Genomic DNA, 56,755 nt, shown 5'->3' with positions numbered 1-56,755 from the left:
CGAACTGCGCCCCGCCCGCCCCTACCTGGTGGTCGACATCGGCGGCGGGTCCACCGAGTTCGTGCTCGGCAGCTCGGCGGTGCAGGCGGCCCGGTCGGTCGACATCGGCTGCGTCCGGATGACCGAGCGGCACCTGCGCGACGGCGACCCGCCGTCGCCCGAGCAGATCTCCAACGCGGTCGCCGACATCGACGCCGCGCTGGCCGAGGTGCGCCGCACGGTGCCGGTGGACGAGGCGCGCACGCTGGTCGGCCTCGCCGGGTCGGTCACGACGGTCTCCGGGATCGCGCTGGACCTGCCGGAGTACGACTCGGACCGCATCCACCTGTCCCGGGTCACCGCCGCGCAGGTGCACGAGGTGACGCGGCGGCTGCTGCACGCCACGCGGGCCGAGCGGGCGGAGATCGGCGTCATGCACCCGGGCCGGGTCGACGTGATCGGCGCGGGCGCGCTGATCCTCGACCGGATCATGCGGGAGTACGGCTTCGGCGCGGTCGTCGTCAGCGAGCGCGACATCCTCGACGGGATCGCCTGGTCGCTGGTCTAGCTCCGGGCCGTCCGGCACCCGGTGCCGCGCGGCGGTCAGCTCTTGAGGTCGGACAGCAGCGCGGGGATCAGCACCGCGTTCGGGTTCTGCTGCGGGACGTACAGGACGGGCGTGGGGCCGCCGGCCTGCCGGATCCAGACCCGCCCGCCGTCCACGATCGCGCCGGAGATCGACGCCCAGCTCAGCGACACCCGGTTGCCCCGCACGCCGCCGGGGTGCACGGTGAGGCCCTGCGCGACGTCGACCGACTCGCCCGCCCGGACGTGCGCGGCCAGCTCGCCGACCAGCCGCGGCTCCGCGCACGCCTGGCAGAGCCGGATCAGCCGCCCCCAGACCGTCTCCGGCTCGGCCACCCCGTCCGCCTCGATGACGACCTCGACCCGCGGCCCGCCGTGGAACGGGTACCGGCCGGCCTGGAAGATCCACCGGGTGCCGGGGGCCTGGCCGGATCCGGCCGGGAGCTGCGCGGCCCAGTAGGCGACCCATTCGACGTGCGGCCACGCCAGCCCCGCCTCTCCGTACGCGACGCCCTGCTCGTTGGCCTGCAGGCGCACCCCGTGCACGGTGGCGTCCACGGACGGGACGGCGAGCGGCCCGACCCACGAGGGCTGCCACCCGGGACCGGCGCCCTGCCCGGGCCCCTGCGCGTACGCCGGCCCGTGCGCCGGCCCGTACGCCTGCTCCGACGTGCGCGGACGCGGCGGGCGGTCGGGTTCGGGGTTCAGGCGGTCGGTCCAGGCCCGGCCGTCCCACCAGCGCAGGCTGCCGGTTCCGTACGGGTCGGGATACCAGCCCGGTTGCGACAAGGCATGCCTCCGCTCGGCATTGGCGCACGCCGGACGCCCCGCGCCCCCGACCGGCGGAACGCATCGTACCGAGGGCGCCCACGGGGCGTGCGAGGATCGAGTGCATGACGGATGCTCCAGAGGCCGCCGCCGGGGGGCCCGGGGGGTCGTCCCCCGGAACTCACCCGCCTTATGTGCGACCTGGGACGGGATGGCCCGAGGACCCCGCCGCGCGGGACACGCCCGTCGCGCACGGCGCCGGCGAGGTGATCGAGCTGGCCGCCGGGGCGCCGGACCTGGACGGGCTGTGCGCGCGGCAGTCGGTGTGCCGGGCGTGCGACCGGCTGGTGGAGTGGCGGGAGAAGGTCGCGGTGCAGCGGCGCCGCGCGTTCGCCGCCGAGGAGTACTGGGGGCGCCCGGTCCCCGGATGGGGCGACCCGGAGCCGCGCATCCTGATCGTCGGGCTGGCGCCCGCGGCGCACGGCGGCAACCGCACCGGCCGGATCTTCACCGGCGACCGGTCGGGCGACTGGCTGTTCGCCTCGCTGCACCGGGTCGGGCTGGCGTCGCAGGCGACGAGCGTCCGCGCGGGCGACGGGCAGCGGCTGATCGGGGCGCGGATGGCCGCGACGGTGCGGTGCGCGCCGCCCGACAACAAGCCGACGCCGCTGGAGCGCACGACGTGCCTGCCGTGGCTCGCGCGCGAGGTCGAGGACGTCGCGGCGAGCGTCCGCTGCATCGTGTGCCTGGGCGGTTTCGCCTGGCAGGGCGTGTGGCCGGCGCTGAAGCAGGCCGGGTACGACGTGCCGCGGCCGCGCCCGAAGTTCGGGCACGGCGCGGAGGTCGAGCTGGCGCCGCCGCCCTCGGCGGACGGCCGCGGTCCGGTGCTGCTCCTCGGGTGCTACCACCCCAGCCAGCAGAACACCTTCACCGGCCGGGTCACCGAGGACATGCTGGACGCGGTGTTCGTCCGCGCTCGCGACCACGCCTAGCGCGCCGCGCGGCGGGCCGGGTCAGAGCTTGCCCAGCTCGATCGGCGAAAGCCGGATCTGGCCGTGCTGGCAGGCGGGGCCGCCGACCCAGTCCACGGTGATGTGCGTGGTCTGGTTCGGCGGGATGACGTGCAGCGCCTTGGCGGTGGGCTGGCACTGCGCGCCGCCCTCGCCGTCGCCCGGGACGACGCCCCAGTGCAGCTGCTCGTAGGCGGAGGCGCCGGCCGGGATCGTGATCGTGCGGGCGGTGCCCTCGCGGACGACGTTCGTCGGGAGCGCGCCGTTGGCGTTGACGAGGCCGAGCCCGGACCAGCCGCCGGTCACGCAGGACGACCCGGACTTGTTCTCCAGCTGGAGCGTGGCGTACCGCTGGCCGGCCCCCGGGTTCCCGTTGGAGTACACCGACGCGTTGAAGTCGGAGGTCGTGCAGTGCCGCGTCCCGGCGGCGCCGTTGGGGCGGGAGCCGTTGCCGGTTCCGGTCGTGGTACCGCCGCCCCCGCCGGTTGCGCTACCCTTGGGGGACCCGCCGTCCTGCGTGGACGAACTGGGGGCCGTGCTGCCGTTCGAGGAGCTGGGGCTGGCGCTGAAGCTGGCGTCGCATCCGGTCAGAGCGGCGGCCAGTGCTGTAGCGGCCACGGTTCCCCAGATGATTCGTTTCATGTTCGCGCGTTCCCCTTCGTGGTGGGAGTCGTCGACGGTGGGCCAGGGCCCTGGCCAAGCGGTCCCGTCCGGTCGTGACCGGCCCTCTCCGGTCACCGTCCGCGGTCGCTGGGCGCCCCCGTGCGGCCCTGTCCCGGTCCGTCGTCTTCCTGCTCGGTACGTACGGTGAGATGCCGGGGCCTCCGGGGAAGTTCGCGCCTTCGGATGATCTTTCCGATGTGACGAGGGCGGCGGTGATCCGACCGCGTATGCGGGTATCGCTCCCGTTATGCCTTCCGAGCGCAAGCACATCGTGATCGTCGGCGGCGGCTACGTCGGCATGTACACGGCCCTGCGGCTGCAGAAGCGGCTGCGCGGCGAGCTGCGGCGCGGCGAGATCGCCGTCACCGTCATCGACCCCCAGTCCTACATGACCTACCAGCCGTTCCTGCCGGAGGCGGCGGCCGGGAACCTGGAGCCGCGGCACGTCGTGGCCCCGCTGCGCCGCGTCCTGCCGCGCTGCCGGATCGTCAACGGGTACGTCACGAGGATCGACCACGCCTCGCGCAGCGTGACCGTGCGCCCGGCCGGCGCGCAGACCGCCGGGGTGCCGGAGCGGACGATCGGCTACGACCGGCTGGTGGTGGCCCTCGGCTCCATCTCCCGCACGCTGCCGATCCCGGGCCTCGCCGAGTGCGGGATCGGGTTCAAGACCGTGGAGGAGGCCATCTTCCTGCGCAACCACGTGCTGCACCAGCTCGACATCGCCGCCTCCAACCCGGGCGACGAGGACGTCCGCAGGCGGGCGCTGACGTTCGTGTTCGTCGGCGCCGGGTTCGCGGGCATCGAGGCGCTCGCCGAGCTGGAGGACATGGCCCGCGACGCCTGCCGGTTCTACCCGGACATCGAGCCGTCCGACATGCGGTGGATGATGGTCGAGGCGACCGACCGGATCCTGCCGGAGGTCGGCCCCGAGATGGGCCGGTGGACGACCGAGGCGCTGCGCGGTCGCGGCATCGAGGTGAAGCTCGAGACGCTGCTGAAGTCCGCGGAGAAGCGGCACATCGTGCTGAGCGACGGCGAGGAGTTCGACGCGGGCACCCTGGTGTGGACGGCCGGGGTGAAGCCGCACCCCGTCGTCAAGGACAGCGACCTGCCGCTGGACGGCAAGAGCCGGATCAGGACGACCGACGAGCTGACCGTCGAGGGCCTCGACGGCGTCTACGCGGCCGGCGACAACGCGGCCGTCCCGGACCGGTCCGGCTTCGCCGAGTTCACCGCGCCGAACGCCCAGCACGCGGTGCGGCAGGCCAAGCGGCTGGCCGACAACATCGCGGCGGACGTGCACGGCCGGCCCCGCAAGCGGTACGAGCACAAGTACGTGGGGTCCGTCGCCAGCCTGGGCCTGCACAAGGGCGTGGCGAACGTCTACGGGCTGAAGCTGCGCGGGCTGCCCGCCTGGGTCATGCACCGCACGTACCACCTGTCGCGGATGCCGACCGTCAACCGGAAGTTCCGCATCACCGCGGACTGGACGCTCGCGCTGTTCTTCCGGCGCGAGATCGTCTCGCTCGGCGAGCTGGAGTGGCCGCGCCAGGAGTTCGAGCTCGCGGCGGGCCGGCGGACGGAGTCCGACTGAAGACGGAGTCGGACCAGAGGCCCGGTGCCCGAGGTCACCGTCCCGGTATGATGACGCCGCCCCTGTAGCCCAATGGCAGAGGCGGGCTCCCTAAAAGAGCCATTGTGTCGGTTCGAGTCCGACCAGGGGCACCCGCGCGCACCGATCAGCCCCCCGCCGCGGCCGGCGGGGGGCTGATCGCGTGTGGGATCTCGGCGCCGGGGTCGTGGCGGCTGCTCGGGCGCAGCGGCACGACGGCGGGGGCATCCGTTGGCGGGATCCCACCTGGTCCGTGCGCGAATCACATCCGTGCGGAGAGCACGTCAGTGGGACGTTCGTCCGTATGCGGTTGTCGGCGGCGCGCCGAGCGCCCTCAGTAGTGGCGCTCGCGGCGCGCCCGCTCGTGCTCTCGGACGAGAGCGGCGGCGTAGCCGTGGGAGAGGTTGTGCTCCTCGGCCAGCCAGCTGCTCCGTTCGTCGCAGCGGGTGAACGAGGGACCGTTCTCGATCGTGGAGAACCACTCGGGGAGGTCACGTCCTGTGACCAACGGGATGCGGGCGATCAGCTTGCTGTGCGTCTCCGGCGAGTGGTTCAGTGACAATTGGCACCTCCAGGTCGCGGGGCTCTTGCTGGCACTCTGCAACACCGGCCCGTATGTGACAACCCCCTAACGGGGACCTATCTATCACGTTACGTAGATCATTCGTAACGGGGAGGCCCCCCGGAAAAGCGCAGGTGGCCCGTACCGGCCGCGGGAACCGCGCCGGTACGGGCCACCTCGGCCCTGCGCTCAGGAGAGCCGCTCGAGCACCATCGCCATGCCCTGGCCGCCGCCGACGCACATGGTCTCCAGCCCGAACTGCTTGTCGTGGAACTTCAGGCCGTTCAGCAGCGTGGAGGTGATCCGGGCGCCGGTCATGCCGAACGGGTGGCCGACCGCGATCGCGCCGCCGTTGACGTTCAGCTTGTCCAGGTCGATGCCGAGGTCCTCGGCGGACGGCAGCACCTGCGCGGCGAACGCCTCGTTGATCTCGACGAGGTCGATGTCGTCGATGGTCATGCCGGCGCGGGCCAGCGCCTTGCGGGACGCCTCCACCGGGCCGAGGCCCATGATCTCGGGGGACAGGCCGGTGACGCCGGTCGACACGATCCGGGCCAGCGGCGTGAGGCCGAGCTCGGCGGCCTTGGTGTCGCTCATGATGACGACCGCGGCGGCGCCGTCGTTCAGCGGGCAGCAGTTGCCCGCCGTGACCGTCCCGTCCGGGCGGAACACCGGCTGCAGCTGCGACACCTTCTCGTAGCTGGTGCCGGGGCGCGGGCCGTCGTCCTTGGACACCACGGTGCCGTCGGGCAGGGTGACCGGGGTGATGTCCTGCTCCCAGAACCCGTTGGAGAGGGCCTTCTCGGCCAGGTTCTGCGAGCGGACGCCGAACTCGTCCTGCGCCTGCCGGCTCACGCCGCGGATCTGCGCGACGTTCTCGGCGGTCTGCCCCATCGCGATGTAGATGTCGGGGACCTGGCCGTCCTGGCGCGGGTCGTGCCACACCGGCGCGCCGCCCTCGGCCGCCTTGGCGGTGCGGGCCTGCGCGTCGCCGAACACCGGGTTCTGGGTGTCGGGCAGCCCGTCGCTGCTGCCCTTGGCGAACCGGCTGACGGTCTCCACGCCGGCCGAGACGATCACGTCGGCCTCGCCCGCCTTGATCGCGTGCAGCGCCATCCGGGTGGTCTGCAGCGAGGACGAGCAGTACCGGGTGACGGTCGCGCCGGGCACGTTGTCCCAGCCGAGCAGCACCGACACCACGCGGGCCATGTTGTAGCCCTGCTCGCCGCCGGGCAGCCCGCAGCCGAGCAGCAGGTCGTCGATCTGCGCGGGGTCCAGCTGGGGGACCTTCGCCATCGCGGCGGTGATCATCTGGGCGGTGAGGTCGTCGGGCCGGATGTCCTTCAGCGACCCCTTGAAGGCGCGTCCGATCGGCGAGCGCGCGGTGGCGACGATGACTGCCTCGGGCATGTGCGGGTCTCCTGTCTCAGCGGCCGTCTCCGGTCCCCGGCGCGCCGCCGCGGGCGGACGGTGTTACTCGCCGGTCACGAGCAATCTAGCTCCCGCCTCGCGCCCGCGTACAACCCGGCCCCCCGGCTGTGTTGACGGTGAGTCCAATAAGTGCGTGCTTACGCACCTGGGCGAAGGCTCCCGGCCGGTCCCGGCGCGTCAGGCGACGTCCGGAGCCACCGCCGTGGACGGCGGCGGGGTGTCGGCGGCCGGCGCGGAGCGGCGGCGCAGCAGCGTCGCCCACCGGCCCCGCGGACCCCGGTCGCGGCCCGCGACGGACGCGCCCGACACCTCGGTGCCGGAGATCTCCGCCGCCTCGGCCGCCGCCAGGTAGACCGGCAGGACCCCCTCGCCGAGCCGCACCTCCGGCAGCGCGTCCAGGCCGGGCTGCAGGCCGAGCGCGTGCGCCATCGACGGCAGCACGGCCGCCGCCGCGGCCGCGTACCCCCGCGCGGACGGGTGGTAGCGGTCCTCGCTGAACATCGAGATCGGGTCGGCGGCGAACTCGCGGCCGAGCAGGTCGCCGAGCGACACCGACCGGGCGCCCTGCTCGACCACCGCGATCGTCTGCGCGGCGGCCAGCTGCCGGCTCGCGCGCCGCGCGATCCACCGCAGCGGCTGCATCAGCGGCTTGATCGTGCCGAGGTCGGGGCAGGTGCCGACGACCACCTGGCAGCCCGCCGCGCGCAGCCGCGCCACGGCGTCCGACAGGTACCGGACCGACGTCCCGGGCGGCACCCGGCCGGTCACGTCGTTCGCGCCGATCATCACGACGGCGAGGTCCGGGCGGACCTGCAGGGCCTGGCCGGTCTGGCCGTCCAGCGCGGCCGACTGCGCGCCCGAGCGGGCCACGTTCGTCATCCGCACCGGCCGCCCGGCGATCGCCGCCACCCCCGCGGCCAGCAGCGCCGCCGGCGTCTCCGCCGCGGTGTGCACGCCGAGCCCGGCCGCCGTCGAGTCGCCCAGCATCACCAGGGACAGCGGGGGGCCGGGGAGCGTCCCGCCGTAGAGGCCGTCCGCCACCGGCGGATCCCCGTTCGGCGTCGCCTGGATGATCCTGCGGGCGAGCTTGGCCTCCGCCACCACCAGCCCGAACGTGATCCCGCCGAGGGCGGTGATGCCACCGCCTCCATAGGCCGCGGCCGCCGCGATCCGGCGCGCCGTGAACGCTCTCAGCATCCTGTTGACCCTCCGTGATTGGGTTGTACCCGCGGGGGCGGCGGTTGATGCCCGGGACCGCCGATCTCGGCTACCGTCGGAGCCGGGGCATCCCTCCCGGTGACGCGTCCGTTCCCCCGCGGTACCCGCTGGTGGAACCGGGGCGCGACCCGTTCGATTCCGAAGACTGAACGACAAGGACGTCGCGGTGCACGTACACGACTCGCTCGTCGAGCTGATGGGCAACACCCCTCTCGTTCGGCTGCGCAAGGTGACCGGCGGCTCGCCGGCGGACCGCGGCCCGCAGGTGCTGGCCAAGGTGGAGTACTTCAACCCCGGCGGCTCGGTGAAGGACCGCATCGCGGTCCGGATGATCGACGCCGCGGAGGAGTCCGGTGCGCTGAAGCCGGGCGGGACGATCGTCGAGCCGACGTCCGGCAACACCGGCGTCGGGCTGGCCATCGTCGCCCAGGAGCGCGGCTACAAGTGCGTCTTCGTCTGCCCGGACAAGGTCGCCAAGGACAAGGTGGACGTGCTGCGCGCGTACGGCGCGGAGGTCGTCGTGTGCCCGACGGCCGTCTCGCCGGAGCACCCGGACTCCTACTACTCGGTCTCCGACCGGCTCGCCGCCGAGCTTCCCGGCGCGTGGAAGCCGAACCAGTACACCAACCAGCAGAACCCGCGGTCGCACTACGAGACGACCGGCCCGGAGCTGTGGGAGCAGACCGAGGGGCGCATCACCCACTTCGTCGCGGGCATCGGCACCGGCGGCACCATCAGCGGCACCGGCCGGTACCTCAAGGAGGTGTCCGGCGGCCGCGTCCAGATCATCGGCGCCGACCCGGAGGGCTCGGTCTACTCCGGCGGCTCGGGCCGCCCCTACCTGACCGAGGGCGTCGGCGAGGACATCTGGCCGGAGACCTACGACCGCGACATCTGCGACGACGTCATCGCGGTGTCCGACAAGGACTCCTTCCTGATGACCCGCCGCCTCGCCCGCGAGGAGGCCCTCCTCGTCGGCGGCTCCTGCGGCATGGCCGTCGTCGCCGCCCTCCGCGTCGCCGCGAAGGCCGGCCCCGACGCCGTCATCGTGGTCCTGCTGCCCGACGGCGGCCGCGGATACCTCAGCAAGATCTTCAACGACAGCTGGATGGAGGACTACGGGTTCCTGCCGTCCTCCACCGAAGAGGCCCGCGTGAACGAGGTGCTGACCCGCAAGGGCGGGGCGCTGCCGGAGTTCGTGCACGTCCACCCGCACGAGAGCGTGCAGACCGCCATCTCGATCATGCGCGAGTACGAGGTGTCGCAGCTGCCGGTGATGAAGGAGGAGCCGCCGGTGATGGCGGCCGAGGTGATCGGCTCGGTCGTCGAGAGCGAGCTGCTCGACGTCCTGGTCAAGGAGCGCACCGGCCTGATGGACCCGGTGGAGGCGCACATGTCGGCGCCGCTGCCGACGATCGGGTCCGGCGAGCCGGTGAGCAAGGCCGTCGGCGTCCTGGAGAAGTCGGGCGCCGCCGTCGTCCTCGTCGACGGCAAGCCGAAGGGCCTCATCACCCGCCAGGACCTCCTCGCCTACCTCGCCGACGCGCACAACTGACCGACCTGAAACGGCGAAGCGCCGGGGACCGTCGAGGTCTCCGGCGCTTCGCTTTCTCGCAAGTCGGGTCGCGGGGTCCGGTCCGTGGGCGGCATTTCTGACCGGGCTCCGCGACCCGACGTTCTCGGGGGCGTGCCGTCCTAGGACGGGTAGCCCGAGCGGGCGTACTGGTCGTCCTGCATGGGGTCGGGGCGTCCGAGCTTCTTCTTGTCGGGCTCGTCACCGTGGCCCGGCCACCAGGCGCGGTGGCCCAGCATCGCGGTGATGCCCGGCACCAGGAAGGTCGACATCACGAAGGCCGACAGCGCGATGCCGATCGCGACGGAGAAGCCCATCTGCTTCAGCATCGACACCGGCGCCAGCAGCATCACCGAGAAGGTGCCGGCCAGGATGAGGCCCGCCGCGGCGACCGTCGGGCCGCCGTGCCGGACGGCGCGCGACGCCGCCTCCCGCGGGCTGTGGCCCTCCTTGGCCTCCTCGCGCAGCCGCGCGGTCATCAGGATGTTGTAGTCGGTCCCGATGGCCAGCACGAACAGGTAGAGGATGATCGGCAGCTGGAAGATCACGCCCTCCTCGCCCTGCCCGTACTGGAAGACGTACACCGCGGAACCGAGCGTGGAGGCGAAGCCGAGCAGCACCGACACGACCAGGTAGATCGGGGCGACCACCGACCGCAGCAGCAGCGCCAGGATCAGCGCGATCAGCACCGCCGCCACCGGCAGGATCACCGACAGGTCGCGGTTGTTGACGGCGTTGATATCGGCGTAGGTCGCGGTCGCGCCGCCGACGTAGGCGCGCGTCCCGGGCGGTTCGATCTTGTGCACCGCCGGTGCCAGGTCGTTCTTGACCAGGCTGATCGCGTCGTTGGAGGCCGGGTTCTTCTTCAGCACCAGGTCGACGCGGACGACGCCGTTCTTGCCGGGCAGGGCCTCGTTGACGCGTCCGACGCCGGGCGCGGTCGCGGCCTTCTTGGCGAATTCGGCGATCTGCTGCTTGCCGACCGGCTGCCCGTTCTGGCTCTTGATGAACACCTGGACGGGCTGGGTCAGGCCGGGCGGGAAGCCCCGCTCCATGTCCTTGGTGGCCTGCGCGGACTCGGTGTCCTGCGGGAACCCGGCGGCGAAGTCGTAGTCGGACTTGAAGCCGAGCGCGCCGATCGCGAGCACGACCATCACGCCGCCGGCGGCGACCGCGGCCACCACGGGGCGGCGGCCGACGCCGCGGCCGATCGCGCCGGAGATCCGCTCCTTCGGCTGCTTCTTCCAGGCCTTGGACGGCCAGAACACCGCGGTGCCGAGCAGCGACACGATCGCCGGGAACAGGGTCAGCGAGGTGATGCCCATGGTGACGACGGAGATCGCCAGGGCCGGGCCCCAGGCGCTGAACACGCCGAACGTGGCCAGCAGCAGCACGAGGAAGGTGACGGCGATGGCGGCGGCGGCCGAGGAGATGACCTCGCCGACGCGCTCCACCGCGTGGATCATCGCGGTCTTCTTGTCCTCGCCGGCCCGCAGCCGTTCGCGGAACCGGAACATCACGAACAGGTAGTAGTCCGCGCCGATGCCGAACAGGACGATCAGGATGATGGTGCTGAGGCTGTCGTCGCCGGAGAAGCCGAAGATCTTCGAGGCGGTGCCGATCAGGCCGAGCGCGACCTGCATGGTCAGCATGATCACGACGATCGGCAGCACCGCGGCGATCGGGGCCCGGAAGATCAGCAGGATCAGTCCGATGATCAGCACGAAGGTGGCGATGCCGACGATCTCGAAGGACTGGTTGAAGGAGTCCTCGTTGTCGACGAAGCCGGCGACGTCACCGCCGACCTTGGCCTCCAGGCCGCCGCTCTTCAGCAGCGCCGGCAGATCCTTGCGGATCTGCTTGACCGCGTCGCCCTGCTTCTCGCTGGCCGCCTGGTCGGTCCCCTTCATCGGGACCATGATCACCTGGACGGCCTTGTTGGGCGCGATCGACTGCGCGCCGGTCTGGAAGTTCTGCACGGTGGCCGGCTTGTGCGCGTTCAGCGACGCGGCGGCCTTGTCGATCACCCGGGTGTCGGCCGGCGTGATCTTCCCTCCGTCCGAGCGCTTGACGACGATGATCGACGAGGTGTCCTCCTGCTGGGGGAACGCCTGCTGGGCGATCTTGGCCGCCTGGACCGACTCGTACTTGGAGGGCAGGAAGTCGCCCTGGTCGGACTCGGTGGTGAGCTTGGGGGACAGCGTGATGATGAGACCGGCGGCCACCAACCAGGCGACGATGGTCCACCATGGGTGTCTCACGACGAAGCGCGCGAGCCCAGCGAACATGGGGGGCTTCCTTAGATCAAGGGTCAACTCGGGGTACCTCTAAAACGGTAGAGATCGCCCGCCCCGTTGGGGTCAACCCGCGTGCTGAATTAGCGGCTGATACCTGCGGGGGAGTGCCTCCTCCCAGAGGAGGGGCGGCGGGTGGATAGCCTCGTACCCATGGACAACGAGGTTCACCGGGGGTTCGAGACCCTGGCCATCCACGCGGGGCAGGAGCCCGACCCCGCCACGGGGGCGGTCGTCCCGCCGATCTACCAGGTCTCCACGTACAAGCAGGACGGTATCGGGGGGCTGCGCGGGGGCTACGAGTACTCCCGATCGGCCAATCCGACGCGTACCGCGCTGGAGGTATGCCTCGCCGAGATCGAGGCGGGGGCGCGCGGGCTGGCGTTCGCGTCCGGGCTCGCCGCGGAGGACGCGCTCATCCGCACCGTCTGCAAGCCGGGCGATCATGTGATCATCCCGAACGACGCCTACGGCGGCACCTACCGGCTGTTCGCGAAGGTCGCCGAGCCGTGGGGCGTGACGTTCGACCCGGTGCCGCTCGGGGACGTGTCGGCCGTGCGCGCGGCGGTGCGCCCGGACACGCGGCTCATCTGGGTGGAGACGCCGACGAACCCGCTGCTCGCCATCGCCGACATCGCGGCGCTGGCGGGCGTCGCGCACGACACGGGCGCGCTGCTGGCCGTCGACAACACGTTCGCGTCCCCGTACCTCCAGCGGCCGCTGGACCTCGGCGCGGACGTCGTGGTGCACTCCACCACCAAGTACATGGGCGGGCACTCCGACGTCATCGGCGGCGCGCTGGTGGCCGCGGACGCCGAACTGGGCGAGCGGCTGGCGTTCCACCAGAACGCGATGGGCGCCGTCGCGGGCCCGTTCGACGCCTGGCTGACGCTGCGCGGCATCAAGACGCTGGGCGTGCGGATGGACCGGCACTGCGCCAACGCCGAGAAGGTCGCCGCCATGCTCGCCCGGCACGGCGCCGTCCGGCAGGTGCTGTATCCGGGGCTGCCCGACCATCCCGGCCACGAGATCGCCGCCAAGCAGATGCGCGGGTTCGGCGGCATGGTGTCGTTCCGGATGGAGTCGGAGGAGGCCGCCGTCCGGGCGTGCGAGCGGACGAAGCTGTTCACGCTCGGCGAGTCGCTCGGCGGCGTCGAGTCGCTGATCGAGCACCCGGGCCGGATGACGCACGCCTCGGCCGCCGGGTCGCCGCTGGAGGTCCCGTCCGACCTGGTCCGGCTGTCGGTCGGCATCGAGGACGCCGACGATCTGCTGCGTGACCTGGAGCTCGCCCTCGGATAGCCCGCGGCCTGCGGAAACGCTGCCACCCGCGCGGGCGGACGATGTCCGCGCGGGCGGCGAAAAGGGGGAAACGTCGTGGCGTTCCCGCAGTGCGGTTGATCAAACATCTATACTCGGCCCGCCAGGTTCGTTCACGAAAGGGCCCGGGGTGCGCAAAGTACTGGTCAGTGGGGCGGCGTTCGCCGCGACGTGTGTCTCCGCCGTAGCCGTGCCGATGGCCGCCCAGGCCACCACTCCCGGCCCGACCCCGACGCCCTCGGTGTCGGCTCCGACGGGCGTCCCGGGGACGGACGGGCCGACGGGCACGCCCGGGTCCGGCACCCCCGGGTCCGAGACGCCCGGCACGGGCACGCCGTCGGGCCCGCCCTCCACGGGCGCCCCGGACGGGGAGCCGCCGGCCGGCGGGACGAACACCGACGGCGTCGTCCGCGCGAAGGCCGTCATGGTCACCCCGAAGCTGCCCCGGTTCGCGACGTACTCCTACGGGAAGTCCGCGAGCCAGCGCGTCGACGCCTACTGGCGGCCGTCCGCGGCCGGGAGCGCCGGTGCGGGCAGGCAGGCGCGTGCCGCGGGCGCGGCGCGGCCGGGCGTGCTGATCGTCCACGGCGGCTACTGGCAGAGCGGTGGCAGGGACAGCTGGAAGTACTTCGCGCGGAAGCTGAGCGACGCCGGCTACGTGGTGCTGGCGGCGGACTACCGGCTCGCGCCCAAGGCGCAGTGGCCTGCGCAGCGCGACGACGCGCTCGGCGCGCTCGCGTTCATGAAGAAGCACGCCGCGACGTGGAACCTCGACCCGGACCGCATCGTGGTGCTCGGCTCGTCGTCCGGCGGGCAGCTCGCCACGCAGATCGGCACCCACGGGACCGGCACCGACCTGGTGCGCGGCGTGGTGGCGCTGTCGCCGCCGAACAACCCGTTCCTGGCCTACAAGGACGGCGCGGACCCCACCGCGTCGGCCAGGCAGCGCAAGCTGCGCCGCGCCGTCGTCGGCCTGGTGCACTGCGCGCCCGGCTCGGCGGAGGCGACCCCGGCGGCCGCCGGCTGCTGGAAGCGCATCGAGGACGCCGACAGCACGACGCACGCCTCCGCCGGCGACGCGCCGATGCTGCTGCTGCACGCCACCGGCGACTTCGTGCCGGTGACGCAGAGCCAGGGCCTCGCGAGCGCGCTGCGGGCCGCGGGGGTGCAGGTGAAGGTGCAGACGGTCAAGGGCGACCTGCACGCCTCGGACATGCTGAACGTGCCCGGCATCACCCCGGAGATCCTCAAGTGGATCAAGGCCCGCACGAAGGCGCGCGGCTGACCGGCGGGCGGCGCGGCGGCGCCCCCGGGCGGCCTCAGCCGTTCCACACCATCAGGACGAGGATCACCAGCCAGATCAGCGCGACGACGCCGGAGAGGGCGGCGATCCGTCCCCGCTCGACCTGCGCGACCTCGGGGGCCGCCGCGGCGGCCTTCCCCGCCACCGGCGTCTCCGCGGCGGCCGGGCCGCCGGTCTCGCCGGCCTCCGTGGGCGCGGCGGGCGCTGGGGCGGGGGCCGGGCCCGCCTCGTCCAGCAGCTTGACGGCCTTCCGCTGGTCCCGCTCCACGATCAGCAGCAGCACCAGCGCGACGATGAACAGCGTCATCGACGCCGACAGCCACACCTGCGCGAGGCGGCCCTCGGCCAGCCACAGCCCGAACAGGAAGATCAGCAGCGCGCCGGCGCCGTAGATCTGGGTGGTGCGGTTGAGGTACCGCACCACCGTCGCGTTCCGGTTGCGGATGTAGCGCGGCGTGGACATCGTCGCGGCCGTCAGCGGGCCCAGCGTGAAGATCGCGAAGCCGATGTGCAGGATGAGCAGGATGCGGTCGGAGGTCGACATGGTGCCGACCCTATTCCCGGGCGTCCCGTTCCCGGGCGGCGGCTAGCGGCGGCCCCGGCGGACCCTCAGGTAGTCGCTCACGACGTACTCGCCGAGCCGGTCGGCGGCGGGCGCGAACACCCGGCCGCCGTTGCGGCGCGCGACCTCCTCCACGAACGACACCAGCCGCCGGTCGTCGGCCAGCATGAAGAAGTTCATGGTGGCGCCGCGCCGGGTCATCTTGTCGACCTCGGCGAGGGTGAGCACCAGCGTGTCGGTGGACGGCGGGTAGTCGAACAGCGAGCGGCCGTCGGGGCGCAGGTGCGCGGTCGGCTCGCCGTCGGTGACGACGAGGACGATCGGCTCGAAGTCGGGGTGCCGGTCCAGATGCCGCCCGGCGATCATCAGCGCGTGGTGCAGGTTGGTGCCCTGCACCATGTCCCAGTCGAGCCCGGCCATCTCCTCGGGGTGCAGCGTGCGCGCGTAGTTGGAGAACCCGATGATCTGGATGGCGTCCTGCGGGAACTTGCTGGTGACGAGGGTGTGCAGCGCGAGCGTGGTCTGCTTGGCGGCGGCCCACGTCCCGCGCAGCACCATCGAGTAGGACAGGTCGACCAGCAGGCACACGGCCGCGCCGGTGCGCCGCTCGGTCTCGTGCACCTCGAAGTCGTCGACGCCGAGCCGCACCTTCGCCGGCCGCGCCGGGCGCCGCAGCTCCACCACGTTCGCGCCGACCGGCTCCAGCACCTCGGCCGCCGCCAGGCCCTCGGGCGAGGGCGCGGGAGCCGCGACCAGCCCGGCCGCGTCTTCCAGCACGGGGCCCTCCATCGCGCTGCGGCGGATCGCGTTGCTCACCGTCCGGACGACGTCGAGGGGCTGCTCGTCGCCGAACCGCCACTCCCGGCTGGACCCGGTCAGCTCGCCCGCCTGGCCGGCGTCGCGCTGGTCGTGGTCGCCCTGCCGGCCGGACGTCAGCTGCGAGAACACCCGGCGCAGCGCCGTCTCGCCGAGCCGCCGCACCGCCTTCGGCGTCAGCTCCAGCTTCCCGCGGTTGCGCCGCAGGTAGCCCTGCTTCTCCAGCTCCTTCTCGATGCGGCGCAGCGCGTCGAGGTCGTCGACGCCCTGCCGGCCGAGCGCCCGCCGGACGGCCTCCTCGTCGACGTCGTCGAGCCGCGCGCCCGGATAGTCCTGGCCGAGCGCCGCCTCCAGCTCCGACAGGTCCGCGAGCTCCGCCAGCGCGGTCGTCGCGTCGCCCATCCCGAGCGGGTTGTCGCCGTCCATCTGCTCGGGCCGGCCCCAGCCGAGGTCGGGACGGCGCGCGCGCAGCGCGTCGCCGAGCCGCGTCATCTCCATCGCCAGGCCCGCGTCCTGCATGGCCTGCTCCATCAGCCCCGCCAGCTCGGCGCGCTGCTCCGGGCTGAGCGAGGCGAGCAGCCGGTCCATGGCGGCGGCGCGGCGGGCGAGCTGGTCGACCAGCTCCTCCAGGTTCTCCGGACGCTCGGGGAACATGTCCCCGTACTCGTCCATGAACCGGTCGAAGTCGTCCGGCGTGTGCTCGCCGCGTGCGTCCTTCTCCAGCATCTCGTTCAGCGACGCCATCATGTCCTTGACGCGCTGCATCGCCGCCGGGTCCTGGTTCTGCAGGGCCTGCTTCATGCCCTGGAACTGCGAATCCAGCACCTCCCGCCGCAGCAGGTCCTTCAGCTGCTCGAACGTCCGCCGCGCCGCGTCGGACCGCCACTGGTAGTCCGACAGCCGCCGGATCGCCTGCGCGGTGTCGGACGGCAGCGCGTCCAGCTCCGCCTCGCGGAGCCGCGCGTCGTCGGACGGGTCCGGGAACAGCTCCGCCCGCTCCTGCCCGATCGCGGTGTCGAGCAGCGCCCGCGCCTCCTCCAGCGTGCCGTCGAGACGGCCGCGCTCGCGCAGCGCCCGCCGCCGCTCCCGCACCTCCCGCAGCAGGTCGTCGAGTCCGCGGCGGCCCTGCGCGTTCGGCAGCCCGCGGCGCAGCAGCTCGCGCAGCGCGTCGTCGGGACGGGTGCCGTCCAGCACCGAGTCGCCCATCGCGTCGAGCGCGTCGCGGACGTCGTAGGGCGGGGCGAGCGGGTCGGGCCCGTCCTCGTACGCGCCGTACCTGTACCGGTTCATCGAGCCTCCTCGGACATGGCGCCTCCAGGACCCGCGCTCAGGTCCGGTACGTCGCCGTCCCGTCGGACCGGCCGCCCTGCACGTCCTTCGACAGCCGCCGGGTCAGGAACAGCCCCTCCAGGGCGAACTCCAGCGCGGCCGCGGCCTGCTCGGGGGACTCCCCGGACATGCCGAGCCGCTCCATGATCTTGGCGAGCCCGGGCACCTGCCCGATCCGCCGCAGCAGCTCGGTGGAGGGGATCAGCTCGCCCGACTCGACGGTGTCGCCGGAGTCGAACTTGTCCAGCAGCCCGGTCAGGTCGGCGGGGCCGAGCGTGCGCCGGTAGGTCTCGGCGACCGCGCGGCGCAGCAGGTGCTCCAGCACCTCCTGCTCGCGGCCCTCCTCGCTGACCTCGAACTCCACCTTGCCCATCAGCGACGGCACCACCGCCGGCAGGTCGCAGACGCGCGCGACGGCGCGCTCCTCGCCGGTCAGCGCCGCGCGCCGCACCGCGCCCGCCGCGACGGTCTCCGCGCCCGCCAGCGCGAACCGCGCCGACACGCCCGACCGCGCGTCCACCGCCGTGGACTCCCGGACGAGCCGGGTGAACCGGGCGATGATCTCGATCAGGTGGTCGGGCACCTCGGCCGGCAGCCCCGCCAGGTCCGCGAAGTCGGACTCCTGCCGGATCAGCGCCAGCTCGGCGTCCAGTTCGAGGGGGTAGTGGGTGCGGATCTCCGCGCCGAAGCGGTCCTTCAGCGGGGTGATGATCCGGCCGCGGTTGGTGTAGTCCTCCGGGTTGGCGGACGCGACGAGCAGCACGTCCAGCGGCAGCCGCAGCGCGTAGCCGCGGATCTGCACGTCCCGCTCCTCCAGCACGTTCAGCAGCGCCACCTGGATCCGCTCGGCCAGGTCGGGCAGCTCGTTGATGGAGAAGATCCCGCGGTTGGTGCGCGGGACGAGGCCGAAGTGCACGGTCTCCGGGTCGCCGAGGGTGCGGCCCTCGGCCACCTTGATGGGGTCGACGTCGCCGATGAGGTCGCCGACGCTCGTGTCGGGGGTGGCGAGCTTCTCGCCGTAGCGGTCGTCGCGGTGCCGCCACTCGACCGGCAGCTCGTCGCCCTTCGCGGCGGCGAGCCGGCGGCAGCGCACGCACACCGGGTCGTAGGGATGGTCGTTGATCTCGCAGCCGGCCACCACCGGGGTCCACTCGTCCAGCAGCCCGACCAGGGTGCGGATCAGCCGCGTCTTGCCCTGCCCGCGCTCGCCCAGCAGGACGAGGTCGTGCCCGGCGAGCAGGGCGCGCTCGAGATGGGGGAGAACGGTGTCGTCGAAGCCGAGGATGCCGGGGAAGCGCGGCTCGCCGGATCTCAGCCGGGCGAGCAGGTTGTGACGGATCTCGGCCTTCACCGATCGCTGGACGTGGCCGCTGGTGCGCAGCTCGCCCAGTGTGGTCTCGCGTGGTGTGGATGAACGCACGCGATCGACACTACGTCGCCGACGCGCGCGATCGCACCCGTCCGCCGCGGATTCCTTCGCCCCCCGCGACCGGGCGCGCCGGGACCCGGGCGAGACCCGGGCGGGACCCGGGTGTTGGGGCAAGATTGCCTCTGGGGGCGAACCCCCAGACCCCCAGGGCTTCGCCCGAAGGGCGGGTCAGATGCGTCCGGCGGGGGAGACTGGGAGATGTGATGCGACCCGGTGAACGGAGTGAGGGAGGCGGCGCCGATGGCGCGATTCGGTGACGGCCTGGCCCTCGGCCCCGATCTGTCCAGTGCCGCCGTGTCCGCGGTCGAGCAGGCGCTCGCGCCGCTGTCCGCGCCGCCCGACCTGGTCTGCGTCTTCATCTCCGGGGACGACCCGGAGGAGATCGCGGCGGCGGCCCGGCGCGCGGCACTGTCCGCGGCGCCCGCGCTGATGATCGGCTGCAGCGCGTCCGGGGTGATCGGCGGGGGCCGGGGCGTGGAGGACGCGGGCGCGGTCAGCGCGTGGGCGGCGGTGCTGCCCGGCGCGCGGCTGGAGGCGTTCCGGCTGGAGACCCTGAAGGCCGAGGACAAGCTGATCGTGGTCGGTATGCCGGAGGGGCAGGACGACGACGTGGTCGGGCTGCTGCTGGCCGACCCCTACAGCTTCCCGGTGGACGCGTTCGTCGAGCGCTCCGACGACGCGCTGCCCGGGCTCGCGCTGGTCGGCGGGCTCGCCGAGGCGGGCGAGCACGGCGACGCGCGGCTGTTCGTGGACGGCGACGTGCACGAGGACGGCGCGGTCGGCGTGGTGATCGGCGGCGCCGTCAGCGCGGCGACCGTCGTCAGCCAGGGCGCCCGCCCGATCGGCCCGGACATGGTGGTCACGAAGGCCGACGAGAACGTGCTGTACGAGCTGGCGGGCGTCCCGGCGCTGGAGAAGCTGGAGCAGATCGTCCTGGACCTGCCGGAGGAGGAGCAGGAGCTGGCCGGCAGCGGCCTGCTGATCGGCGTGGCGATGGACGAGTACGCCGACGAGCACGAGCGCGGCGACTTCCTCGTCCGCGGCGTGGTCGGCGCCGACACCGACAGCGGCGCCATCGCCATCGGCGACGTGGTGGACGTCGGGCGGACCGTCCGGTTCCAGGTCCGCGACGCGGGCGCCGCCGAGGAGGAGCTGAGCGCGCTGCTCGACCGGTTCGACCTCGCGCCCGTCGAGGGCGCGCTGCTGATCTCCTGCAACGGCCGGGGGCAGGCGATGTTCCCCGACTCCGACCACGACGCCAAGGTGCTCGACCGGGCGTTCGGGCCGGCCGGCGTCGGCGGGTTCTTCGCCGCGGGCGAGATCGGCCCGGTCGCCGGGCGCAACCACGTGCACGGGTTCACCGCGTCCATCCTGGCCTTCGGCCGCGCCGAGGACCGCGAGGGCGCGGGGCACCCGGAATGAGCCGCGTGCTGGCGGTGGACATCGGCGGGACGAAGCTGGCCGCGGCGGTCGTCGAGCCCGGCGGGCGGGTCGCCGCCTACGACCGGGTCGCGACCCCGAAGGGGGAGGGCCTGGACGCCGAGGGCCTGTGGCGGACGCTGACCGGGCTGCTCGACAAGGTGCACGCCGACGCCGGGTCGCCGCCGCTCGCCGGGGTCGGCGTCGGTTGCGGCGGCCCGATGACCTGGCCCGCCGCCGAGGTGTCGCCGCTCAACATCCCGGCGTGGCGGGGGTTCCCGCTGCGCGAGCGGCTGCGCGCCCGCCATCCGGGGCTGCCCGTCCGCGTCCACAACGACGCCATCTGCGTCGCGGTCGGCGAGCACTGGCGCGGCGCCGGGCGCGGGCGCGGCAACCTGCTGGGGATGGTGGTGTCCACCGGCGTCGGCGGCGGGCTGATCCTCGGCGGCCGGCTCGTGGACGGCGCGAGCGGCAACGCCGGGCACATCGGCCATGTGGTCGTCGAGCCGGACGGGCCGCCGTGCGAGTGCGGCGGGCGCGGCTGCCTGGAGGCGATCGCCCGCGGTCCCGGCCTGGTCGCGTGGGCGCGCGGGGAGGGCTGGCGGCCGGGCGGCCACGACGTCACCGGCGTCGAGCTGGCCTCCGACGCGCGCCGCGGCCACCCGGTCGCGGTCGCCGCGATGCGCCGCGCGGGCCACGCGATCGGCGTCGCGGTCGCGTCGGCGACCCACCTGTGCGACCTGGAGGTCGTCGCGATCGGCGGCGGGGTGTCGCAGGCGGGCGCGCTGCTGTTCGACCCGCTGGACAAGGCGTTCCGGGCGCACGCCCGGATGGCGTTCGCGCGCAAGACGCAGATCGTCCCCGCCGCGCTCGGGCAGACCGCCGGGCTGATCGGCGCCGCCGCGCTGGTCTTCGCTCAAGATCGTTACTGGAGCGCCGGCTGAGCCCCGCGCCGTGCGAAGATCGTGGCATGAGCACCGTCTCCGTCGACGACGTCCGCGCCGCGCGCGACCTGCTCCGCGGGGTGGCGGTGCCCACCCCGCTGATCCCGTCCCGGGTGCTGTCGGAGCTGCTCGGCGGGCCGGTGCTGCTCAAGTGCGAGAACCTGCAGCGCACCGGCTCGTTCAAGATCCGCGGCGCATACGTGCGGATCGCCCGGCTGAGCGACGCCGAGCGCGCCCGCGGGGTGGTCGCGGCCAGCGCCGGCAACCACGCGCAGGGCGTCGCGCTCGCCGCGTCCATGCTCGGCTGCGCGTCGACGGTGTTCATGCCGGTCGGCGCGCCGCTGCCGAAGATCGCGGCGACCAAGGGGTACGGCGCGCGGGTGCTGTTCCCCGGCCCGACCGTCGACGACTGCCTCGTCGCCGCGCGGAGGCACGCCGACGAGACCGGCGCGGTCTTCATCCACCCGTTCGACCACCCGGACGTGGTGGCCGGGCAGGCCACGATCGGGCTGGAGATCCTGGAGCAGTGCCCGGACGTCGCGACCGTCGTCGGCGCGGTGGGCGGCGGCGGGCTGATGTCCGGCGTCGCCGCGGCGCTGAAGGGCGCGGCGAAGGACCTCGGCCGCGACGCCGGCATCAAGGTGATCGGCGCGCAGGCCAAGCGGGCGGCGGCGTTCCCGCCCTCGCTCGCGGCGGGCCGGCCCACCCGCGTCGAGGTGCAGCCGACCATGGCGGACGGCATCGCGGTCGGCCGCCCCGGCGACCTCACCTACGCCCTGGTCACCGACCTCGTCGACGCCGTCGTCACGGTCACCGAGGAGTCGATCTCGCAGGCGCTGCTGCTGTGCCTGGAGCGCGCCAAGCAGGTCGTCGAGCCGGCCGGCGCGGCCGGGGTCGCGGCGCTGCTGGAGCACTCCTACGCGGTGAAGCCGCCGGCCGTGGTGCTGCTGTCGGGCGGCAACATCGATCCGCTGCTGCTGTCGAAGGTGCTGCGGCACGGCCTGGCGGGCGCCGGCCGCTACCTGGTCGTCCGGTGCCGCCTCAAGGACCGTCCCGGCGCGCTCGTCACGCTGCTGGGCGAGCTCGCCGAGCTGGGCGTCAACGTGCTGGACGTGATGCACGAGCGGGTCGCCGCGCGCCTGCACGTCGAGGAGGCGGAGGTGCTGATGCACCTGGAGACCCGCGGCGCCGACCACTCCGAGGACGTCATCGGCCGCCTCCGCGAAAAGGGCTACACGCTGACGCTGAGCTGATCGCACCGCCCTCGGCGTCAGGCGCTGGAGCGCCTTCCTTCAACGGGCGGTGCGGCGATCGCTGCATCGCTCCGACTCGCCTGGGGGCTCGCTGCGCGATCGGATTCTCGCAAGCTCGAATCCGGCTTCGCTCGCGATCGCAACGCGGAGGTCGGCGGTGGCGCTCCTTGCGGCGAGGGAGGGGGGCTCCCTCGCCGCGGCACTCGTCAGAGGGAGGGCTTGCCCTCGGAGTAGAGCCACTTCGTGGCCCAGTCGTCCAGGTTCTTGTGCGAGATCTTCTCGGCGAACGCGACGAACTCCTTGGTCGAGGCGTTGCCGTAGCGGTGGCTCGTGGGCCATCCCTTCAGCAGCTTGTAGAACGGCTTGTCGCCGATCTTCGTGCGCAGGACGTGGATGGCCATCGCGCCGCGGTCGTAGACCAGGCCGTCGAAGATGTGGTCGCGGCCCGGGTCGGCGACCTTGCCCTTCCACAGGTCGTCGCTCGCGGGCGTGGCGTAGTCGGCGTTGAAGCTGTCCTGGACGGGCTTGCCGGTGAACTTCTCGTAGTACAGCCACTCCGAGTAGGTCGCGAAGCCCTCGTTGAGCCAGATGTCGGCCCACCGCTGCGGCGACACCGCGTCGCCGAACCACTGGTGGCCGAGTTCGTGCGCGAGCAGGTCGCCGCTCGGGATCGCGCCCGGGTGGCGGCCGAGGTCGTACACCGGGCGGCCCTGGGTCTCCAGCGCGTACCCGACGCCCGCCTTCACCGTGACGCCGCCGGTGGAGGTGAACGGGTAGCCGCCGTAGATCCCGGACTCGAAGTCCACGACCTGCGCGGTCTGCTCGTTGAACTTCTTGGCGTCCGCGGCGGAGATGCCCATCGCGCGGTCGGTCGCGGTCAGGTTCGGGACGCCGCCCTTGGTGCGCCCGTTGACCACGTCGTACCTGCCGAACGCGACCATGGCCAGCTCGCTGGCCATCGGGTTGCGCGCCTCCCAGCGCGTGGTGGTCAGCCCGCCGCTGGTCCGCTTGCCGGTCAGGTCCCCGTTGGCGAGCGTGGTGAGGTCCTTCGGCGCGGTGAGCGTGAAGGAGTACGTCGCCTTGTCGGTCGGGTGGTCGTTCACCGGGTAGACGGTGGCGGCGCCGATCGGCTGGTTCAGCATGATCCCGCCGTCGGCCGTCGGGATCCACCCGGAGACGCCCAGCGCCGGGTCGTTGATCGTCTGCGGGACGCCGGAGTAGACGGCCCGGACCTGGAAGCGGCGGTGCTCGCGCAGCCCCTTCCGCGGCGTGATCACCAGCTCCTGCGCTCCGGTCCGCTGGTAGGACGCGGGGCGCCCGTCCACGGTCAGCGACGAGATCTTCAGCGGGCCCTGGAAGTCCAGGTCGAACCGCGACAGGTCCTGGGTGGCCCGCGCGGTGACCGTCGTGACGGCCTGGATCGCCTTCGTCTTCGGGTCGTAGCGCAGCGCGATGTCGTAGTGGGCGACGTCGTAGCCGCCGTTGCCCATGTCCGGGAAATAGGGGTCGCCCGCGCCGGGCGCCCCCGGGGTGAACCGTACGGCGTCCGCGCCGGCGGGGGCCGCCGCCGACACCAGGAGGCCCGCCGCGGCGCCGAGCGCCAGGACGGCCAGGGCTCTGGGGGATCTGCTCATCGACCTCGTCCTCGAGTGAGACGACACAAGTGGATCAAGACTTTCCCGTGCCGGGGCGGTGTTCAAGCGCGTTTCCATCTCGAATTCGTCGCCGTGGGACGGATTTCGCGGCGGAACCGGGTCCTTCGGGGCTCTTACCGTTCCTTCACCGCGCCGGGCGGCCCTTCTTGTACAGCCAGGCGTCGAAGAAGGCGTCCAGGCTCTTGCCGGAGACCTTGTTCGCCATCGCGACGAACTGCTTCGTCGTGCCGGTCGAGTACTTGCGGTCCTTGGTCCAGGCCTGGAGCAGCCGGTAGAAGGCGTCCTCGCCGATCCGGTCGCGCAGCGCGACCAGCGTCATGCCGCCCCGGTCGTACACCGAGCGGCCGAACATCTGGCGTCGCCCCGGGTTGCCCGGCGGGACGTTCCACAGCTCGCCGGCCGACGCGTTGCGGTACCGCTCGTCGAACTGCTCCTTGACGCTCGGCCCGCCGGACTTCTCGCCCCACAGCCACTCCGCGTACGTCGCGAAGCCCTCGTTCAGCCAGATGTCCTGCCAGCGGCCGACGCTCACGCTGTCGCCGAACCACTGGTGCGACAGCTCGTGCGCGACGACGGTCGGCTGGAGCCCGAACGCCCCGTACACCGGCCGGGTCTGGGTCTCCAGCGCGAAGTCGACCTGCGCGTTGTCGATCAGCCCGCCGGCCGAGTCGAACGGGTACGGGCCGAACAGCTTGGACCACTGGTCGATGACGTCGGCGTTGAGCTTGGCGAACGCGTCCACGTTCACGCCCGGCACGCTCGGGTCGACCGCGGTGATGACCGGGATGCCGCTCGCGGTCTTGCCCGTCCGGACCGCGAACCGGCCGACGTCGACCGTCGCGAGGTAGGTCGCCATCGGCTGCTTGACGTGCCAGGTCGTGGTGGTCGTGGCGCGGTGGTCGGCGGCCGGGACGACCGACGGGCCGCCGATCGGCGTTGCGCCGCCGGGCGACTCGCCACCGCCTCCGCCGCCGGGGCCGCCGGGCAGGGTGGGGGCGCCGCCGCCTCCCGATCCCGTCACGGGCGTCGTCGGCTCGCCGTTGGCGATCGCCGTCAGCCCCTGCGGCACCGTGACCTCGAAGTCGAAGGTGGCCTTGTCGCTCGGATGGTCGTTGGCCGGGAACCAGGTGTGCGCGCCGCTCGGCTCGCAGGCGACGAAGACCCCGTCGGACGTGCGGACCCACCCGTAGGTGCCGAGGATCGGGTCGGAGATGGTGCGCGGCGTCCCCGAGTACTTGACCACCGTGGTGAACTTCGCGCCCTTCGGCAGCTCCGTGGCCGGGGCGACCTCCAGCTCGCTGCCCGCCCGCTGCTGCCGCGCGGGCTTCCCGTTCACGGTGATGGACGAGACGGTCAGGCCGGTCATGTCGAGGTTGAAGCGGCCCAGCTGCTCCTTGGCCGTCGCGGTGATCGTCGCCGTCGCGTCCAGCTGGGTGGACGCGTCCGGCGTGATGTTCAGCTTCAGGCTGTAGTTCTGCACGTCGTAGCCGCCGTTCCCGTCGCCGGGGACGTACGGGTCGCCGGCGGTCGTCGGGCCCGCGGGACCCGCGGCGGCGGACGAGGCCGGCCCGGACCCCGAGTCGCCGTCGCCGATCGTCACGTGGCAGGCGGTCAGCGAGCCCGCGACGGCGAGCGCCGCCAGCCCGGCGGCGCCGCGGAGCGCGGTGCCCCGGCCGCGGCGGGGACTGGGGGAGTATCCGGCCATATGCACGCCGCCCAGCCTGCCCGTGCCGGGCCGTGCCGGGCAACTCCGGGGCAACTCAGGGGCGCCTCCGGGGCGCCTCAGGGGCGCACGTACGGGTTGGGCAGATGCGACCCGGCGTTGACGACCACCGTGCTCGCGACCTTGTCGTGCAGGGCCTGCTTGCGCGGGTCCCACAGGATCCACAGCACGTCGATGAGCCAGATCAGGCAGCAGATCTCGCCGAGGATGTTGTAGAAGGCCGCGCGGGCCGCCGCCTGCCCGGTGGAGACCGCCATGCCGTCGTTCTGCCGGACGACCCGGATCTTCAGCAGCATCTTGCCGAGCGTCTGCCCCCACCTGGCGGTCATCAGCCAGAAGTACAGGAAGCTCAGCACGATGCTGACGGCGTTCGTGACGACGCGGGCGCCGTTGTACATGGAGCCGCCGCCGTTGACCACGTTGTCCCAGTTGACGAACGGCAGCGAGATCAGGCCGCTGATGACGCCGATGATGATGGCGTCGATGACGGCCGCGCCGAGGCGCGCCCATCGGCTCGCCAGCCCGCCGGACGGGTCGGCGTACTCGCCGGGTCCGCCGCCCTGGTACCTGGGCAGTCCTCCATAGGGGTCGCCGTAGCCCGGCTGCTGCTGCCCGTAGCCCGGTTGGCCGCCGTAGGGCTGCTGTCCGTACTGCTGCTGCTCGCCGTAGCCCGGTTGGCCGTAGCCGGGTTGGCCGTAGCCGGGCTGGCCCTCCTGGCCGGGCTGGCCGTAGCCCGGCTGTTCGCCGTACGGCTGCTGCCCGCCGTACGGCGGACCGCCATACGGTCCGGGCTGCTGCCCGTGCGGGCGGTCTTCCGGCTGGTCCCCGGACGAAGGGTCATTGGGCGGTTGCGTCATGCCTGAGAGGTTCGCCGCGCCGCGCCCGTCCAAACCTCGCCGCCGCTCCGGGCACCGCAATGTTCGCCGCGCGGATGATCGAGGGTTGCCCCGTGCGCGGGAATCAGGTACGGGCGTACGGATCGGGCGCCCATGCCGGCGCACGCACCACGACCGTCCCGGCCACCATGTCGTGCACGGCCTGCCGGTCGCCGTCCCACAGGATCCACGCGTCGTCGAGCATCGCGATGAGCCCGAACAGGCCGCCGAACGGCAGCAGGATGTTCAGCACCGTCGTGAGGATCGCGCCCAGGTAGATGAACCCCTGCCGGACGACGATCTGGCCCCAGCCGGCGGCCGTGTGGTCGCCGGCCCGCACCACCCGGATCCCGACCGCGCGCTTGCCGAGCGTCTGCCCCCACCTGGCGTGCTGGACCGTGTAGTAGGCGAAGCCGAGCAGGATCACGACGACGTACCCGGCGAACAGGCGCGGGAGGTTGTACATGTCCAGCGGGTCGTCCAGGGTCCGCCCGCCCTCGGTGACCTCCCGCATCCGGTCCCAGCGGATGGACAGCAGCAGGACCGGCAGCCCGAAGATCCCGACGATGAGGTTGTCGAGGAGTCCGGCCACAAACCGCAGCCCGCGCCCGGCCAGGACGTCGGCCTGTCCGGGGGCGAACGGCGGCTGCCCGTAGCCGCCCTGTCCGTAGCCGCCCCCGTAGGGCCCGTAGCCGGGCGGAGCCTGCCCGTACGGCGCCTGCGGACCGTAGGGAGCCTGGCCATATCCGGCCTGGCCGGTTCCGGGCGGCGGGCCGTAGCCGGGCCCGGGAGCGCCGCCGGGCGGCTGCCCGTAGCCGGGGCCGGGAGCGCCGGGCGGGGGCGCGAACCCGGGCCGCGGGGCTCCGGGAGGCGCGCCGTACGCCCCCTGGTACGGCGGAGGACGGTCGTCGACCGGTTCCGCCGGAGCGGGGACGTCGGGCCGGGCGGGCTCGGCGCCCCCCGCGGGCGGCGCGACCGCGGCGTCAGGGGAGGCCCAGCCCTGGTCGGACGGCTCCTGGCCCTGCGGCGCCCCGGAATCCTTGGGCGGCTCGGCGTTCTGCGGCGGTTCGGTCATGAGCCCACAGTGTGCCCGTCCCGGCCGCCGCCCGCCCACCGGCGCCCTGACCGGCCCTGGACACCGCCGTCCCCGGACCGGTCAAGCCGCGCGCCGGCGGAGCGTCACAGGTTGCCGCGGCGCTCCTGCTCCCGCTCGATCGCCTCGAACAGCGCCTTGAAGTTGCCCTTGCCGAAGCCGAGCGACCCGTGCCGCTCGATCAGCTCGAAGAACACCGTCGGACGGTCCTGGACGGGCTTGGTGAAGATCTGCAGCAGGTAGCCGTCCTCGTCCCGGTCGACCAGGATGCGGCGCTTCTGCAGCTCCTCGATCGGTACCCGGACCTGGCCGATGCGCTCGCGCAGCTCCCCGTCCTCGTAGTAGGAGTCGGGGCTGTCGAGGAACTCCACGCCGGCCGCGCGCATCCGGTCCACCGACGCCAGGATGTCGTTGGTGGCGAGCGCGATGTGCTGCACGCCGGGCCCGCCGTAGAACTCCAGGTACTCGTCGATCTGCGACTTGCGCCTGCTCTCCGCCGGCTCGTTCAGCGGGAACTTCACCTTCCGGGTGCCGTCCGCGACGACCTTCGACATCAGCGCCGAGTACTCGGTCGCGATGTCGTCGCCCACGAACTCGGCCATGTCGGTGAAGCCCATGACGCGGTGGTAGAACTCGGCCCACTCGTCCATGCGCTCGACGTTGCCGACGCAGTGGTCGATCGCCTGGAAGAACCGCTTGTCCGGCGGCTCGACGATCGGGCCGGCGGCCTCGAAGCCCGGCAGGTACGGGCCGGTGTAGTTGGAGCGGTCGACCAGCGAGTGCCGCGTCTCGCCGTAGGTGGCGATCGCCGCGATCGTCACCTTGCCGTACTCGTCCTCCAGGACGTGCGGCTCCTCGACGCCCGTCGCGCCCTTGGCGAGCGCGTGCCGGTACGCGTGCTCGACGTCCGGCACCTCGATCGCCAGGTCCACGATCCCGTCGCCGTGCTCGGCGATGTGCCGGCCGATCGCGGTGCCCGCCTTCACCGGGCCGCGGAACACGAACCGGGCGCCGCCCGACTCCAGCACGTGCACCGCCTCGTCCGGGCTGCCGTTCTCCGGGCCGCGGTAGGCGACCCGGCGCATCCCGAAGGCGGTCGAGTAGTAGTGCGCCGCCTGCTTGGCGTTGCCGACGGCGAACACGACGGCGTCCATGCCCTTGACCGGAAACTCATCCATGCCCACCAATCTGGGCATACGCCTACAAGGTGCGCAACAGTCGCCGAAATCACTGAGCAATCTGTACAGTAATCGAGGGAAGACGCCGGTCGCTCTGTACAGCGTGACCAGGACCACACGACGCCGGGAGGACACCGTGCCCATCGACGAGCTGGACGGCCGGCTGATCGAGATGTTCGCCGCCGAGCCCCGCGTCGGGGTGCTGGAGGCGTCCCGCCGCCTCGGCGTCGCGCGCGGCACCGTCCAGGCCCGCCTGGACCGGCTGTCGCGCGACGGCGTCATCGCCGGCTTCGGCCCCGAGATCGACCCGGCCGCGCTCGGCTACGGTGTCACCGCGTTCGTCACCCTGCAGCTGCGGCAGGCCGGCGGGCACGACCCCGTCGCGCGCCGCCTCGCCCAGGTGCCCGAGGTGATCGAGGCGCACACCATCACCGGCCCCGGCGACATGCTCTGCCGCATCGTCGCGCGCAGCAACGCCGACCTGCAGCGCGTCATCGACGTGGTCGTGGACGTGGCGGGCGTCGAGCGCGCCTCCTCGGTGATCTCCCTGGCCACCCAGATCCCCTACCGCACCCTCCCCCTCGTGCGTGCGGAGGCGGGCCGCCGCGCACCGGGCCGCAACGGCGACGGTCCGCCGTCCCGGTGAGGGGACGGCGGACCGTGCGGTGCTCTCCCGGCCGGTGACGGCCGCTCCGGAGGGCGGCGGCCGCTGCGGCGTGGCGCGCGCGGCTCAGCCGCCGTAGGGGGTCGCGTCGAGGATCTCGACGGTCATGCTGCGCCCGTTCGGCAGCGTGTAGGTGGCCTTGTCGCCGACCTTCTTGCCGTTGATCGCGGCGCCGAGCGGCGACTTCGGCGAGTACACGTCGATGGGGGCGCCGACCTCCTCGCGGGAGGCGAGCAGGAACGTGACCTCCTCGTCGTCGCCCTCGAAGGTGACCGTGACGGTCATGCCGGGGCCGACCACGCCCTCGGTGCGCGGCGCCTCGCCCACCCGGGCGTTCTCCAGGATGCCCTGGAGCTGGAGGATGCGGCCCTCGATCTTGCCCTGCTCCTCCTTGGCCGCGTGGTAGCCGCCGTTCTCGCGCAGGTCGCCTTCCTCCCGCGCCGCCTCGATCTTCTGAGCGATCTCGATGCGGCCCGGGCCGGACAGGTGGTCCAGCTCGGACTTGAGCCGGTCGTACGCCTCCTGGGTCAGCCAGGTGACGTTGTCAGCGCGGGTCTCGGTCACGGGTACTCCTCATCCACATGTTGCGATCCTCGCCGGCCCTCCCGGGCGGGCGCCACATCGACATGAAGTGCGGCCGGGTGAAACCTCAAGCCTATCCGGTGTGTGCGGGTAAAGGTTCCCTGAACTCGGCGTGCGCAACCGGCCAATCGGGTTTCGCCGCCCGATGGGGCGAACCGGGCGTCCGGCGCCCGGCCGGCCTCACGCCTTGCGGCAGTCCTGCAGTTGGGCGCTGGTCGCCCGGCCCGGCGTCGGCAGCGTCTCCGACAGGCCCGCCTTCGACGTCCCGGCCGGCGCCGTCACGTCCTTCTTCGCGATCGTCGTCATGTTCTCGTCGAAGGCCGCCAGCGTGCAGCGCACCACGTCCCCCTTCGGCTTGGCGATCGAGAAGTTCACCTCGATGGAGCCGGGGCGCGCGTCATAGGTGATCAGCTGCGCGTCGATGCCGGGGGTCTGCCCCACATGCGCGGCGATGAAGCCGAAGCCGCCCGCGGCGACCGCGCACACGATCCCGATGATCACCAGGCCGAGCCGGCCCCGCTTCGGCTCGGCGGGCGCCGCCGGCTCCGACACGCTCGTTGTCATGGCGGGAATCTCCGTGCGAGGTGCGGACGTTGTCAGGGACAATTCTCGTCCATGCGATCGCGTGCCCCGCACCGGGGTGCGCCTGCGCTGGAATTTTCGCTGAGAGGGAGATCCCCAGGTGTCCGAGGTCATCGACGGTACGACATGCGCCGGGCCCGACGGGGGCGCGCAGCCGCTGCGCCTGATGGCGGTGCACGCGCACCCCGACGACGAGTCCAGCAAGGGCGCGGCCACGATGGCCCGTTACGTCGCCGACGGCGTGGAGGTGCTGGTCGTCACCTGCACCGGCGGCGAGCGCGGCGACATCCTGAACCCCGCGATGGACCGGCCGGAGATCAAGGCCGACATCGGCAAGGTGCGCGAGGCCGAGATGGCCCGGGCCCGCGAGATCCTCGGCGTCCGCCAGCGCTGGCTCGGCTTCGTCGACTCCGGCTTCCCCGAGGGCGACCCGCTGCCGCCGCTGCCCGCGGGCTGCTTCGCGCTGGAGCCGCTGGAGACCGCGAGCGAGCCGCTGGTGCGCGCCGTCCGCGAGTTCCGCCCGCACGTGATGCTGACCTACGACGAGAAGGGCGGCTACCCCCACCCCGACCACGTGAAGTGCCACGAGGTGTCGGTGGAGGCGTTCGAGGCCGCCGGCGACCCCGAGCGCTACCCGGACGCGGGCGAGCCGTGGCAGCCGCTCAAGCTCTACTACCACATGACCTTCAGCAAGGACCGCATCCTCGCGCTGCACACCGCGATGGAGAAGGCGGGCCTCGAGTCGCCGTACCACGACTGGATCGCCGGCTTCGAGGACGAGAAGGAGAAGCGCGCGAAGTGGGAGGTCACCACCCGGGTCCCGTGCGCGGACTTCTTCGAGACCCGTGACCGCGCGCTGCTGGCCCACGCGACCCAGATCGACCCGAACGGGTTCTGGTTCCGCGTCCCGCTGGACGTCCAGCGCGAGGCATGGCCGACCGAGGACTACCATTTGGCCAGGTCCCTGGTCGACACCGAGGTGCCGGAGGGCGACCTGTTCGCCGGCATCCGGGAGAAGGTGTGTCTCTAGTGCTTCCGCTCGCTCACGCCATTCCGCTCAACAACGACACGGTCAGCCCCGGCCTGCTCGGCTTCGGGGTCTTCATGGCGCTGCTGGTCGCGCTGGTGTTCCTCGTCCGCTCGATGAACAAGCAGATGAAGAAGATCCAGGCGCCCCGGGAGGCCGACCTCAAGCAGCAGGAGTGGGAGCGGGCCCAGGCCGCGCGGGCCGCCGCGGCCGCCGACAAGGCGGGCGACGAGCCCGCCGGCTCCGCGTAGCCCCGGCCGGCCACGGCCCATGAGCGACGCGCACCCCGAGCACGCCGCGCGCGGAGCCGTACCCGCCGCGCGGCCGTCCAGGGCCGACGCCCTGCTGCGGCCGCGGGCCGGGACGGCGCGCGTCACCTTCTTCGAGCTCTTCTTCGACCTGGTCTTCGTCTTCGCGGTGACCCAGCTGTCGCACCGGCTGCTGGAGCACCTGACCGCCCGCGGCGCCGCCGAGACGCTGCTGCTCCTGCTGGCGGTCTGGTGGGCGTGGATGTACACCTGCTGGACCACCAACTGGTTCGACCCCGACCATCCGGCGATCCGGCTGATGCTGGCCGGCGTGATGATCGCCGGCCTGTTCATGGCGGCGATGCTGCCCGGCGCGTTCGGGCACAACGGGATGTGGTTCGCCGCCGCCTACGTGATCATCCAGGTGGGGCGGACCCTGTTCGTCGTCGCCGCCACCTGGAACCACGAGCTCGGCCGCAACTTCCAGCGGGTCCTGTTCTGGCTGGTGGTGGCCGCCGCCCTGTGGATCGGCGGCGCCCTCGTCCACGACCCGGGCGCCCGCGCCGGGCTGTGGGTGCTGGCCGTCGCCCTGGAGTACCTCGCCCCGTGGCACGGGTACGCGACGCCGCTGCTCGGCCGGTCCAGCACCGCCGAATGGACGATCGACGGCGGCCACATGGCCGAGCGCTGCCAGCTGTTCATCATCATCGCGCTGGGCGAGTCGGTGCTGGTCACCGGCGCGACGCTGGGCGGGCACACGCCGACGGCCGGGGTCGCGGCCGGGTTCGTGTCGGCGTTCGCCGGCGCCGTCGCACTCTGGTGGATCTACTTCGACCACACCGCCGAGAAGGCCGCCGAGCGGATCGCCTCGTCCGCCGACCCCGGACGGCTCGGCCGGTCCGCCTACACCTTCATCCACATCGTGATGGTCGCCGGCATCATCGTCGGCGCCGTCGCGGACGAGCTGGTGATGGCGCATCCCGGCGGCCACATGACCACCGGTTTCGCCGCCGTCGCGGCGGGCGGCCCGGCCCTGTTCGTCTTCGGGCACGCGCTGTTCAAGCGGGCCGTCTTCGGCGAGTTCACCCGGGCCCGCCTCACCGCGCTGCTCGCCCTCGCCGGGCTGGCCGCGATCGCCTTCGCGCTCACCCCGCTGACCCTGCACATCTGCGCCACGGTCGTGGTCGCGGCGCTGGCGCTGTGGGACGTGCGCGCCTACCGGCTGAGCCACCGCGACCTCGGCGTCCCCGCGATGCCGTCCGCGCCGTCCGCGCCGCTCCGCGAGGCGGAGGAGCCGCTCCCCGAGCACTGAGCCCGCCGGTTGCGGTGCCGCGCGCCGGGAAGGACCCCGGCGTGCGCGCGAAATTCGAGGACTCCTACCGGGCGCTCCCGCCGGACGCCGCCCGGCTGCTCCGGCTGCTGGGCCTGCAGCCCGGCGACGACTTCGGCCCCGCCGCGGCGGCCGTCCTCGCCGACGTCCCCGAGGCCGGCGCCCGCGACCTGCTCCGGACGCTCGCCGAGCACGGCCTCGTCGCCGACGCGGGCGGCGGCCGGTACCGGCTGCCCGGTCCCGTCGGCGACTACGCGCGCGAATGGTCCGCCCGGGAGGACACCGAGCAGGAGCGGGACGCCGCGCTCCACCGCGTCCTGGACCACTACCTCGCCGGCGCCGCCTCCGGCGAGGCCGGACTTCAGGCGGAGGGCCTCGCGCTGCTGCACCGGGAGCGCTGGACGGAGGCCGCCGGGGCGCTCGAGGAGGGGCTGCGGCTGGCCGAGCGGGACGGCGACCGCCGCACGGTCCTGCTGGCCCGCCACAACCTCGCCCGCGCGCTGCTGGAGACGGGCGCACTCGACCGTGCCATGCGGCTGCTGGGCCCGCTGCCGGACGAGTTCGCCGCGCTCTCCGACGACCACGACCGGGCCCGCGCCCTCACCACGCTCGGCGAGGCGTACCTGAGGGCCGGGCGCCCCGTCGCGGCGACCAACTTCTTCGGGCAGGCGCTGGAGATCGTCCGGGGGGAGGAGTCGGCGGAGCGGGAGGGCGACGCCTTCGTGCACATCGCCGACGCCGCCCGCGAGCGGGGAGACGCTGCCGCCGAGGGCGCCGCCCTAGACCGCGCGATCACCCTCTACCAACAGGTCCCCACGCCCAAAGCCGACCAACTGCAACGCCGCCGCGCCGACCTCAACCCCTGACCCAAAGGGCGAGCGACCGTTCCCCAGCCCTGCGCAGACCAATGCCTAGGACTTCCCGTGGTCCCAGCTCACGATGGTGTCGGGGTCCATGACGACGAGGACGCGCTTGGACATGGCCTGCTCGATGCCGGCGGCCATGGCGGGGTCGATGGGCTCGCCGACCTCGGGGACGGGCAGGCCGGCCATCCGGGAGCCGACGACGTAGCCGATCTTGTGCAGCTCGTCGCGGTCCTCGATGACGAGGCCGCGGCCGTACAGGGCGACGCCGCGCAGCTCGTTGTACTCGACGCCGTCCTCGACGAGGCAGGTCATCGTGGGGTTGCGGCGCAGGTTCACGACCTTCTGCGACGAGTGGTAGGTGGTGAACGCGATCTTGCCGTCGAGCAGGGCGTAGAACATCGTGACCAGGTGCGGTTCGCCGTCCTTGCCGATGGTGGCGACCTGGACCTTGAAGTTGGCGGCGAGGTAGGCGGCGACCTCGTCCGGAGTCATCTTGATCTTGTCGCGCTTGCTTCCGGCCACGCGGCTCTCCTCTGCTCGCATCGGTCCAGGACGCGGCCAGAATAACCAAGCGCTTGCAACGTCCCGCACCCGGCACCATGGAGGGATGTCGGTTCGCGATCTCCTCGTCCTCGGCTCCGCCAGCGCGGTGCCCACCAAGGCCCGCAACCACAACGGCTACCTGCTGCGCTGGGACGGCCATGGGCTGTTGTTCGACCCCGGCGAGGGGACGCAGCGGCAGATGGCGCGCGCCGGGGCCGCCGCGAACGACGTGACGTGGATCTGCGTGACGCACTTCCACGGCGACCACTGCCTCGGCGTGCCCGGGATCGTGCAGCGGATCGCGCGGGACGGCGTGGAGCACCCGGTGGACGCGGCGTTCCCCGCGAGCGGCCGGACGTACTGGGAGCGGCTGCGGCACGCGTCGGCGTTCCGGGACACCGAGGTGATCCGGGAACGGCCCGTGTCGGGGGAGCGGATGGCGCTCGACACCGGCGATGCGCCGTTCTCGCTGGTCGCGCGCCGGTTGTCGCATCCGGTGGAGGCGTACGGGTACCGGCTGGAGGAGCCGAACGGGGTCACGATGCTGCCCGGGCGGCTCGCCGAGCGGGGCGTGCGCGGCCCGCTCGTCCGCGAGTTGCAGGAGCACGGCCGCGTGACGGCGCCGGACGGCCGGACGGTGACGCTGGAGGAGTGCAGCACGCGGCGTCCGGGGCAGAAGGTCGCGTTCGTGATGGACACCCGGCTCTGCGGCGGCGTCGGGGAACTGGCGGACGGCGTCGACATGCTGATCATCGAGTCGACGTTCCTGGACGAGGACGCCGCGCTGGCCGCCGAGTACGGGCACCTCACGGCGGGGCAGGCGGGCCGGGTCGCGAAGGAGGGCGGCGTCCGGCACCTGGTCCTGACGCACTTCTCCGAGCGGTACCGGCCCGAGGACGAGCACCGGTTCCGCGACGAGGCCGCCGCGGTGTTCGGCGGCGAGGTGTCGCTCGTCCACGACCTGGACCGGATCCCGCTGCCGCCCCGGCGGGCGGCAAAACCTCGTCCGCCCCAGTGACAGGGCGCCGCGACGGGGCAGAACACCGGGCATGGCGGAAGAAGTCGATGTCGTCGTGATCGGTCTCGGGCCCGGCGGGGAGGACGCGGCGGGCCGGCTGGCCGAGGCGGGCCTGTCCGTGGCGGCCGTGGAGTCCCGGCTGGTGGGCGGGGAGTGCCCGTACTACGCGTGCGTCCCGACGAAGATGATGGTGCGCGCCGCGGGCCTGCTCGCCGACGGCACCCGCATCCCCGGGATGGCCGGCGACTCGATCATCCGGCCCGACTGGGCCCCGGTCGCGGCCCGGATCTGCGACGAGGCCACCGACTCGTGGACCGACACGGCCGCCGCCGACCGGCTCACCGGCCGGGGCGCCCGGCTGGTGCGCGGCGAGGGCCGCATCACCGGGCCGCGGGAGGTGACGGTCGGGGACGAGGTGTTCCGGGCCCGCCGCGGCATCCTGATCAACACCGGCACGTCGCCCGCGGCCCCGCCGATCGAGGGGCTCGCGGACGTGCCGTTCTGGACGAACCGGGAGGCCGTGCAGGCCACCGAGGTGCCGGAGTCGCTGCTGGTGCTGGGCGGCGGCGTGGTCGGCGTGGAGCTGGCGCAGGTCTTCTCCCGCTTCGACAGCCGCGTGACGGTCGTGGAGGCGGCCGACCGGCTGCTGCTGAACGAGGAGCCGGAGTCGAGCGGGCTGCTCCGCGAGGTCTTCGAGCGCGAGGGCATCGGCGTGCGGACGGGCGCGAAGGTCACCGGCGCGTCCTACGCCGGCGGCGAGTTCCGCCTCCATCTCGGCGAGGAGACCCTGACCGCCGACCGGCTGCTCGTCGCGACCGGGCGCCGCCCCAACCTCAGGGGCCTCGGCCTGGACGCCGTCGGCCTGGACGAGGGCGCCCGCCGGATCGACGTGGACGGGCACATGCGCGCCGCCGACGGTGTCTGGGCGATCGGCGACATCACCGGCAAGGGCGCGTTCACGCACGTGTCGATGTACCAGGCGTCCGTCGCCGTCCGCGACATCCTCGGCGAGGAGGGCCCGCAGGCCGCCTACCGGGCCGTGCCGCGCGTGACGTTCACCGACCCCGAGATCGCCGCGGTGGGCCTCACCGAGGCGCAGGCCCGCGACCAGAACCTGCCGGTCCGCACGGGCGTCGCGCGGATCCCCGACTCGGCGCGCGGCTGGATCCACAAGGCGGGCAACGACGGCTTCGTCAAGCTGGTGGAGAGCGCCGAGTGGGGGGTGCTGGTGGGCGCCACCGCGGCCGGGCCGTCCGGCGGGGAGGTCCTCGGCGCGCTCGCCGTCGCCGTGCACACCGAGGCCCCCACCGCCGCCCTCCGCGAGATGATCTACGCCTATCCCACCTTCCACCGCACGATCGAGGCGGCCCTCGCCGCCCTGGACGGCTAGCGCTCCGGGGGGCGCCTGCGGCGCATCGCCCGGGGCAGCGCGGTGGCGGCCCGGCCGACCTTGAAGCTCATCGAGTTCCGGACGGAGTCGAGCTCGTGCTGCGCGCGGGCCCGCTGGTCCTCGATGCGGGCGAGGCGCTCCTTGAGCTCGCGGACCTGGTTCTTCTTCTTCGGCTTCGGGGCGGGCTTGCCCTTGACGCGCACGAGGCGCCGCCCGGCGACCTCCTGCGTCTCGTGCCAGAGGTCGTCCTGCGCGCCGAGCCACTCCAGCAGGTCGTCCTGGACGGGCTTCGGGTCGCCCCACGTCCCGTAGAACTTCTGCGGGGAGACGCAGACCGCGCGCAGCCCGTCGGCGGCCACCGCCTCCCAGACGGCGGCGGAGACGCCCGGGGTGTGCTCGGAGCGGTAGTCGTCGCAGACGAGGACGCCCCCGACGGGCAGCATGACGTGCGCGGCCTGGATGTCACCGCGTACGTGCTCGTACAGGTGGGAGGCGTCCACGTGCACGAACCGGCAGCTCTCCGGCTGGACGTGGTCGAGGATCACCGAGGTGGGGGCCTGGACGATCCGCGGCAGGTCCTCGTGGAAGGCGCCGTAGTTGGTCTCGAAGGCGGTGCGGGTCAGCGAGGCGTACGACCCCTCCATCTCGGCCTGGTTGGAGTCGTCGGGCGCCTGCGAGTCGAACAAGTCGCAGACGGTGAAGTTCTCGCCGTCGCGCAGGTGGCGGCCCATGAGGATGGCGCTCTTGCCCAGGTAGGAGCCGAGTTCCACCAGGTCGCCGGACTGCCCGAGCCGGTCCTGGCGTTCCAGGAACCAGGTGAACAGGCGCTGGTCGACCTTGGGGAACCAGCCGTCGACGTCGTCGAGCGAGGCGGGGAGGGAGGGCCGGGATTCGATCATGATGTGAAGCTCCAACATCATCGTGTGCGGGGAGCGGGGGGCACGAGGCGAAGCGGTGCGGATCGTGGAGTCGGTCGTGGAGTCGGGGGTCCGTGGGGGCGGACCGGATCACCGCGCGTCATCATAGGGGCGGCCTGCTCACCGGCAAGCCGTCGAAACGGGACCGTCCGGCCCGTGAACCGGCCGCCGGATGGGGCAGGATCGGGGCATGAACCGCCTCAAGGACGCGACCAGCCCGTACCTGCTGCAGCACGCCGGGAACCCGGTGGACTGGTGGGAGTGGAGCGCCGAGGCGTTCGCCGAGGCGCGCGCGCGGGACGTACCGGTGCTCCTTTCCGTCGGATATGCCGCTTGCCACTGGTGCCACGTGATGGCCCACCAGTCCTTCGAGGACGGTGGGACCGCGCGGCTCATGAACGAGATGTTCGTGAGCGTCAAGGTGGACCGGGAGGAGCGTCCCGACATCGACGCGGTCTATATGGAGGCCACGCAGGCGATGACCGGTCAGGGCGGGTGGCCGATGACCGTGTTCATGACGCCGGACGGGCACCCCTTCTACTGCGGAACGTACTTTCCCCGGGCACAGTTCCAGGCGCTCTTGCAGGCCGTCCACAAGGCGTGGACGGAGCAGCGCGACGAGGTGGCCGCGCAGGGGCAGCAGGTCGTCGCGGCGCTGACGTCGCGGGGGAGCGGCCTCCCGGGGGGCGAGGCGCCCGGCGGGGAGCGGCTCGCGCAGGCGGTGAAGGTGCTGGCGCAGTCGTACGACGCGGCGCGCGGCGGGTTCGGCGGCGCGCCGAAGTTCCCGCCGTCGATGGCGCTGGAGTTCCTGCTGCGGCACCACGCGCGCACGGGCGACGCGGAGGCCCTCGCGATGGCGGGGCACACGCTGGAGGCGATGGCGCGGGGCGGGATGTACGACCAGCTGGGCGGCGGGTTCGCGCGCTACTCGGTGGACGCGCAGTGGATCGTCCCGCATTTCGAGAAGATGCTGTACGACAACGCGCTGCTGGCGCGGGTCTACGCGCACTGGTGGCGGCTGACCGGTTCGCCGTTCGCGCGGCGGGTCGCGCTGGAGACCTGCGACTGGATGCTGCGCGACCTGCGGACGCCCGAGGGCGGGCTGGCGTCGGCGCTGGACGCCGACAGCGAGGGCGTCGAGGGCAAGTACTACGTCTGGACGCCGGAGCAGTTGCGGGAGGTCCTGGGCGAGGACGACGGCGCGTACGCCGAGCGGCTGTTCGAGGTGACCGGGACGTTCGAGCACGGGACGTCGGTCCTGCAACTGCTCGGCGATCCGGACGACCCCGAGCGGTACGAGCGGATCCGGACGCTGCTGCTGGAGGCCCGCGCCCACCGGGTGCCCCCGGCCCGCGACGACAAGGTGGTCGCGGGCTGGAACGGGCTGGCCGTCGCGGCGCTGGCCGAGTGCGGCGCGCTGTTCGACCGCCCGGACCTGGTCACCGCCGCCGAGGACGTCGCGCGGCTGATCATCGACGTGCACGAGAGCGGCGGGCGGCTGGCCCGCACCTCGCGGGACGGCGTCGCGGGGGCCAACGCCGGCGTGCTGGAGGACTACGCGGACGTGGCGGAGGGCCTGCTCGCACTGCACGCCGTGACCGGCGACCCCGTGCACATGCGGCTGGCGGGCGAGCTGCTGAACACCGTCCTCGAACGGTTCGCGGACGGGTCGGGCGGCTTCTACGACACCGCCGACGACGCCGAGCAACTCTTCCGGCGCCCGCAGGACCCGACCGACAACGCCACCCCCTCCGGGCAGTTCGCGGCGGCCGGCGCGCTCCTGTCGTTCGCGGCGCTGACCGGGTCGGACTGGCACCGGCAGGCCGCGGAGGCGGCGCTCGGACCGGTCGGCCCGCTCGCCGGCGAGCACGCCCGGTTCGCCGGATGGGGGCTCGCGGTCGCCGAGGCGCACGCGGCCGGGCCGGTGGAGATCGCGATCATCGGCGGGCGCGACGACGAGCGGACCCGGGCGCTGCACCGGACCGCGCTGATGTCGCCCGCGCCGGGCGCGGTCGTGAGCGTCGGCGAACCCGGCGCGGAGGGCGTCCCGCTGCTGGCGGGGCGCGAGCCGGTGGACGGCGCGCCCGCCGCCTACGTCTGCCGGATGTTCACCTGCCGCCTGCCGGTGACGACCCCGGCCGAGCTGACCCGCGAGCTACGTGGACAATTGGATTAACCGTCCATTTTGTGGCAGCGTGACCTTGCTCTCGTTCCCGCATGGTGTTACCAATGGGTAGCGGAGACGGGGCTGACCCGATGGGGCAGGGCGGGCCGGGGTGCCCGCTGGTGCGCCGGGTATCTGGACGGTTGCCGCTCCTCTGGGTCATAGTCATGGGAGCCGGGCAGGCCGACCTAAAAGGAGCGTGGCAGTGCGGAAGCCGAACCGCCGGATCCTACCGACGATCATCGGCGTTTCGGTCCTGACCACGCTCGCGGCCAACACCGCGGTGCTCATCGCCCGCGGCCACGACGGCGATCCCGCGCCGTCCCCGCAGGAGAAGGACGCCCGCTACGTCGCCGCGTCCGGCAGCACCAGCCTCTCGCCCAGCGCGGTCGCCCCGCTCGGCAAGCGCCTCACCCCGCACGTCCTGGTCGCCGCCCCGTCCACGCTGCCCGCCGCGACGGTGGACAAGATCCGCCACGCCAAGGGCGTGAAGGGCGTCGAGCTCGTCGACGCGGTGCAGGGCATGGTCGCCGGCAAGCGCGTCGGCCTGATGGGCGTCGACCCGTCCACGTTCCGCAACTACACGCCGAAGCCGACCGCGCAGTCCGACGCCCTGTGGCGCAACGTGGCGTCCGGCGACGTCGCCATCTCCTTCACGATGGGCAGCGACGGCGGCGTCAAGCTCGGCAGCCAGGTGCCCGTCGGCGGCAAGCAGCACCAGTCGAACCTGCGCGTCGGCGCGTACGCGACGATGGGCGTCAGCGACGTCGACGCGGTCATCTCGCACGCCACCGCGCAGGCCCTCGGCATGCCGACCGGCAACGCGATGCTGATCAGCGTCCCGAAGACCAGGCCGGCCGCCTTCGTCAAGAAGCTGAAGAAGGTCCTGCCGAAGCACGCCAAGGCCGTCGCGGTGAACCCGCAGATCGACTTCCCGAAGGCCGGATCCGGCCAGGCGCCGACCTCGCACGGCCAGGTGATGACCGCCGGCCAGGTGCAGACGGTGATCAAGGCCGCCTACACGCGGATCGGCTGGCCGTACGTCTGGGGCGGCGAGTCGGAGGCCGAGGGCGGCTACGACTGCTCCGGGCTGATGCAGTACGCCTTCGCGCGGGCCGGCATCCGCCTGCCGCGCGTCGCCGCCGACCAGGCCCGCGCCGGCTGGGTCATCCCGTACAGCAAGGCCGTCCCCGGCGACATGCTGATCTGGGCCAACGACCCCACCGCGCCGGGCTACATCTCGCACATCGCCCTGTACATCGGCGACGGCAAGATGGTCGTCGCGCCCCGCACGGGCCTCGACGTCATGATCCAGAACGTCTACACCCGCAACCTCAAGGGCGCCGTCCGAGTAAGCCCCCAACAGGCCGCCCGCCTGGCGAGCTAGCCCGCCCCGCCAGGTCCCAACCTCAGCCCCGGCGGGTCCGAACCCCAGCCCCGCCAGGTTCTAACCTCAGCCGCCGCACGGGCAGGCACGCGGAGCGAGTGCAGCGAGCGGAGCGGGCCTGCCCGCCGGTCGGCAGGCTGTTTCGCGCGGAGCTCCAGCGGAGCGGGAAACGGCCTGCCGACCGTGACGGGGGTTCCAGGGGGTCGCCCCCCTGGGAATCACAAGGGGCAGCCGCGGGACAGGAACTCGAGGTTGTGGTCGACCATGGCCGGGAGGTCGCCGGGCGGGGCGCCGTTCAGCCACTGGTACAGCGCCGCCTGCAGCATGCCCAGGACGGCCCAGGTGAACGCGTGCACGTCCGGGTCGTCGGGCGCCCGGCCGGTGCGCTCGGCGGTGATCTCGCTCAGGACGGCGTGGGTGCCCGCGCGGAGCGACTCGAACGCGCGGGCCCGGAGGGCCGGGACGGTCGCGGTGAGGCGCATCCGGGTGGTGACGACCTCGCGGTCCTGCTCGTACATCAGGGGGAGGATGTCGCCGAACATCCTGCGGAGCGCCTCGATGGGCGGGAGGTCCGCGGGCTGGTCGCGGAGCAGCTCCGCCATGACGGGGTCGTACTCGTCGGTGAAGACCACGTCCTCCTTGGTGGGGAAGTAGCGGAAGAACGTGCTCGGCGAGATGTCGGCCGCGTCCGCGATCTGCTCCACCGTGGTCTCGTCGTAGCCCTGCTCCGCGAAGAGCCGGAGGGCGTGGTCCTGAATCGCCCTCCGGGTCTTCAGCTTCTTGCGCTCCCGCAGCGGGAGCCGGCTCAGCCGGTCCTCGAGTCGGTCGATCGGGTGCTCAGGAAGCGGCGTGCTCATGGTTCGATTCTCGGTCATCGGGGCGGGGCTCCGCATCCCGGCGCACCCGACCGGGCTGGAAGATCCAGAGCAGGACGGCCATGGCGAGAGCGGCGGCGGCGCACGTCCCGAGCACGGAGTCCATGCCGAGGACGTAGGCGTGCTGGGCCGAGACGAGCAGGCCGCCGTCCGGGAGGGCCGCCTCCTTGAGGTCGGCGACGACGGAGACGGCGCCGCCGATCGAGTCGCGGGCGGTGTCCGCGGCGTCCGCGGGGAGGCCGCCCGTGGCGACGCGGTCGCGGTAGACGGCCGACAGGAGGCTGCCGAGCCCGGCGACGCCGAGGGTGGAGGCGGTCTGGCGGAAGGTCTGGACGAGCCCGGAGCCGCGCCCGGCCTGCTCCTCGGGCAGGGCGGCGAGCACCGCGTCCATGGCCGGGATCAGGGTCAGGCCGCAGCCGACGCCGACGACGAGGAGCCAGCCGAGGGCGGTGGAGTAGGTGTCGCCGGTGCCGGTGAGCGCGCCCCAGCCGAGCCCGGCCGCGAGGACGAGCAGGCCGGTGACGAGGACCGGCTTGTGGCCGGTGCGCGGCGCGATGCGGTCGGTGGCGGCGGCGCCGGCCAGGAGGCCGAACATCATCGGGATCAGGCGCACGCCGGTGTCGAAGACGCCGCTGCCCTGCACGGCCTGAAGGTACTGCGGCAGGGCGAACATGATCCCGCTCATGATCAGGTTGGCGGCGACGGCGGTGGCCAGCGCCCACACGAACCGGGCGTCCCGGAAGAGGCGGAGGTCCAGCATCGGCTCGGCGACGCGCCTCTCCCAGAGGACGAACGCGGCGAGCAGGACGGCCGCGGCGGTGAAGGAGACGCGGACGACCGGGTCGCTCCAGCCCTGGGCGGGCGCCTCGATGACCCCGTAGACGAGGGCGACGACGGCGCCCATCGACAGCAGCGCGCCGATCCCGTCGACGCGGGGGGCCGAGGGGTCCTTGGTCTCGGGCAGCAGGAACGCGACGGCGACGGCGCCGACGGCGACGACGGGGACGTTGATGAGGAAGATCGAGCCCCACCAGTAGTTCTCCAGCAGCCAGCCGCCGAGGAGCGGGCCGAGCGGCAGGCCGAGCGCCATCGAGGACGACCAGACCGCGACGGCGCGGGTCCGCTCCTCGGGCGGGAAGATCGCGGGGAGCATCGACATCGACAGCGGCATGACGATCGCTGCGCCGGCCCCCATGAGGGTGCGGGCCGCGATGACGCCGCCGGTGCCGCTCGCGAACGCGCCGGCGAGCGAGGCCAGGCCGAAGATCACGAGACCGGCGATCAGCAGCCACTTGCGGCCGAAGCGGTCGCCGAGGAGGCCGGCGGGGAGCAGCAGCGCCCCGAAGGCCAGCAGGTAGGAGTCGACGATCCACTGGAGTTCGCTGGTGCCGGCGTGCAGGTCTTCGGAGAGCGTGGTCAGCGCCACGTTGAGGATCGTCATGTCGAAACCGAGGGCCAGCATGCTGAGCGCGAGCGCGCCGAGGCCGAGCCAGCGCCGCGTGGGGGACGTCTTCATGAGGTTCACCTCCAAATAGTTCGAACTATTAAATGAGAGTAACTATCAAAAGATGGAGGATGTCAATACTGGTGAAGCCTGGCGTCACCGCAGTGGGGGTTGTAATTTTGATTACATGAATACGAGTGAAGCCGCGGACCGGCTGCGCGGCTGGTTCGCCGGACGGCTGCCCGACGGCTGGTTCGAGGGCGCGCCTGAGGTCGTCGTCGACCGCGAGGAGGTCAGCGTGGTCGGCCGGCTGCCCGAGCCGGACGCCGCGCGGGACGTCGCGGACGCCGAGCGCGACGCGCTGCTCGCCGGGCACGTCCAGCGCTTCCGCGCGGAGACCCGCGACCAGCGCATCGCCATCGCGCGCGAGGCCGAGCACGCCTTCGGCCACAAGGTCTCCTGGGGCGTCGAGTGCGGCGGCCTGCGGGAGATGTTCACGACCCTGTCGGTGCCCGTCATGACCCGGCTCCGCCAGCCCGAGCGCCGCGTCCTGGACACCCTCGTCGAGGCCGGCGTCGCCCGCAGCCGCAGCGACGCGCTCGCCTGGTGCGTCCGGCTCGTCGGCAAGAACACCGACGAGTGGCTCGGCGAGCTGCGCAGCGCCCTGGAGCACGTGGAGCGCGCCCGCGCCGCCGGCCCCAACCCCTGACCGGCGCCGACCCCTGACCGGCGCCCCCCCGCGATCATTACGCGATCACGACGTCCGCTGGGTGTGATCATGGTGCCGACCTGGCCTAATGTGCGGGGAAAGCGCGGATCCGCCGCGCCGGGCGACGCCGGGAGGGGGACGGGGAGTGCGGACGCTGCGCTGCCTGGACGGCTCGGTCCTGGACGTCGTGCCGGTCCCCTCGCTGGACCGCGGCGGCACCCCCTTCGAGGTCACCCTGGAGCTGCGCCGCGACGGCGACACCTTCGGCGCCGTAGGCGAGCGGTGCGGCTACTTCCTGGCCGACCTCGCCCGCCGGGTCGCCGCCGCCCGCGCCGACGGCTCGCCGCAGGCGGCCCGCTGGCCCGACCCCGACGACCGCTTCCCCGACCCGCCGCCCGGCGGCGCCGCCCGCGAACCCGAGCTGTTCGCCTTCCGGTACCGCGACCGCGGCGACGTGATCAGCACCGGCGAGCTGCGCTGCACGCTGCGCACGTCCTCGATGTGGGTCGGCCGCCAGCAGTCCGCCGCCGGACGGTGGCGGGTGGCGCGCCGGGCCGTCATCGAGGCGTGGGGCGCGAGCGGGCGCGGCGTGCGCGCCGTGCTCACCTCCGCAGACCTGGCCCGGTTCCTGGCCGGCGTGCTCGCCGACGCCGACCGCGCCGGGACGCCGGGGCACGCGCGGCGCGGCCGTGCCGCCCGACCTGCGCGCTAGCCTGACATCACCGGAACGGCGGGAAAAGTGTCGCCGTCGGGCCATAATTGAGCGTCCGTTCCCATCAGGGAGGATCGCTCGAAGGGATGCCCACATGGGGGTTCGGCGTACTGGGATGTCACGGCGCGACGAGACCGCGAAGGGCGGCGCCGGGGCCGGCGCGGCCCCGGGCGGCGGTGCGCGCCGCAGCCCGTCCGCCGGCGGCCGGCTGGCCGCCGCGATCCGCCACAGCGGGCCGTACGCGGCCGTCCGCGACGCCGTCTACCGCATGTACGAGCACCGCGTCGAGGCGTCGCTGCCCACCGACATCACGCCCCGCCACGTCGGCGTCATCCTCGACGGGAACCGGCGCTGGGCCAGGTCGATGGGGCTGGCCGACGTCAACCACGGCCACCAGCGCGGCGCCGACAAGATCTCCGAGCTGCTGCAGTGGAGCACCGAGGCCGGGGTGGAGCACGTCACGCTGTGGCTGCTGTCCACCGACAACCTGAACCGGCCCGCGAACGAGCTCGACCCCCTGCTGGAGATCATCGAGAAGACCGTCCGCAAGCTCGCCGACGAGGGGTGGCACGTCAAGCCCGTCGGCGCCCTCGACCTCCTGCCCGACAAGACCGCCCGTGTCCTGAAAGACGCGGGTGAGGCGACATCCGGCGCTCCCGGGCTGATTGTGAACGTCGCCGTTGGGTATGGAGGTAGGCGTGAGATCGCTGATGCGGTGCGGTCACTGCTCATCGAGCAGGCGAGCCGTGGCACCAGCATCGAGGAACTCGCCGAGGTCCTCGAGGTGGAGCACATCGCCGAGCATCTCTACACGCGCGGCCAGCCGGACCCGGACCTGGTCATCCGCACCTCGGGGGAGCAGCGCCTGTCCGGCTTCATGCTCTGGCAGAGCGCCCACTCGGAGTTCTACTTCTGCGAAGTCCATTGGCCGGACTTCCGCAAGGTCGATTTCCTGCGGGCCATGCGTTCCTACGCCGCGCGGCACCGGCGCTACGGTACCTGACGGTCTCCCTGACGCCTCCGACGCAGGGACCACCGCCCCAGGCCACCACCCCCTGACCGGGGGCGGCGGCCGTACGGGGGCGGACTGTCGCGCCACCGGTACATCCCCCATGAACAGGGAGATCGAGTGGCCACAACCTCCCCGCGCCGTCCCGCCAGCGGGATCCCCGCCGGAACGCCCGTTCCGGACCGGCGCACGTACGTCCTCGACACCAGTGTCCTGCTCGCCGACCCGGGGGCGATGACCCGGTTCGCCGAGCACGAGGTCGTGCTCCCCGTCGTCGTCATCTCCGAGCTCGAGGCCAAGCGCCACCATCCGGAGCTCGGCTACTTCGCCCGGCAGGCCCTGCGCACCCTGGACGACCTGCGGATGGAGCACGGCCGGCTGGACGAGGCCGTGTCGGTGCAGGGTCCGAACGGGGACCAGGGCGGGACGCTGCGCGTCGAGCTGAACCACTCCGACGCGAGCGTGCTGCCGGACGGGTTCCGGCTCGGCGACAACGACACCCGGATCCTGTCGGTGGCCGCGTGGCTGGCCCGCGAGGGGCGCGACGTGGTGCTGGTCTCCAAGGACCTGCCGATGCGGGTGAAGGCGTCCGCGGTCGGGCTCGCCGCCGAGGAGTACCGGGCCGAGCTGGCCGTGGTGGAGTCCGGCTGGACCGGGATGCGCGAGCTGGAGGTGCCCGGCGGGGTCCTGGAGGAGCTGTACGAGGCGGGCGGCGCCGACCTGGAGGAGGCGCGGGACCTGCCGTGCCACACCGGCCTGCGGCTGCTGTCGGAGCGCGGCTCGGCGCTCGGCCGGACGCTGCCCGACAAGTCGGTGAAGCTGGTGAAGGGCGACCGGGAGGTGTTCGGGCTGCGCGGCCGGTCCGCCGAGCAGCGCATCGCCCTCGACCTGCTGATGGACGAGGACGTCGGGATCGTCTCGCTCGGCGGCCGGGCCGGCACGGGCAAGTCGGCGCTGGCGCTGTGCGCGGGCCTGGAGGCCGTGATGGAGCGGCGGCGGCACCGCAAGGTCGTGGTGTTCCGGCCGCTGTACGCGGTCGGCGGGCAGGAGCTCGGCTACCTGCCCGGCTCGGAGAACGACAAGATGTCGCCGTGGGCGCAGGCCGTCTACGACACGCTGTCGGCGGTGACCACCCCGGAGGTCATCGAGGAGGTCGTGGACCGTGACATGTTGGAGGTCCTGCCGCTCACCCACATCCGGGGCCGCTCCCTGCACGACTCGTTCGTGATCGTGGACGAGGCGCAGTCGCTGGAGCGCGGCGTGCTGCTGACCGTGCTGTCGCGGATCGGCGCGGGCTCGCGGGTGGTGCTGACGCACGACGTGGCGCAGCGCGACAACCTGCGGGTCGGCCGGCACGACGGCGTCGCGGCGGTGGTGGAGAAGCTGAAGGGCCACCCGCTGTTCGCGCACGTGACGCTGACGCGGTCGGAGCGGTCGCCGATCGCGGCGCTGGTGACCGACATGCTCGGCGACGTGGGGGTCTGACGGCCCGGGACGAACGGGATATGTCCGGCGCCCCGCCGGCCCCTCCGCGAGGACGGGCCGGCGGGGCGTCCGGGCGTGCCGGGCTGTGGACGAGCCTGTGGATTGCTCTACGGACCGTGATCGGTAAACGCCGTACCGTGGAGTTGTGACGAAGGTCACACCAACCTCCCCAGTGTCGTGGAAGCGCAGGTCCCGGGGTGTTTTCGGGGACCCGGGCGGGGAGTTGACAACCGCACCAGGAGCAGCATTCGTCTCGTTCCGGTTGCGGAGCAGGGCGCGGGCTCGGGCATTGTGTGTCCTCGTAAGCACCCCCAGAACGGTGCCGTCCGCCGCGCACCCCCCTGTAACGAGCGCGCGGGCGCGGGCCGCTCGGGGCCCGGAAGCCGTCCGCAGTCGGGACGGGCGCCGGGCCGGGGTGGAAACAGTTCGCCCGCGTGCCCATGCGCGTGCGACCGTCGGAAGGACCGCCTTGTCCGGAGACCGTCCCGGGTCCCCTAGGCGAGACGAACGACAGAGCTTTGCCCCCGAGGAGCCGTGGTCGTACGCGGCCCCGGCCGCCGCCGAGACCCGGCCCGCCGAGCCCTTCCCGCCCGGCCAGGGCGTCCCGTCCGGTGACGACGTCAAGGTCGCCGGGCCGCAGTACCCGCAGGCCCCGGCCGGCGACACCCTCGGCTTCCAGCCAGTGGCGACGGGCGAGCCCGCGACCGGCACCGGCGCCATGGCGATCCCGGGCATGGGCGTCCCCGGCTTCGGCACCCCCGACCTGGGCGGCCCCGGCATGGGCACCCCCGGCATGGACGGCCAGGTGCCGGACGCCGCCGGCGAGCCCCGCGACGAGGTCGCCTTCGGCGCCGGCTCCGAGCCGCCCCGCCGGCCGTCCGGCCCCCGCCGGCTCGGCGGTTCCCGCTCCTCCCGCCGCGCCTCCGGCCCGAAGGGCGGCGGCCGCAACGGCCTGAAGATCGCCGCGGTGGTCGCGGGCGCCGTGGTCGTGGTGGGCGGCGGCGGCGCCGCGTTCGCGATGACCGGCGGCTCCGGCGACGGCGGCGCCAAGACCGTCCAGCCGAAGCTGGCGGACGCCGCGGCCGCGCCCAAGGTCGACCCGATGGTCATGGAGCAGATGCGCCGCAAGGAGGCCTACGAGCGGGCCTCCCGCGCGACCCGCGAGGACCCGGCCAACGGACCGAAGCTGCGCGCCAAGGGCCACCCGATCCCCAAGCCGACCCCGACGAAGTCCAAGGACTCCGGCAGCGGCGGCAGCGGCGGCCCCTCCGGCGACCCGGTCCCGGCGGGCGAGGCGCAGCAGATCGCCAAGAGGCTGCTGCCGAGCTACGGCATGAGCGGCTCCGGCCAGTTCGGCTGCCTGGTGAACCTGTGGAACAAGGAGAGCCACTGGAACACCCACGCGGCGAACCCGTCCGGCGCGTACGGGATCCCGCAGGCGCTGCCCGGTTCCAAGATGGCGAGCGCGGGGCCCGACTGGCAGAACAACGCCACGACCCAGATCAAGTGGGGCCTCGGCTACATCAAGGACCGCTATAGCACGCCGTGCGGCGCCTGGTCCCATTCGGAGTCCAGCGGCTGGTACTAAGAGCGCACGAAGCACGAACGAAGAGGGGCGGACCTCCGGGTCCGCCCCTTTCCGTCTGCGCGCCGCCATAGCGGCCTGTGCGCGCCTACCCCGGCCGCCTCGCCTCCCGGCCGCGGCGGGCGGCGCGAGGCGCTCCAGTGGACGCTGGAGCGCTCAGCCGCGGGACGCGTTGGTCATGCCGAGGACGTCCAGCGCCGCGTCCAGCTGCTCCTCGGTGAGCTTCCCGTCGGCCACGTGGCCGCGCTCGACCACGACCTCCCGGATCGTCTTGCGCTCCGCCAGGGCCTGCTTGGCGACCTTCGCGGCCTCCTCGTACCCGAGGTAGCGGTTCAGCGGCGTCACGATGGACGGGGACGACTCGGCGTACTCGCGCAGCCGGTCGACGTCCGCCTCGATGCCGTCCACGCAGCGGTCCGCGAGCAGCCGGGACGCGTTCGCCAGCAGGGTGATCGACTCCAGCACGTTGCGGGCCAGCATCGGCAGCATCACGTTCAGCTCGAAGCTGCCCGCCGCGCCGCCGAACGCGATCGCCGCGTCGTTCCCGATCACCTGCGCCGCCACCTGCGTCACCGCCTCGGGGATCACCGGGTTCACCTTGCCCGGCATGATCGACGAGCCGGGCTGCAGGTCCGGCAGCCGGATCTCGGCGAGCCCGGCGCGCGGGCCCGAGCCCATCCAGCGCAGATCGTTGGCGATCTTGTTGAGGCCCACCGCGATCGTGCGCAGCGCGCCGCTCGCCTCGACGAGGCCGTCCCGGGCACCCTGCGCCTCGAAATGGTTCCGCGCCTCCGTCAGCGGCAGCCCGGTGGCCCGCGCGATCTCCGCGATGACGCGGGGCGCGAACCCCTCCGGCGTGTTGATCCCGGTGCCGACCGCGGTGCCGCCGAGCGGCAGCTCCGCCAGCCGCGGCAGCACGGCCTCCAGCCGCTCCACGCCGTGCCCGACCTGCGCCGCGTACCCGCCGAACTCCTGCCCGAGCGTGACCGGCGTCGCGTCCATCAGGTGCGTGCGGCCCGCCTTCACGACGGTCGCGAACTCCTCCGCCTTGCGGGCCAGCGCGTCGCGCAGATGGCGCAGCGCGGGGATCAGCTCGTGCACGACCGCGCCGGTCGCCGCGATGTGGATGGACGACGGGAACACGTCGTTGGACGACTGCGAGGCGTTCACGTGGTCGTTCGGATGGACGGGCCGGCCGAGCCGCTCCTGCGCCAGCGTCGCCACGACCTCGTTGGCGTTCATGTTCGACGACGTCCCCGACCCGGTCTGGAACACGTCGATCGGGAACTGGTCGTTCCACCTGCCGTCCGCGACCTCGCGGGCCGCCTCGGCGATCGCCTCCGCCGGCTCCTTGTCGAGCACTCCGAGCTCGGCGTTGACCACCGCGGCGGCGGCCTTGATCTGGCCCAGCGCCGCGATGTGCGCCGGCTCCAGCCCCCGTCCCGAGATCGGGAAGTTCTCCACCGCCCGCTGCGTCTGCGCCCGCCACTTCGCCGACGCCGGCACCCGGACCTCCCCCATGGAGTCGTGCTCGATCCGGAACTCCTGCTCGGTCATGAGGACACCTCCAGGCGGGGACGTCCCCAGGGAGTCCCCGCGCAATCGTCACCGCCGTCCTTCATGGCAGCGGCGCGAGGCGTCCGCGCATTCCCGCCGGGACGGGGCCGGGGTCAGCCTCCGGTGCCCTTCTTCAGCGTGTAGCTGACGCGCTCGCCGGGCTTGCCGGGCGGTTTCTCCTGGCCGTTCACCCACACCTCGCAGGCGGACGCGTCGTAGATCACCGCGTTGATGCGGTCCTCGCCGTACTGGCGCGCCTCGCCCTTCGGGATCGTCCCGTCGGTGAGCACCTTCATCGCGGTGCCGGGCACCGACACGAAGATCCGGCAGGCGCCGGTGCGGGCCCGCACGACCAGCGTGCTGTCCCCGACGCCGGGCGGCGGGGACGCCTGCGCGCGCCCGCCCGCCGGGGTGGAGTCGTGCGTGGTGGGCGACGGTCCCGGGCTCTCCCGCATCATCCCGACGATCAGCGCGGTGGCCCCGATCCCGCAGGACGCGACGGTCGCGCCGATCAGCGCGATCACCGCCATCATCCGGTAGCGGGGCGTCGCCGGGCGGCGGCCGGCCCGCGGACCGGCCATCGCCCGCTCCAGCCGGTCCACCGCGCGGGCGTGGCTGAGCCGGCGGGTCGGGTTCTTCTCCAGCAGCCCGGTGATCACCGGGGCGAGCGCGCCGGCGTTCTGCGGCGCCGGCGTCGACTCGTTCGCCAGCGCCGACAGCGTCGCCATCACGTTCTCGCGCTCGAACGGCGGATGGCCCTCCAGCGCGGCGTACAGCGTCGCGCCGAGCGACCACAGGTCCGAGCGCGGGGTGGCCTTCTCGCCGGCGGCGACCTCCGGCGCGACGTAGGCGGGGGAGCCCATGAAGTGCCCGGTCTTGGTCAGGCTCGCCGACCCGGACGAGAACGCCAGCCCGAAGTCGGTGAGCACGACCCGGTCGCCGTCCAGCAGCACGTTGCTCGGCTTGAGGTCGCGGTGCACGATCCCGGCCTTGTGCGCGGCGTTGAGGGCGTCCAGCAGCCGGCGCCCGATGTGCGCGACGCGCTCGGGCGGCAGCGGGCCGTCGCGCTCGATGAGCTGCTCGAGGTTCGGCGCCTCGATCATCTCCATCACGATCCACGGCCGCCCCTGCTCGGTGACGACGTCGTAGACCTCGACGATGGAGTGGGTGCGCAGCTGTGCGGGCGCGCGCGCCTCGCGCAGGGTACGGCGGAAGAAGACCACCCGGTCGTCCTGGGAAAGGTCCTCGGGGAGCCGCAGCTCCTTGATCGCCACCGCGCGATCGAGGAGCTCGTCATGGCCCCGCCAGACGGTGCCGTTGGCGCCCTGACCTATTTCCGAGACCAGCCGGTAGCGCGTCGCTAGCACGAGGCGCTCTGACTGAGACATGGCGGAAAAGATACCGGAGTGGCCGCGCGGTCATCGGGGAGACGTCGGCACCAAGATGGATTTAGGGCCAATATGTGACCTGCCGCCCTGAATCGCCCCGGAATCGGGCTGCCGGGAACCGGATTCCGGGGCGCGCGACGCCCTGACGATGCCCGGGCGGCGCCTAACGGCGGCCGATGGTGAGGACCGGGCCGGTCGTGTCGGCGAAGAAGTCGCCGCCCTTGTCGTCCACGACGATGAAGGCCGGGAAGTCCTCGACCTCGATCTTCCAGACGGCCTCCATGCCGAGCTCCGGGTACTCCAGGACCTCGACCTTCTTGATGCAGTCCTGCGCGAGCCGGGCGGCGGGGCCGCCGATCGAGCCGAGGTAGAACCCGCCGTGCTCCTTGCAGGCGTCGGTGACCTGCTGGGACCGGTTGCCCTTGGCGAGCATCACCAGCGAGCCGCCCGCCGCCTGGAACTGCTCGACGTAGGAGTCCATCCGGCCGGCCGTCGTCGGCCCGAACGAGCCGGACGCGTAGCCCTCCGGCGTCTTGGCCGGGCCCGCGTAGTAGACGGCGTGGTCGCGCAGGTACCCCGGCATCGGCTCGCCCGCGTCCAGCCGCTCCTTGATCTTGGCGTGCGCGATGTCGCGCGCCACCACGAGCGGGCCGGTCAGCGACAGCCGGGTCTTCACCGGGTACCGGGTCAGCTCGGCGCGGATCTCCGCCATCGGCCGGTTCAGGTCGATTCTCACGACCTCGTCGTCGAGATGCTCGTCGGTCGTGTCGGGCAGGTACTGCGCCGGGTCGGTCTCCAGCCGCTCCAGGAACACGCCCTCCGCGGTGATCTTGGCGAGGGCCTGCCGGTCCGCGCTGCACGACACCGCGATCGCCACCGGGCAGGACGCGCCGTGCCGCGGCAGCCGGACCACCCGCACGTCGTGGCAGAAGTACTTGCCGCCGAACTGCGCGCCGATGCCGAGCTTCTGCGTCAGCTCGAACACCTGGAGCTCCAGCTCCAGGTCGCGGAAGCCGTTCCCCAGCGGCGAGCCCTCCGTCGGCATCGTGTCCAGGTAGTGCGCCGACGCGTACTTGGCGGTCTTCAGCGCGTACTCCGCGGATGTCCCTCCCACGACGATCGCCAGGTGGTACGGCGGGCAGGCGGCCGTGCCCAGCGAGCGGATCTTCTCCTCCAGGAAGGACATCATCCGCTTCGGGTTCAGGACGGCCTTGGTCTCCTGGTACAGGAACGACTTGTTCGCGCTGCCGCCGCCCTTGGCCATGAACAGGAACTTGTAGGCGTCGCCGGGCGCCGCGTACAGCTCGACCTGGGCGGGCAGGTTGCTGCCGGTGTTCTTCTCGTCCCACATCGACAGCGGCGCCATCTGCGAGTAGCGCAGGTTCAGCTTCGTGTACGCGTCGTACACGCCGCGCGAGATGTGCTCCTCGTCGTTCCCGTCCGTCAGGACGTGCTGGCCGCGCTTGCCCATGACGATCGCGGTGCCGGTGTCCTGGCACATCGGCAGCACGCCACCGGACGCGATGCCCGCGTTCTTCAGCAGGTCCAGCGCCACGAACCGGTCGTTCGGGGACGCCTCCGGGTCGTCGAGGATCCGGCGCAGCTGCGCCAGGTGCGCGGGCCGCAGCAGGTGCGCGATGTCGCGCATCGCGGTCTCGGTGAGGAGCCGCAGCGCCTCCGGCTCGACCTGCAGAAACGTCCGCCCGTTCGCTTCGAACGTGGACACGCCGTCGGAGGTCAGGAGGCGGTAGTCGGTCTCGTCCGGGCCGAGCGGCAGCAGGTCGGTGTAGGAGAACTCAGGCATCTCAGGCAGATCCTCGCGCGATTCCGATGGGGGCCGCATCACAGGGTACGACCCGGCGCCGGAGCCCGAGGACGACCCCCGCCCCCACCAGCGCCGCCCCCGCGAGGTCGGCCGGGCCCGGCCGGCCGAGCCCGAGCACCACCGTCGTGACCACCGCGCTGACCGGGATCATCCCGGCGAACAGCCCCGCCCGGTCGGCGCCGAGCCGGCCCAGCGCCCCGTACCAGAGCAGGAACGCCACCACGGTGACGACCACCGACAGGTACGCCAGCCCGGCGAACTCCGCGCCGGTCGGCGCCCGCAGCACGGACGTCCCCTCGGTGACCAGTCCCACCGCCAGCAGCATCGGCGCGGCCAGCGCGGCGGAGTACGCCGACACCCGCACCGGGCCGAGCGTCGGCAGCAGCGGGACGGCCAGCAGCGAGAAGCACATCTCCCCGGCGAGCGCGCCCAGCGACAGCAGCAGCCCCCGGACGCTGCCGCCGCCGAACCCGCTGGCGAGCCCGGCCCCGACCGCCACGACGCACGCCGACGCGACCAGGGACGGCGCCGGGCGGCGGCCCTCCAGCAGCGGTCCGACGATCGCCAGCACCACCGGCACGGTCCCGATCACCGTCCCGATCGTGGCCGGGCTCGTGTCCCGGGTCGCCGCGACGATGCACACGTTGAACGCGACCAGCCCCGTTCCGGCCAGCGCCGCCAGCAGCGCCCACTCCCGCGCCGTCGGACGCCTCGCCGGGCCGCCCCGGAACCGGGCGACGGCCAGCAGGATCAGCGCGGCCACCGTGTACCGGACGGCCTGGCCGCCGAAGACCGGATAATGCGAGATCGTCGCGGACACCGCGGTCAGCGTGCCGACGAGGAACATCGCGGTCCCGGCGGCGGGGGTGCCGCGCCGGCCGGCGCCGGCGAGAGACGAGTGCAGGTTCATGAAGGGAACGCTAGAAGTCCGATGGACCGTGAAACAGAGCCAATGGCCCCGCTGGATCTTGGTCCAATCCCGGGCTAGTGACGGATGAACGCCCGGTTGACGCTGAGAGTCATGTGACCGACCTCCATCTCCCACTGGACCGCGGTGCGGGACGGCTCGCCGCCCAGATCGCCGCGGGCTTCCGCGCGGCGGTGCGGAGCGGCCGGCTGTCCGCCGGCACCCGGCTCCCCTCCAGCCGCGACCTGGCCCGCGACCTCGAGGTGTCCCGCGGCGTCGTCGTGGCCGCCTACGAGCAGCTGACCGCCGAGGGCTTCCTCATCGCCCGGCGCGGCGACGGCACCCGCATCGCACCGCTGGCCCGCCCCGACGACGCCGCGCCCGAACCCCGCGCCGCCGAACCGGCCCCGGCCGCGCTCCCGTCCTGCGACATCCCGCCCGACCCCGGCGTGCCCTACGACCTGTGGCCGAGCCAGCCCGACTTGTCCGCGTTCCCCCGCGAGCGGTGGATCGCCGCCACCCGCGCCGCGCTGCGCACCCTGCCGAGCGACGAGCTGACCTACCCCGACCCCGGCGGCGTCCGGCCGCTGCGCACCGAGCTCGCCGGCTACCTCGGCCGGGTCCGCGCCGCGGTCGCCGACCCCGGCCGCGTGGTGATCATGAATGGGGTGGCGCACGGGCTGTCCGCGCTGGTCCGGCTGCTGCTCGCCGACGGCCACCGCGTCCTCGCCGTCGAGGACCCGACCAGCGTCCGGCAGGTGCCGATGCTGGAGACGGCCGGCATCCGGCTCGTCCACATCCCGGTCGACCGCGACGGCGTGGACGTCGCCGCGCTCGCCCGCACCGGCGCCCGCGCCGTCCTCGTCACCCCGGCGCACCAGTACCCGACCGGCGTCGTGCTGTCCCCGTCCCGCCGCGCCGAACTGATCGCCTGGGCGCGGGACGTGGACGGCCTCATCCTCGAAGACGACTACGACGCCGAGTTCCGCTACGACCGCGAGCCCGTCGGCTGCCTGCAGGGCGTCGACCCCGACCGCGTCGTGCTGCTCGGCTCCGTCAGCAAGTCGCTCGCGCCCGCGCTGCGCCTCGGCTGGGCCGTCGCCCCGCCGGCCCTCGCGACGCGGCTGCGCGAGCACCGGGGCCACACCGACCTCGGCGCGCCCGTCCTCGAGCAGTACGCGCTCGCCGAGTTCCTCCGGAACGGCGGCTACGACCGGCATCTGCGCACCATGCGGCGCCGCTACCGGGCCCGCCGCGACGCCCTCGCCGAGGCGCTCGCCGCGAATCTGCCCCGCGCCGCGGTTCGCGGCGTCTCAGCGGGCATCCACCTCTACGTGGAGCTTCCGTCCGGATGCGATGAGGACGCCGTCCTGGCCCGCGCCGCGCGGTCCGGGGTGTCGGCCGCCGGCGCCCGCGAGATGTGGTCGGCCGGACGCGCCGCCGCCGCGCCCCCCGCCCTCGTCCTGGGATATGCCCGGCTTGCCGAGAATCACCTGGTCAAGGCGGCGGAGCTGCTCGGCAAAGCGGTTACCGAGGAGACGGAAGGGTAGGACCAAGTTCCCCGGTGTAGGAGGTATGGATGAGTCTGGAAGAGGCCGCGCGGCAGCTGAAGATGGCCGGTCACGACGCGCAGGTGGCCTTCGACTGCGTGGGCTTGGGCGACATCGAGCGCGCGCAGGAGCACGCCCTCACCCTGCGCGCCGCCGCCGACGCCGCCGAGGTGGCGCTGAGCCGTGCGCTCACGGACCTGACACCGGAGCAAGCCCAAGCCGAAGGCGAACGCGCCGTCACAGCCCTGGAAGAAGCGAGCTAGCCCCGACCCCGGGCTTGGACCCCGGCCATCGGTCACGGGCAGGCACGCGGAGCGAGCGCCAGCGAGCGCAGCGGGCATGCCCGGCGACGGCCAACGCGGTTCACGCGGAGCGCCAGCGGAGCGTGAAACGC

Annotated in this window: 49 protein-coding genes and 1 tRNA gene (1 of these 50 cut by a window edge); 26 read left to right on the top strand and 24 right to left on the bottom strand. The window is 73.0% G+C overall.

The features are described from left to right. Positions 1–547, top strand: the 3' portion of a protein-coding gene (locus ACA514_RS05465; protein WP_375039890.1) for an exopolyphosphatase. The gene continues 404 nt to the left of window position 1, outside the view; only the last 547 of its 951 coding nucleotides appear in the window; its start codon lies off the left edge, out of view; its stop codon occupies positions 545–547. Positions 548–582: 35 nt separating this feature from the next. Here ACA514_RS05465 and ACA514_RS05460 read toward each other — a convergent pair whose 3' ends face one another. Next, positions 583–1,353, bottom strand: a complete 771-nt coding sequence (locus tag ACA514_RS05460) for a DUF2510 domain-containing protein (protein ID WP_375039889.1) — start codon at positions 1,351–1,353, stop codon at positions 583–585. A 173-nt stretch (positions 1,354–1,526) separates the two neighbouring features. Here ACA514_RS05460 and ACA514_RS05455 point away from each other — a divergent pair, with 173 nt between their 5' ends. After that, the gene (locus ACA514_RS05455) at positions 1,527–2,324 is read left to right on the top strand and encodes a uracil-DNA glycosylase (RefSeq protein ID WP_375039888.1); all 798 of its coding nucleotides are present in this window, start codon (positions 1,527–1,529) and stop codon (positions 2,322–2,324) included. 21 nt (positions 2,325–2,345) lie between these two features. Here the strand turns inward: ACA514_RS05455 and ACA514_RS05450 are convergent, their stop codons facing one another. After that, complete coding sequence (locus tag ACA514_RS05450) at positions 2,346–2,984, bottom strand: DUF4232 domain-containing protein (protein ID WP_375039887.1); 639 nt, start codon at positions 2,982–2,984, stop codon at positions 2,346–2,348. 268 nt (positions 2,985–3,252) lie between these two features. Between ACA514_RS05450 and ACA514_RS05445 the strand changes: the two genes are divergently transcribed. Both ACA514_RS05445 and ACA514_RS05440 read left to right on the top strand, forming a co-directional pair. Then, on the top strand, positions 3,253–4,602 hold the full coding sequence (locus ACA514_RS05445; protein ID WP_375039886.1) for an NAD(P)/FAD-dependent oxidoreductase: 1,350 nt from the start codon (positions 3,253–3,255) through the stop codon (positions 4,600–4,602). 58 nt (positions 4,603–4,660) lie between these two features. After that, positions 4,661–4,733, top strand: a tRNA-Leu gene (locus tag ACA514_RS05440). A 221-nt stretch (positions 4,734–4,954) separates the two neighbouring features. Here the strand turns inward: ACA514_RS05440 and ACA514_RS05435 are convergent. From ACA514_RS05435 to ACA514_RS05425, 3 genes are all read right to left on the bottom strand, one after another. Further along, entirely contained in the window at positions 4,955–5,182 is a 228-nt protein-coding gene (locus ACA514_RS05435; protein WP_375039885.1) for a DUF4287 domain-containing protein, read from the bottom strand. Between the two features lie 189 nt (positions 5,183–5,371). Further along, the gene (locus tag ACA514_RS05430) at positions 5,372–6,592 is read right to left on the bottom strand and encodes an acetyl-CoA C-acetyltransferase (RefSeq protein WP_375039884.1); all 1,221 of its coding nucleotides are present in this window, start codon (positions 6,590–6,592) and stop codon (positions 5,372–5,374) included. A 198-nt stretch (positions 6,593–6,790) separates the two neighbouring features. Continuing rightward, entirely contained in the window at positions 6,791–7,810 is a 1,020-nt protein-coding gene (locus ACA514_RS05425) for an SGNH/GDSL hydrolase family protein (protein ID WP_375039883.1), read from the bottom strand. Positions 7,811–7,997: 187 nt separating this feature from the next. Between ACA514_RS05425 and ACA514_RS05420 the strand changes: the two genes are divergently transcribed. Next, entirely contained in the window at positions 7,998–9,386 is a 1,389-nt protein-coding gene (locus tag ACA514_RS05420; protein WP_375039882.1) for a cystathionine beta-synthase, read from the top strand. A 140-nt stretch (positions 9,387–9,526) separates the two neighbouring features. Here ACA514_RS05420 and ACA514_RS05415 read toward each other — a convergent pair whose 3' ends face one another. Further along, positions 9,527–11,692 carry an MMPL family transporter gene (locus ACA514_RS05415; protein WP_375039881.1) on the bottom strand — a complete coding sequence of 722 codons (2,166 nt, stop codon included), beginning with the start codon at positions 11,690–11,692 and terminating at the stop codon, positions 9,527–9,529. Positions 11,693–11,851: 159 nt separating this feature from the next. Between ACA514_RS05415 and ACA514_RS05410 the strand changes: the two genes are divergently transcribed. Further along, complete coding sequence (locus tag ACA514_RS05410) at positions 11,852–13,000, top strand: cystathionine gamma-synthase (RefSeq protein WP_375039880.1); 1,149 nt, start codon at positions 11,852–11,854, stop codon at positions 12,998–13,000. 148 nt (positions 13,001–13,148) lie between these two features. After that, positions 13,149–14,303, top strand: a complete 1,155-nt coding sequence (locus ACA514_RS05405) for an alpha/beta hydrolase fold domain-containing protein (protein WP_375039879.1) — start codon at positions 13,149–13,151, stop codon at positions 14,301–14,303. 34 nt (positions 14,304–14,337) lie between these two features. Here ACA514_RS05405 and ACA514_RS05400 read toward each other — a convergent pair whose 3' ends face one another. The 3 genes from ACA514_RS05400 to ACA514_RS05390 are packed head-to-tail and all read right to left on the bottom strand — an operon-like array spanning position 14,338 to position 18,448. Next, positions 14,338–14,865 (bottom strand): hypothetical protein, encoded by a 528-nt coding sequence (locus ACA514_RS05400; RefSeq protein ID WP_375039878.1) that lies wholly within the window; start codon positions 14,863–14,865, stop codon positions 14,338–14,340. Between the two features lie 42 nt (positions 14,866–14,907). Beyond that, the gene (locus ACA514_RS05395) at positions 14,908–16,989 is read right to left on the bottom strand and encodes a hypothetical protein (protein ID WP_375039877.1); all 2,082 of its coding nucleotides are present in this window, start codon (positions 16,987–16,989) and stop codon (positions 14,908–14,910) included. 37 nt (positions 16,990–17,026) lie between these two features. Next, a complete protein-coding gene (locus ACA514_RS05390; protein ID WP_375039876.1) occupies positions 17,027–18,448 on the bottom strand; it encodes a sigma 54-interacting transcriptional regulator in 1,422 nt (473 codons plus the stop codon). A 249-nt stretch (positions 18,449–18,697) separates the two neighbouring features. On the opposite strand from ACA514_RS05390, the gene ACA514_RS05385 reads away from it, so the two are divergent. From ACA514_RS05385 to ilvA, 3 genes are read left to right on the top strand one after another with little or no spacing between them, the layout of a single operon-like run. Next, positions 18,698–19,879 (top strand): FIST N-terminal domain-containing protein, encoded by a 1,182-nt coding sequence (locus ACA514_RS05385; protein WP_375039875.1) that lies wholly within the window; start codon positions 18,698–18,700, stop codon positions 19,877–19,879. Then, the gene (locus tag ACA514_RS05380) at positions 19,876–20,820 is read left to right on the top strand and encodes an ROK family protein (RefSeq protein ID WP_375039874.1); all 945 of its coding nucleotides are present in this window, start codon (positions 19,876–19,878) and stop codon (positions 20,818–20,820) included. Before ACA514_RS05385 ends, ACA514_RS05380 begins: the two co-directional genes overlap by 4 nt. Before the next feature lie 26 nt (positions 20,821–20,846). After that, the gene (gene ilvA, locus ACA514_RS05375; protein WP_375039873.1) at positions 20,847–22,073 is read left to right on the top strand and encodes a threonine ammonia-lyase; all 1,227 of its coding nucleotides are present in this window, start codon (positions 20,847–20,849) and stop codon (positions 22,071–22,073) included. A 206-nt stretch (positions 22,074–22,279) separates the two neighbouring features. Here ilvA and ACA514_RS05370 read toward each other — a convergent pair whose 3' ends face one another. The 5 genes from ACA514_RS05370 to hppD form a co-directional block, all read right to left on the bottom strand. Then, on the bottom strand, positions 22,280–23,707 hold the full coding sequence (locus ACA514_RS05370; RefSeq protein WP_375039872.1) for a M1 family metallopeptidase: 1,428 nt from the start codon (positions 23,705–23,707) through the stop codon (positions 22,280–22,282). A 145-nt stretch (positions 23,708–23,852) separates the two neighbouring features. Beyond that, positions 23,853–25,433, bottom strand: a complete 1,581-nt coding sequence (locus ACA514_RS05365; RefSeq protein WP_375040278.1) for a M1 family metallopeptidase — start codon at positions 25,431–25,433, stop codon at positions 23,853–23,855. Between the two features lie 77 nt (positions 25,434–25,510). Continuing rightward, positions 25,511–26,308, bottom strand: a complete 798-nt coding sequence (locus tag ACA514_RS05360) for an RDD family protein (protein WP_375039871.1) — start codon at positions 26,306–26,308, stop codon at positions 25,511–25,513. A 103-nt stretch (positions 26,309–26,411) separates the two neighbouring features. Next, positions 26,412–27,401 carry an RDD family protein gene (locus tag ACA514_RS05355; RefSeq protein ID WP_375039870.1) on the bottom strand — a complete coding sequence of 330 codons (990 nt, stop codon included), beginning with the start codon at positions 27,399–27,401 and terminating at the stop codon, positions 26,412–26,414. A gap of 104 nt (positions 27,402–27,505) precedes the next feature. Further along, positions 27,506–28,597 (bottom strand): 4-hydroxyphenylpyruvate dioxygenase, encoded by a 1,092-nt coding sequence (gene hppD, locus ACA514_RS05350; RefSeq protein WP_375039869.1) that lies wholly within the window; start codon positions 28,595–28,597, stop codon positions 27,506–27,508. 136 nt (positions 28,598–28,733) lie between these two features. Between hppD and ACA514_RS05345 the strand changes: the two genes are divergently transcribed. Continuing rightward, positions 28,734–29,243, top strand: coding sequence for an Lrp/AsnC family transcriptional regulator (locus ACA514_RS05345; RefSeq protein WP_375039868.1), 510 nt, complete (start codon positions 28,734–28,736; stop codon positions 29,241–29,243). 84 nt (positions 29,244–29,327) lie between these two features. On the opposite strand, the gene greA is transcribed toward ACA514_RS05345, so the two are convergent. After that, a complete protein-coding gene (gene greA / locus ACA514_RS05340) occupies positions 29,328–29,825 on the bottom strand; it encodes a transcription elongation factor GreA (RefSeq protein ID WP_344267571.1) in 498 nt (165 codons plus the stop codon). 198 nt (positions 29,826–30,023) lie between these two features. Next, positions 30,024–30,407: a DUF4307 domain-containing protein gene (locus tag ACA514_RS05335; protein ID WP_375039867.1), complete on the bottom strand. Its 384-nt coding sequence runs from the start codon at positions 30,405–30,407 to the stop codon at positions 30,024–30,026. A gap of 184 nt (positions 30,408–30,591) precedes the next feature. Here ACA514_RS05335 and mca point away from each other — a divergent pair, with 184 nt between their 5' ends. The 4 genes from mca to ACA514_RS05315 are packed head-to-tail and all read left to right on the top strand — an operon-like array spanning position 30,592 to position 33,896. Further along, positions 30,592–31,455: a mycothiol conjugate amidase Mca gene (gene mca, locus ACA514_RS05330; RefSeq protein WP_375040277.1), complete on the top strand. Its 864-nt coding sequence runs from the start codon at positions 30,592–30,594 to the stop codon at positions 31,453–31,455. Beyond that, the gene (locus tag ACA514_RS05325) at positions 31,455–31,703 is read left to right on the top strand and encodes a hypothetical protein (RefSeq protein WP_375039866.1); all 249 of its coding nucleotides are present in this window, start codon (positions 31,455–31,457) and stop codon (positions 31,701–31,703) included. The genes mca and ACA514_RS05325 overlap by 1 nt, the downstream gene beginning before the upstream one ends. Before the next feature lie 19 nt (positions 31,704–31,722). Further along, on the top strand, positions 31,723–33,012 hold the full coding sequence (locus ACA514_RS05320) for a low temperature requirement protein A (RefSeq protein ID WP_375039865.1): 1,290 nt from the start codon (positions 31,723–31,725) through the stop codon (positions 33,010–33,012). A 41-nt stretch (positions 33,013–33,053) separates the two neighbouring features. Then, positions 33,054–33,896 (top strand): hypothetical protein, encoded by an 843-nt coding sequence (locus ACA514_RS05315; RefSeq protein ID WP_375039864.1) that lies wholly within the window; start codon positions 33,054–33,056, stop codon positions 33,894–33,896. Between the two features lie 45 nt (positions 33,897–33,941). Here the strand turns inward: ACA514_RS05315 and ACA514_RS05310 are convergent, their stop codons facing one another. After that, positions 33,942–34,418 (bottom strand): pyridoxamine 5'-phosphate oxidase family protein, encoded by a 477-nt coding sequence (locus ACA514_RS05310; RefSeq protein WP_375039863.1) that lies wholly within the window; start codon positions 34,416–34,418, stop codon positions 33,942–33,944. Positions 34,419–34,503: 85 nt separating this feature from the next. Here ACA514_RS05310 and ACA514_RS05305 point away from each other — a divergent pair, with 85 nt between their 5' ends. Then, on the top strand, positions 34,504–35,457 hold the full coding sequence (locus tag ACA514_RS05305; protein ID WP_375039862.1) for a ribonuclease Z: 954 nt from the start codon (positions 34,504–34,506) through the stop codon (positions 35,455–35,457). Between the two features lie 31 nt (positions 35,458–35,488). Further along, on the top strand, positions 35,489–36,847 hold the full coding sequence (locus ACA514_RS05300; protein WP_375039861.1) for a dihydrolipoyl dehydrogenase family protein: 1,359 nt from the start codon (positions 35,489–35,491) through the stop codon (positions 36,845–36,847). On the opposite strand, the gene ACA514_RS05295 is transcribed toward ACA514_RS05300, so the two are convergent. After that, on the bottom strand, positions 36,844–37,746 hold the full coding sequence (locus tag ACA514_RS05295; RefSeq protein WP_375039860.1) for a class I SAM-dependent methyltransferase: 903 nt from the start codon (positions 37,744–37,746) through the stop codon (positions 36,844–36,846). The genes ACA514_RS05300 and ACA514_RS05295 overlap by 4 nt on opposite strands. A gap of 208 nt (positions 37,747–37,954) precedes the next feature. Here ACA514_RS05295 and ACA514_RS05290 point away from each other — a divergent pair, with 208 nt between their 5' ends. Beyond that, positions 37,955–39,940 (top strand): thioredoxin domain-containing protein, encoded by a 1,986-nt coding sequence (locus tag ACA514_RS05290; RefSeq protein ID WP_375039858.1) that lies wholly within the window; start codon positions 37,955–37,957, stop codon positions 39,938–39,940. Positions 39,941–40,133: 193 nt separating this feature from the next. Beyond that, complete coding sequence (locus tag ACA514_RS05285; protein ID WP_375039857.1) at positions 40,134–41,315, top strand: C40 family peptidase; 1,182 nt, start codon at positions 40,134–40,136, stop codon at positions 41,313–41,315. 218 nt (positions 41,316–41,533) lie between these two features. On the opposite strand, the gene ACA514_RS05280 is transcribed toward ACA514_RS05285, so the two are convergent. Together ACA514_RS05280 and ACA514_RS05275 are read right to left on the bottom strand one after the other, a co-directional pair. After that, the gene (locus tag ACA514_RS05280; protein WP_375039856.1) at positions 41,534–42,172 is read right to left on the bottom strand and encodes a TetR family transcriptional regulator; all 639 of its coding nucleotides are present in this window, start codon (positions 42,170–42,172) and stop codon (positions 41,534–41,536) included. Further along, positions 42,153–43,706 carry an MFS transporter gene (locus tag ACA514_RS05275; protein ID WP_375039855.1) on the bottom strand — a complete coding sequence of 518 codons (1,554 nt, stop codon included), beginning with the start codon at positions 43,704–43,706 and terminating at the stop codon, positions 42,153–42,155. The genes ACA514_RS05280 and ACA514_RS05275 overlap by 20 nt, the downstream gene beginning before the upstream one ends. 115 nt (positions 43,707–43,821) lie before the next feature. Between ACA514_RS05275 and ACA514_RS05270 the strand changes: the two genes are divergently transcribed. From ACA514_RS05270 to ACA514_RS05250, 5 genes are all read left to right on the top strand, one after another. Beyond that, positions 43,822–44,343, top strand: a complete 522-nt coding sequence (locus tag ACA514_RS05270) for a hypothetical protein (protein WP_375039854.1) — start codon at positions 43,822–43,824, stop codon at positions 44,341–44,343. 145 nt (positions 44,344–44,488) lie between these two features. Next, positions 44,489–45,055 carry a hypothetical protein gene (locus ACA514_RS05265; protein WP_375039853.1) on the top strand — a complete coding sequence of 189 codons (567 nt, stop codon included), beginning with the start codon at positions 44,489–44,491 and terminating at the stop codon, positions 45,053–45,055. 115 nt (positions 45,056–45,170) lie between these two features. Continuing rightward, complete coding sequence (locus ACA514_RS05260; protein WP_375039852.1) at positions 45,171–46,058, top strand: isoprenyl transferase; 888 nt, start codon at positions 45,171–45,173, stop codon at positions 46,056–46,058. Between the two features lie 162 nt (positions 46,059–46,220). Next, positions 46,221–47,549, top strand: coding sequence for a PhoH family protein (locus ACA514_RS05255; protein ID WP_375040276.1), 1,329 nt, complete (start codon positions 46,221–46,223; stop codon positions 47,547–47,549). A gap of 469 nt (positions 47,550–48,018) precedes the next feature. Then, positions 48,019–49,137: a hypothetical protein gene (locus ACA514_RS05250; protein WP_375039851.1), complete on the top strand. Its 1,119-nt coding sequence runs from the start codon at positions 48,019–48,021 to the stop codon at positions 49,135–49,137. A gap of 153 nt (positions 49,138–49,290) precedes the next feature. On the opposite strand, the gene ACA514_RS05245 is transcribed toward ACA514_RS05250, so the two are convergent. The 4 genes from ACA514_RS05245 to ACA514_RS05230 all read right to left on the bottom strand — a co-directional run bounded on the left by ACA514_RS05245 (position 49,291) and on the right by ACA514_RS05230 (position 54,814). Continuing rightward, on the bottom strand, positions 49,291–50,691 hold the full coding sequence (locus tag ACA514_RS05245; RefSeq protein WP_375039850.1) for a class II fumarate hydratase: 1,401 nt from the start codon (positions 50,689–50,691) through the stop codon (positions 49,291–49,293). 113 nt (positions 50,692–50,804) lie between these two features. After that, positions 50,805–52,079 carry a serine/threonine-protein kinase gene (locus tag ACA514_RS05240; RefSeq protein WP_375039849.1) on the bottom strand — a complete coding sequence of 425 codons (1,275 nt, stop codon included), beginning with the start codon at positions 52,077–52,079 and terminating at the stop codon, positions 50,805–50,807. A 163-nt stretch (positions 52,080–52,242) separates the two neighbouring features. Then, entirely contained in the window at positions 52,243–53,883 is a 1,641-nt protein-coding gene (locus ACA514_RS05235) for a fumarate hydratase (RefSeq protein WP_375039848.1), read from the bottom strand. A gap of 1 nt (position 53,884) precedes the next feature. Then, entirely contained in the window at positions 53,885–54,814 is a 930-nt protein-coding gene (locus ACA514_RS05230; protein ID WP_375039847.1) for a DMT family transporter, read from the bottom strand. Positions 54,815–54,927: 113 nt separating this feature from the next. On the opposite strand from ACA514_RS05230, the gene ACA514_RS05225 reads away from it, so the two are divergent. Both ACA514_RS05225 and ACA514_RS05220 read left to right on the top strand, forming a co-directional pair. Further along, entirely contained in the window at positions 54,928–56,361 is a 1,434-nt protein-coding gene (locus tag ACA514_RS05225; protein ID WP_375039846.1) for a PLP-dependent aminotransferase family protein, read from the top strand. Positions 56,362–56,390: 29 nt separating this feature from the next. Then, positions 56,391–56,624: a hypothetical protein gene (locus tag ACA514_RS05220; RefSeq protein WP_375039845.1), complete on the top strand. Its 234-nt coding sequence runs from the start codon at positions 56,391–56,393 to the stop codon at positions 56,622–56,624. Positions 56,625–56,755: the final 131 nt, after the last annotated feature.

The sequence above is a fragment of the Actinomadura sp. NTSP31 genome, from assembly GCF_041951385.1.
GTDB lineage: Bacteria > Actinomycetota > Actinomycetes > Streptosporangiales > Streptosporangiaceae > Spirillospora > Spirillospora napierensis.
This window is presented reverse-complemented; position numbering and strand designations above follow the sequence as displayed.

Bases quoted from the DNA above. Each gene is read 5' to 3' on its own strand.
- ACA514_RS05235 (WP_375039848.1), bottom strand. From the start codon at position 53,883: ATGCCTGAGTTCTCCTACACCGACCTGCTGCCGCTCGGCCCGGACGAG.
- ACA514_RS05240 (WP_375039849.1), bottom strand. From the start codon at position 52,079: ATGTCTCAGTCAGAGCGCCTCGTGCTAGCGACGCGCTACCGGCTGGTC.
- ACA514_RS05290 (WP_375039858.1), top strand. From the start codon at position 37,955: ATGAACCGCCTCAAGGACGCGACCAGCCCGTACCTGCTGCAGCACGCC.
- ACA514_RS05260 (WP_375039852.1), top strand. From the start codon at position 45,171: ATGTCACGGCGCGACGAGACCGCGAAGGGCGGCGCCGGGGCCGGCGCG.
- ACA514_RS05300 (WP_375039861.1), top strand. From the start codon at position 35,489: ATGGCGGAAGAAGTCGATGTCGTCGTGATCGGTCTCGGGCCCGGCGGG.
- ACA514_RS05335 (WP_375039867.1), bottom strand. From the start codon at position 30,407: ATGACAACGAGCGTGTCGGAGCCGGCGGCGCCCGCCGAGCCGAAGCGG.
- ACA514_RS05385 (WP_375039875.1), top strand. From the start codon at position 18,698: ATGGCGCGATTCGGTGACGGCCTGGCCCTCGGCCCCGATCTGTCCAGT.
- ACA514_RS05355 (WP_375039870.1), bottom strand. From the start codon at position 27,401: ATGACCGAACCGCCGCAGAACGCCGAGCCGCCCAAGGATTCCGGGGCG.
- ACA514_RS05415 (WP_375039881.1), bottom strand. From the start codon at position 11,692: ATGTTCGCTGGGCTCGCGCGCTTCGTCGTGAGACACCCATGGTGGACC.
- ACA514_RS05410 (WP_375039880.1), top strand. From the start codon at position 11,852: ATGGACAACGAGGTTCACCGGGGGTTCGAGACCCTGGCCATCCACGCG.
- ilvA (WP_375039873.1), top strand. From the start codon at position 20,847: ATGAGCACCGTCTCCGTCGACGACGTCCGCGCCGCGCGCGACCTGCTC.
- ACA514_RS05450 (WP_375039887.1), bottom strand. From the start codon at position 2,984: ATGAAACGAATCATCTGGGGAACCGTGGCCGCTACAGCACTGGCCGCC.
- ACA514_RS05395 (WP_375039877.1), bottom strand. From the start codon at position 16,989: ATGAACCGGTACAGGTACGGCGCGTACGAGGACGGGCCCGACCCGCTC.
- ACA514_RS05270 (WP_375039854.1), top strand. From the start codon at position 43,822: ATGAATACGAGTGAAGCCGCGGACCGGCTGCGCGGCTGGTTCGCCGGA.
- ACA514_RS05280 (WP_375039856.1), bottom strand. From the start codon at position 42,172: ATGAGCACGCCGCTTCCTGAGCACCCGATCGACCGACTCGAGGACCGG.
- ACA514_RS05365 (WP_375040278.1), bottom strand. From the start codon at position 25,433: ATGGCCGGATACTCCCCCAGTCCCCGCCGCGGCCGGGGCACCGCGCTC.
- ACA514_RS05230 (WP_375039847.1), bottom strand. From the start codon at position 54,814: ATGAACCTGCACTCGTCTCTCGCCGGCGCCGGCCGGCGCGGCACCCCC.
- ACA514_RS05400 (WP_375039878.1), bottom strand. From the start codon at position 14,865: ATGTCGACCTCCGACCGCATCCTGCTCATCCTGCACATCGGCTTCGCG.
- ACA514_RS05320 (WP_375039865.1), top strand. From the start codon at position 31,723: ATGAGCGACGCGCACCCCGAGCACGCCGCGCGCGGAGCCGTACCCGCC.
- ACA514_RS05445 (WP_375039886.1), top strand. From the start codon at position 3,253: ATGCCTTCCGAGCGCAAGCACATCGTGATCGTCGGCGGCGGCTACGTC.
- ACA514_RS05295 (WP_375039860.1), bottom strand. From the start codon at position 37,746: ATGATCGAATCCCGGCCCTCCCTCCCCGCCTCGCTCGACGACGTCGAC.
- ACA514_RS05430 (WP_375039884.1), bottom strand. From the start codon at position 6,592: ATGCCCGAGGCAGTCATCGTCGCCACCGCGCGCTCGCCGATCGGACGC.
- ACA514_RS05245 (WP_375039850.1), bottom strand. From the start codon at position 50,691: ATGACCGAGCAGGAGTTCCGGATCGAGCACGACTCCATGGGGGAGGTC.
- ACA514_RS05220 (WP_375039845.1), top strand. From the start codon at position 56,391: ATGAGTCTGGAAGAGGCCGCGCGGCAGCTGAAGATGGCCGGTCACGAC.
- ACA514_RS05425 (WP_375039883.1), bottom strand. From the start codon at position 7,810: ATGCTGAGAGCGTTCACGGCGCGCCGGATCGCGGCGGCCGCGGCCTAT.
- ACA514_RS05380 (WP_375039874.1), top strand. From the start codon at position 19,876: ATGAGCCGCGTGCTGGCGGTGGACATCGGCGGGACGAAGCTGGCCGCG.
- ACA514_RS05360 (WP_375039871.1), bottom strand. From the start codon at position 26,308: ATGACGCAACCGCCCAATGACCCTTCGTCCGGGGACCAGCCGGAAGAC.
- hppD (WP_375039869.1), bottom strand. From the start codon at position 28,597: ATGGATGAGTTTCCGGTCAAGGGCATGGACGCCGTCGTGTTCGCCGTC.
- ACA514_RS05275 (WP_375039855.1), bottom strand. From the start codon at position 43,706: ATGAAGACGTCCCCCACGCGGCGCTGGCTCGGCCTCGGCGCGCTCGCG.
- ACA514_RS05370 (WP_375039872.1), bottom strand. From the start codon at position 23,707: ATGAGCAGATCCCCCAGAGCCCTGGCCGTCCTGGCGCTCGGCGCCGCG.
- ACA514_RS05305 (WP_375039862.1), top strand. From the start codon at position 34,504: ATGTCGGTTCGCGATCTCCTCGTCCTCGGCTCCGCCAGCGCGGTGCCC.
- mca (WP_375040277.1), top strand. From the start codon at position 30,592: ATGGCGGTGCACGCGCACCCCGACGACGAGTCCAGCAAGGGCGCGGCC.